Genomic DNA, 57671 nt, shown 5'->3' with positions numbered 1-57671 from the left:
CGCCTTTATAGCCGCCACCGGAACGCGATGAAGATGGTCTGCGTGAAGGTAGTGGGCGCTCTTCTGAAATACTTACAGGAGTTTCATCAACACTCTTAGTCAATGACTTAAGTGCTGCCGCCACAACTTCTTTCGCATCATGTTTCTCAAGCAATTGTGCTGCTAATCCAGCATAATCCTCTGAATTGTTCTGTTCAATTACTTCCACCAAGGAATCCACTGCATTTTTCTTCTGTTCAAGCAATGCCTCGTCAGAAGTTGGTGGGCGTAATGGAGTCATACGCTTCTTAGTCGTTTCCTCAACGATACGAAGATAACCCATTTCACGTGGTGTTACGAATGTAACAGCCACTCCGTTTTTACCAGCACGGCCTGTACGACCGATACGGTGAACATAGCTCTCTGGATCTTGTGGAATGTCAAAGTTGTAAACGTGTGTTACGCCTGAGATATCCAATCCACGTGCAGCTACATCTGTCGCTACAAGTACATCGATTTTATTGTCTTTGAACTGACGCAAAACTGACATACGCTTTGCTTGTGTCAAGTCACCATGAATTCCTTCAGCAATATAGCCGCGGATACTTAGCGCATGAGCCAACTCGTCTACCCGACGTTTTGTACGTCCGAATACGATAGCCAATTCAGGCTGTTGAACGTTCAACAATCTTGATAACACATCAAATTTCTCACGTTCATGAGACTTTACGAAGAACTGTTCAATGTTCTCAACAGTCATTTCTTTTGATTTGATTTTCACCATTTCTGGGTTTCTCATGAAAGTTTCCGCAATTTTACGGATTGGAGCAGGCATAGTTGCTGAGAATAGCAACGTCTGACGCTCGGCCGGTACGCTTGCAAGAATTGTATTGATATCTTCGATGAATCCCATGTTCAACATTTCATCTGCTTCGTCCAAAACAAGTGTTTGTACGTGATCAAGCTTCAATGTTTTACGGTTGATATGATCCAAAATACGTCCCGGTGTACCGACTACGATGTTTGGATTATTACGAAGTGCACGAATTTGACGTCCGATTTCTTGTCCGCCATAAACAGAAAGAACCTTCGCACGGCTACCGTAGCCGACTTTATAAATTTCTTCTGATACTTGGATTGCCAATTCACGAGTTGGTGCGATGACCAGCGCTTGAACCGCAGTACTCTTCGGATCCAACTTTTCAATGATCGGAATACCAAATGCTGCTGTTTTACCAGTACCTGTTTGCGCTTGCCCGATTACGTCGCGGCCTTCCATACCAAAAGTGATTGTACCTTCTTGGATTGGCGTTGCCTCTTCAAACCCCATGCGTAGCAAAGCGTTTTGTGTTGTTTCACTAATATTTAATTCTGAAAACTTAGTCAAAATATTCATTCTCCTTTATTTCTCCATTTGACAATTGGTTACATCTGCAAATGAAAGCGCGGCAAATTCGAGCCATGTACTTTGAAAGTTGGGAGCGTTTCCGATATATCCATCTCTGGTTTGTTAAAAGAATCTTCTAGAAGGATTCTTGTGGTTGAGAGGGGTCATATCAATTACACTTATCGTAATTGCGTCCAGATTTTTATACAGCACAATGTAAAACCCGTGACATACAAGGAAAGCTCGGTCCTTGCCGAGCGGTGAAAACAGCAAATCATTGCTAGTCTGCCTACTAATCACCGTTTTATTCAAAAAAAAGTACTCTCCGTATAATATAACGGAAGAGTGCCGTGTAAATGTATCCAATTCCTTTCATCATTCTACCATGGCTTACACAAGACTGCAACGAATCCGCTTAAGTTCCATTAATCAGTCTTCGTCCATGAACTTCAGTACTTTCGGGAACCACACATGGCGATCTTCGCTATAACAAATATGATGTTTGCCATTCTTCGAATAAATCAAGTGTTTTTCTTTTGATCCGAGTTGCTCGTATAGTAACTCTGCCGTAAATGCGGGAACGATTCCATCTTGCTCTCCTTGCACGATAAAAACAGGTGTTTTGACTTGATGATAATACCGCCGCACTAAGCGAAGGACGCGTAAAAACTCTATTGCTACACGAACAGGTGTATTTGTCAGCTTATAGTTATACAGATGATAAAACGAGTCTGCAGGATAGTTCCTACGTCTAAACGACCTCATCATGATTCTGGCATCATCTAATAAAATACGCGGACTAATATACTTCGCCGCAGCACTTAGTAAAATAAGCTTTTTTATTGGGTAGCGTAGTGCCAAATACATAGCGATCAAGCCCCCCATAGAGAAGCCGACGACTACGACGTCATCCACTTCTTTCTGTAGTTTTCGTAATGCTAATTCCGCCACCATCATCCATGACTTGGCGGAGCCTTTCTGTACGCCTAGATCCATTTCATGCCCCGGTAAAACAGGCACGACTATTTTCCAATTGGTATGATTCTCTAGAAATCTTTTGAACGGTGCGATTTCAAAAGGACCACCCGTGAATCCGTGAATGATGAGAACACCTGTTGTCACAACTTTTCCTCTGCGAGTATCTCTATGATCCGTTCTAGTTTCATTCCTCTAGACCCTTTAAACAACACCACTGTCTGATCCGTTAGTTTTGGGCGCAATGCATCCGCAAGCAATACCGTGTCGTTCGCAGTCCACATAATTTCTCCAGGGTAATCCTTCAACTGGTTTGACAACCACTTCATACGGGGTCCAAATAGCGCAATCCCACTTACGTTCATAGTATTCAATTCTTCCGCGAGCTCTTCATGGTAGCGCTGTTCATCGGTACCAAGCTCTAGCATATCCCCAAGGACAAGCCACTTGTTTTGTTTGACTGACGTTTCATCAATAAAACGGAACGCCGCACGCATGGAAGTGGGCGCAGCATTGTATGCATCATTAATTAGTAATGAACCGTTTTTCCCCGCTATAGGTTGCATGCGCATATCCGTTAATGTTGTTTCACTCAATGACTCTTCAATTTGTTTTTCTGTTAGACCTAACTCGTTTGCGATTATAATCGCGGCCAGTGCATTCTTCACTTGATGAGAACCGTAAACAGGAATGGTAAACTGCCCTTCAAGCTTACCGGTTACAGTGAATGCACTACCTTTATCGGTAGATATAATTTGTTGCGCAGTCAAATCAGCCTGTTCATAACCGAATGACACACTTCGCAAACTTGACTGTTGATGTACTAATTCTTTTAATAACGGTTCATCACCATCGTAAAGCAACATACCGCCACTCACCAGACCGTCGATGATTTCAAACTTTGCCTTTGCAATCCCTTCGCGTGAACCTAGGTCTTGCATATGTGCCTCACCAATATTGGTTATGACTGTAAACTGTGGTTGAGCAAGCGTTGATAGAAATGAAATTTCTCCAAAGCCGCTCATCCCCATTTCAAGAATAGCGACTTCTGTGTCATCTTCAACAGATAATAACGTCAATGGCAAGCCAAGCTCATTATTGAAGTTACCTTCCGTTTTCTTGACCTTGCGATAAGGTGACAATACCCCTGCAATCAAATCCTTAGTCGACGTTTTACCATTCGACCCTGTGACTCCGATGACAGTACACCTTAATTCACTTCGGTAGCTACGGGCCATTTGCTGTAATGCGAGCTCTGAATCCTCGACGAATAGAAGAGGTAGACCTGCCGGTGGATTAGGTTCATCTTTTAGCCAAAGTGACGCGATTGCACCTTGCTCAATTGCCCCTTTAACGTATTGATGACCATTTACTTGTTCACCTCTAAAAGGGATGAACAAGTCCCCCGCTTTCACATTCCGTGAATCGATGCAGACACCTGTCACTTGTTGCTCTGCGATATGCTGTCCTTCTGCCTGAAGCCATTGCTGGATCGTTGATAGATTTCGTTTCACGTTTCTTCCTCCACTCAGTCCATTGTATATTGTAGTTGTTGTTTTTCTGTATGACGTTCTACTGCCAGTTCAATTAGCTGATCAATTAATTCTGGATAAGTCAATCCAGACTTTTGCCACAGTAATGGGAACATACTTGTCGGTGTGAAGCCAGGTAATGTATTTACTTCATTGATCAATACTTCGTTGTCTGTCGTGACGAAAAAGTCTGCACGTACGAGTCCTGAACAGTCCAGAACTTTAAATGCACGGATTGCCATATCTTTCATATGCTCTGCAACTACATTGGGCATTTCTGCTGGAATAGATAACTCCGTGCTTTGGTCTTTATATTTCGCTTCATAGTCGTAAAAGTCAGCAACCGGACGGATTTCTCCTGCTACCGATACTTCAGGATGGTCGTTACCCAAAACCGCCATTTCAATTTCACGTGCCACAATTCCTTGCTCTACAATGATTTTGCGGTCAAATTTCAATGCCAACTCAATCGCTTTTTTGAGCGATTTGCGATCATCTGCTTTACTGATACCTACACTTGATCCAAGGTTGGCCGGTTTGACGAACATTGGATACGTAAGTTCGTGTTCCGCTTGATCTAATAATTGCTCAGCGTGTTCTTTCCACGTACTGCGAATGAAGTGGACATATGCAACTTGTGCTAACCCTGCTTGTGCGAATAATTGTTTCATGACGACTTTATCCATACCTGCTGAAGAAGCGAGCACTCCGTTCCCTGCGTATGGAATATTTAAGACTTCAAATAGTCCTTGTACTGTTCCGTCTTCTCCGTTCGTTCCGTGAAGAAGCGGCAAAACAACATCAGGCATATCTCCTTGCAAAAAACTTTCAATATGATCGGGCTGTGGTTGTTCACTTTTCAGACGTAATGCCTCAATCTCCGTGACCGGTCCAGTCAATGGCTCCCCTTTCAGCCATTCACCTTGCATCGTAATATAGATTGGTAATACTTCATATTTACTTAAATCAACCGCCTCTGTTACTGCGCGCGCTGTAGAAAGCGACACTTCATGCTCCGCGGATTTCCCGCCATATACTAAACCTAACCGTCTTTTCATGTAATCTCCTCACATTCCGTAGTTTTCATTCATACAGTTTACCATGAACAGTGCCAATTCATGAATGAAAAACCAACGTTCTCCACTTCTTTTCCTTTTCGTAGAAACCAATCATTTCACAACTCGTCTATTAATGGGTGTACTTCTTAAAAAGTTTTGCTATATAATAGGTAATTATAATAAGAGAATACTAGCTTAAGAAAAGGTGATTTCATAATTGAAACAATCAAACAGGCTAGGTGAACGATTCGACTGGACACTTGCCTTTATCATTTTACTTTTCGCGATTGTCAGTTTTTTCGTCATTGGATCCGCTCAAACCTCCGAGCAATATACACAGAATTTCGTTTTAAAACAAGTGAGATGGTATATACTCGGTTCTTTCATCGTAGCAATGGTCATGTATTTTGAACCCGATCAATATAAAAAGTTCGCTTGGTATTTCTATGGCTTTGGTATTTTCTTGTTGATTTTTCTCATGTTGGCACCCGGCGGTCCAGGGCAAATTGCAGAAATGCGCTATAGCGCAAAACGTTGGTTGCATTTACCCGTCATTGGGACAATCCAGCCTGCCGAGTTCATTAAGACATTCTTTATTATCGGACTTGCCAAGTTGGTCAGCACACATAACGAACGCTCGTTAAACAGAACATATACGACAGATCTACAGTTGCTCGGTAAAATTGCGCTAATGCTTGTCGTTCCGTTGTTTCTTATCATGAAGCAGCCCGACCTTGGAACTTCACTCGTCTTCATTTCGATTACCGCTGCTATCGTCATCGTGTCCGGTATCTCATGGAAATTACTCGTACCTATCTTTACCTTAGGAGCCGCAGCCGCAGGCGGGTTACTGTGGATGTCACTATTCGCACAAGATTTGCTCGATAATTTCGGGTTTTCACCTTATCAGTTCAAACGTGTCTATTCGTGGCTCGACCCCTACTCTTATCCAACAGATGAAGGGTATAACTTGATTACGGCAATGACCGCAATAGGCTCAGGACAACTGACGGGTAAAGGCTTTCTGGAGCGCGTTGTATACATCCCCGAGAACCACACGGACTTTATCTTCAGTGTAATAGGAGAAGAATACGGTTTTATCGGTGCTTGTTTAGTTATCACACTGTATTTCATTTTAATTTACCATTTAACGAAAGTTGCTCTTTCTTTGCACGATCCGTTCAGTGTGTATGTTTGTACGGGTGTCATTGCGATGATTGCGTTCCACGTATTTGAAAACATCGGGATGAATATACAGCTGTTACCTATTACAGGTATCCCTCTTCCATTTATCAGTTATGGAGGAAGTTCCTTGTTCAGTAATATGTTAGCAATCGGCTTGATCTTCAGTATGAAGTTCCATCAGCGAACGTATTTATTCGACGCGGATGACAATGACTAACATCAAACGAATCTGACTCCCTTTCCGAGCAACCATAAATTGTGTAGAATGTATAGGAAAGGGAGGTTTTTTTATGTCAACTTTACCAAATTGTCCGAAGTGCCAATCTGAATACGTATATGAAGATGGAAACCTTCTTGTTTGTCCAGAGTGCGCCTACGAATGGATGCCTGGATCGACGGAAGAACACGATGAAACAGGTATGCCAGAGATCAAGGATGCAAATGGCAACGTGTTACAAGATGGAGATTCTGTAACGGTCATTAAAGATTTAAAAGTAAAAGGAAGTTCCAATCCATTGAAAATGGGGACGAAAGTGAAAAGTATTCGCTTAGTCGACGGTGACCATAATATTGATTGTAAGATCGATGGATTTGGCGCCATGCAATTAAAGTCGGAGTTTGTGAAGAAAATTTAAAACATAAACTAACGCGAAAAGCTCACTCCTAAATTTAATCGGGGGTGAGCTTTTCGTATGGTCTTTTATTTAATTAGCTTGAACGGGTGGTGCTTGTACGGCAGGCGTCAATGCTTGCAACATATCACTTCTGGATTTTGTGAGTTTTGCGGAAACACCAAGCTTCGCCAAGTTGGAAATAATTTTCTTGAAATCCATTTCTTTAGCCACTTCTTCCACCTCAACCTTCCTAGTCAGTTATATAGACGTTTGATTGCTCGTGAAGTTCTATATTTTTAAAATGTATTATGGTCCTTATTATACCACGCTAACCACCTTTTAAATCTTTCTTTTTTGTTACATTTTCACCTTTTTTGCAAGTTTTAAACCCAAATACGTAAAATTGGATATTTTGACATACCCCCTATACGTATATTAAACTGAATATACACGAAAGGTGGTGGATATCGAGTGGCGTTACTACCTGAAGATCCTTCTCTGGATACAGTAGAAACTTCTTGTCGCAAAAGTCATCATCCGGAAGAAATTAAGACGAACTTGAGTCATCGTCTAAACCGTATCGAAGGTCAGATACGAGGCATTAAAGGTATGATAGAGCGCGATGTGTATTGTGATGATATTATTACTCAACTATCTGCTACACAATCTGCTTTAAACAGTGTGGCAAATGTTTTGTTGGACGGACACTTAAAAGGCTGTGTCAAAAATCGATTAGCTGAAGGCGATGAAGAAGTCTTAGACGAACTGGCTAAGACTATAGCTAAATTAATTAGAAAATAGGAGGAATTAGAGATGACTACAACTACTTTGAATGTCAAAGGTATGACATGCAATCACTGTGTACAAGCAGTAGAAAGTGCATTAACGGAATTACCAGGAGTAGAACGTGCTTTGGTTGATTTGAAAGCGAATAGTGTAGCCGTGCAGTTTGACGAATCTGTTGTAACCATTGAAAAAATGACAGAAGCCATTGAAGATCAAGGATATGATGTCGAAGCGTAACAAGAAAGGTGACCAGCATCATGAATGAGCAAAAAAAAGAAATTGCTATTACAGGTATGACGTGTGTCGCTTGTGCTAACCGCATTGAAAAAGGGTTGCAACAAATGGAAGGCGTATCGGCAGCTACTGTCAATTTCGCTACGGAAAAAGCAGCCGTTACATTTGACTCCAACCAAATAGGATTAACTGAAGTGGAAGAACGAATTCGAAAACTAGGTTATGACGTACAGATAGAAGAAGTGAATCTTAACATTCGCGGTATGACGTGCGCCGCTTGTTCCGCGCGAATTGAAAAAGTATTGTCACGAATGCCAGGCATTCAATCCGCCACCGTCAACTTGGCACTTGAAACCGCTCATATTAGCTATGATCCAGCCGCTTTAGAATTAGCAGATATTTTGCAGAAGATCAAAAAAGTGGGTTATGAAGCATCACCCCGAATAGAAGAATCGGATAGTGAAACAGATTATCGACAGAAAGACATTGATGAAAAGATGCGCAAGCTAATTTTTTCATCTATCCTATCATTACCACTTTTGTGGACCATGTTTGCACATTTTTCCTTTACTTCTTGGATGTATGTGCCCGAAATTTTTATGAATCCATATTTCCAATGGATACTAGCAACGCCTGTTCAGTTTTGGATTGGGGCCACATTTTATAAAGGTGCGTATGCAGCACTACGTAACGGTAGCGCCAATATGGACGTATTGGTTGTTCTTGGTACATCTGCTGCGTACTTCTATTCGGTCTACCTTACGTTAACTGGTTACGCACTAGATCACGGCTTATATTTCGAAACAAGTGCAGTTTTGATTACATTGATTTTATTAGGTAAATTATTCGAGGCACGCGCAAAAGGCCGGTCTTCAGATGCAATCAAAAACCTTATGAAGTTGCAACCGCAAGTGGCTATTCTGGAGCGCAACGGAGAAGCTGTGGAAATATCCATTCATGAAGTAACCCACGGAGATATTCTCGTCATTCGACCAGGAGCTTCTATTCCCGTTGACGGACTGGTAGTATCTGGAGCCTCCGCAGTGGATGAATCGATGCTAACGGGCGAAAGTTTACCTGTCGATAAACAAAAGGGCGATGAAGTGTTTGCGGCTACCGTGAACACCAATGGTTCATTACGAATAAAAGCATCGAATGTCGGTAAAGACACGATGATTTCCACTATTATTCGCGTAGTAGAGGAAGCACAAGGTTCAAAAGCACCGATCCAGAGACTAGCTGACCAGATCTCTAGCGTGTTTGTACCTATCGTTGTAGGGATTGCGGTCATCACGTTCCTCATATGGTATTTCATAGTTGCACCTGGTGATTTCGAAGCTTCCTTAACAAGCATGATTGCTGTTTTAGTCATTGCCTGTCCATGCGCGCTTGGTCTCGCCACCCCTACTTCCATCATGGCAGGTTCAGGACGGGCGGCCGAAGAAGGCGTGTTGTTTAAAACTGCCGTCGCAATGGAACAAACTCGGTCGATCGATACGATAGTTTTTGATAAAACAGGAACCATTACAAAAGGTCTTCCAGAACTAACAGATTTCCACGTTCGCAATGAAAAGCAGCGTATGTCACTACTGTCACTTGCTGCTGCGGCTGAGAGTGACTCCGAGCATCCAGTGGCAAAAGCCATTACGTCACATGGGCTGCAGCATCTTTCTTCGTTACCTACCGTTGAGTCATTTGAAGCAATTCCCGGTTACGGAATTCAAACAATAATTGACGGGCAAAACATTTTACTAGGAACGAGAAACCTACTTTCGCTCCATGACGTGGAATTTGATTCTACAATTGCTTCCGTAGAACAAATGGAAGGCGACGGCAAGACCGTCATGTTCATGGCGGTAGACGGTATACATGAAGCAATTATTGCCGTCGCAGATACCATTAAAGATACATCGAAGCAAGCAATCGCTGAGCTTCGTGCGATGAATCTCGATGTCATCATGTTGACTGGTGATCAACATATGACGGCGAAAGCGATTGCAAATACCGCAGGCATTGACCATGTCATTGCAGGTGTGTTGCCGGACCGTAAGGCAGAGGTCATCCGCACCTTACAAGCTGAAGGAAAGCGCGTAGCTATGGTCGGTGACGGCATAAACGACGCACCCGCTCTTGCGGTAGCCGATATTGGTATGGCAATGGGTACCGGAACAGCGGTCGCGATGGAAGCGGCTGACGTCACACTTATGCATGGTGATTTGTTGCGTGTAGTGGATACGCTGAATATGAGTGAGTTGACGGTCAGAAATATTAAGCAGAACTTGTTCTGGGCGTTGGCGTATAACTCGATCGGTATTCCAATTGCAGCAGCTGGTTTGTTAGCTCCTTGGTTAGCAGGTGCTGCGATGGCATTTAGTTCAGTGTCAGTTGTATTGAACGCGTTACGATTGCAGCGTGTGAAGCTGCATTAAGAAAAATATAAGGCTACCCGAGGAATCGTAAATGACTTCCAAGGGCAGTCTTTTTCTTTTCTGAAGTGAAGGATTAAATAAGCTAAACAGATAGGCTGGCAAGGTTGTTGGGTTGGGGATTTGCGTTTCGGAGGGGACGCGTGTCTTATGGGTCCGCGGTGAGCCAACCAATAGGGAGCTCGCGACCTGGTTGGCTCACCGAGAGCCCATAGGAAAGCGACCGCCAACCGGAGCTTCTATCCCCTTACTGCTACTTGAATGATCCTCCTATTCATCGTACGATAAGAAAGAAACTATTCATTCAGAAAGCAGGTTACACATGAAGAAAACGATCTTATTATTAATGTCCGTCCAGTTCTTCGTTTATCTTGGCTTCGGCATCATTATCCCTATTCTACCCGAGGTTATACTCGCTGAAGGCTTTTCGAAAGTGCATGTCGGTGGCTTGCTGACAATTTATGCCTTGTCTTCATTTTTCACTGCACCGTTATGGGGCGCGCTGTCTGACCGCACTGGTAGAAAGAAACTGATTATGATTGGATTACTTGGCTTTAGCGTCAGTTTCTTTTTATTCGCAGCATTCATGCACCATATTGTATTGCTCTATGTTTCACGTGTAGTAGGGGGTATTTTCTCAGGTGCGCTGTACACGGCCGTAACGGGTTTTGTCGCTGATATCACGACTGAGGAGAATCGTAATAAATATATGGGTTTGCTCGGTATGTCTATCGGTCTTGGCTTTATTTTCGGCCCAGCAATTGGTGGTATTCTTGGTGACGTTCATTTGCAATTACCATTCATCGCTTCTGGTGCTTTAACGTTATTATTAGCAGTGTACGCTATGATTGTTCTGAAAGAGCCAAAACGTCATAGTGAAGGAAATAAACGGACAATTATTCCCAAAGGTGCCTCTATTCTATGGACGTATCGTATTCGTTATCTATTTATCACTTCATTCATTATTACTTTTTTACTTGCTGGTGTGGAAGCAACATTCCAACTCTTTCAAATAGATAAGATTCAAATCACGCCATTGCAACTTGGGTATTTATTTATGGCTAGTGGCTTAGTAGATGCAGCCATTCAAGGCGGCGTGGTACGACGTGTCAAAAACGGAACGGAAACTTCGTGGATTATCGTTGCGCAAGTCGTTACGGCAATTGGACTTATACTCATTCCATTTTCCACAAGCTTGCTTTGGGCAGGTTTTGCGATGAGCGTATTCACCGCCGGTAATGCACTAGTTCGGACAGTACTCGTATCTCTTACAACGAAAGAATCAGGTGGTATGTATGGTACTGCGGCAGGTCTCTCATACTCGATGGATAATATGGGACGTATTATTGGACCGTTGTTATTTACGTGGGTATTCACCATGCAGGCAGGAAATATGTACTTTGTTTCCGCCATCATAGCTCTACTATCCATAGGACTCGTATTTATTTTCCGGAAATCTACACGCTCTTTGCGAAACACAACAGACCCAATTGTGTAATATGAAGCGTAAGAAGCTTCATATTACACTATAAATAGGTTATTTATTCGCAACTCCGTTATACTAAAGGAATAGTATATACCCTATGGGAGGAAGCATATGACGCAAGTTATTAGTTTGATTATCACAAGCACGTTGATTATTAATATATTTCTCGCCATTGCGTTGATATTTTTAGAGCGTCGGGATCCTACAAGTACTTGGGCATGGCTCCTCGTGCTGTTCTTTGTTCCGATTTTAGGTTTCATTATCTATTTATTACTCGGCCGCCAATTGCGTGAAAAGCACTTATTCCGCTGGGAAGGTAGGAGTAAGATTGGTATTGAAAAGCTGATTAATTATCAACTCGAGGCTATTGAAAATGAGACGTTTGAGTTTCTAAAGACCGATACGGAAGAATATGACGATATGATTTACTTACATTTACGTAATAATCATTCCGTATTAACACAAGATAATGATGTGAAGGTATATACGGATGGTCGTGATAAATTCGACGCATTACTGCAAGACTTAGAAAATGCTCGTGATCATATCCATATTCAGTATTATATTTTCCGACTGGATGGCATAGGAAAGCAGATCGAAAAGATTCTAATCAGTAAAGCGAAATCGGGTGTAAAAGTCCGAATGCTGTTTGACGATATTGGTTCACGTGGTTTGCATGTGAAAAATTTTCATGAATTGATCGATAGCGGTGGTGAAGTGGCAGCGTTCTTCCCCGCCTTGCTACCATTGATCAATCCACGTTTAAATTACCGGAATCATCGGAAGATTGTAATTGTCGATGGACGAATTGGTTACATCGGTGGATTTAACGTTGGGGATGAATATTTGGGTCTTAGCAAGAAATTCGGTTACTGGCGCGATACCCATCTCCGAATAGAGGGAAGTGCAGTTCATCCATTACAAACGCGCTTTATACTCGATTGGAATCAAGCTTCTCCTAAAACAAATATTCAATACAATGAACGATTTTTCCCTGCGATTCCTCGCAAAGGGGATGTCGGCTTGCAGATTGTGTCTAGCGGACCTGATTCGGAGTGGGAAGATATTAAAGATGGCTATTTGAAAATGATATTTTTGGCACAAGACTACATCTATATTCAGACGCCTTATTTTATTCCTGATACGAGTATGCTTGATGCACTCCGAATCGCGTGTCTATCGGGTGTAGACGTGCGAATTATGATTCCTAATAAGCCGGATCATATGTTTGTTTACTGGGCGACCTATTCGAATGTTGGTATTTTATTAAAAGCTGGAGCGAGAATATATATTTATGAAAATGGTTTCATCCATGCTAAGCAAATCGTAGTGGATGATAAAGTTTCGTCAGTAGGAACTGCAAATATAGACGTCCGTAGTTTCCGCTTGAATTTCGAAGTGAATGCTTTCATTTATGATCGAGAAAAATCACATGAGTTGGCAGAGATTTTTGAAGAAGATATTCAAAATTCAACCGAGCTGACATTAGATGCTTATTTGGAGCGTGAACGATTGATTAAAGTGAAGGAATCCATCTCTCGCTTACTTTCCCCCATCTTATAAACCAAACAGCCGACAGAAGATCCTGATCTTCTATCGGCTGTTTTTACCGTACACCCAAATATTCTTCTAGAGTAATGCCACGTTTAAATAGTTGTTCAGCTGTATCTTTTCCGATATACCGATAGTGCCAAGATTCATGCATGTAACCAGTCATTTCTTCTTTCCCTTTAGGATAGCGAAGGATAAATCCGAATCGATGGGCATTGGCAGCAAGCCACTTAGCCGCTTCCGTATCACCGAACGAATTAGACGCCCAATGTTTTTCATGATTGACTTCACCTATATCAAATGCGAGCCCTGTCTGATGCTCAGAATATCCAGGGCGTGCACTATAACGATCGGCCGCCTCTCGCCCATCTCTATCCACATAACGGTTGTATAAGGTGGTTTGATATTCATACGAACGATACGTACTGAACGCCTGCAGATTAATGCCCGATATAACGGCTTCTGCTGCTAACTCATTGAATGCTTCTCTCGCTTCTGCGCTTTCTCCAGGGGCATAGTCTTTCGGTAAAGGATATTGTTTATTGACAAGCAATACACCTTTAATGAGCTTCGGTTCTTTAGGTAACTTTTGCCCTTTTATATAACCAGTGGGATTGGAAGGTTTTATTGGTTTTTGTGGCACTGCTGGCCCTATAGACTTTTCTTCTTGTATTTCTTCTCTGATTAATGGATCTTCTGGCTTCCGAAGTGGCGCTTCACTCGGCATGTCTGATGGGGATGTATTTTCCTGGCTACGCTTTGTCGGACCCGTACTCTCTGAATCCGAAGGCCCTTCTATTTCAAGAAAGTCGACAGTTGGTTTTGATCCATTTTGAATACGATCAACCGCATTTTCTACGCTCCAGCCGTTCGTTCCTATCCATAACACACTACCCGAAAGGATAATTAAGAGAAGAACAATCCCACCATCTATCCATTTGTTTTTCCGCCTACGCTTCTTGGCGGAATATTCATCGTTTTTATTTCTCATGCTATACCCTGCTTTCTTTCTAAATCGCTTATTACACTACCAGTCTATTTTAAATCCAAATTATGCTCTGTTTCAAACTACGTATTCTAGTGTATCACCATTTTTCTTTTTCGTCTGTCTATGCTAGTATTTACGTAACTTAAGATTCAGCCAGTATTGTGAGGTAGTGCATGTGAATAATCAACGTTGGCTCTCGATGAGCTTTTTTATATTTTTCTTTACATGGGGGATCTTTTTACCTTATTGGACAGGTTGGCTGACTTCAGCAAAAGGTCTTTCGGTAACACAAGCTAGCGTCATGATGGGTGTAGGGATGATCGTTAGGTCTTTTTCCACGTTCTTCCTATTTCCGTACGCTACACGAAATATGTCACTCCTGCATGTTATACGTTGGACCATTTTTTTATCCTTCGTTCTCGCGCTTGCTTATATTCCCGAAAGTCCTTTTGCGATTCTATTTGGATTGACGATTTTATTCAGCTCCATTTATCCTATCATTCTTCCGAGCGTGGAAAGTGGTGCATCTTTATTGATGCAACATGGACAAATTCATTATGGCAAGAGCCGCTCATTCGGTTCAATCGGCTACACTGTCGCCCTGCTCTTGATCGGTACGGTAACGGCAATCTGGAGTGAACAAGCCATTTTGTATATGATGATCATCGGACTCGGTATGGGCTTGATATTTTCCTTTCAATCCGTTCCTGTCGTATTGCAATACCATCCAGTTGGAGATTCCGTAGCACAGAAGGGTCAGCTGCGAGCTTTATTCGCCAATAAATCGTTTGTAATCGTCTTATGTATTGCGATTTTACTGCAAGGCTCACATGCTTCGTATTATAACTATGGGTTTATCTTTTTGGATGACATGGGAATCAACGGTTTTTATATCGGATTGATCCTCAATATCGCAGTGCTGTTTGAAATCATATTTTTCACACAGGCGGATCGTTTGCTTACCGGTGTTAAGACGTCGACGATTTTCCTAATAGCCGCAATTGGTTCTTCCATTCGTTGGATTTCCATTTTTCTCTTCCCAATGACTAGTGTATTTATTGCAACACAAGTTCTTCACTCGGTATCATTCGGCATGGCACATTTTGCATTCATTCAATACCTATCAAAGAGCGTGCCACATCGTCTCATCGCTCCTGCGCAAGGTGTCTATGCAGCCGTGGCATTGAGTCTCAGTATCGCGATTTTGACATTCCCTGCCGGATACTTGTATGACCAGTCACCCCGCCTTGCATTCCTCATTATGGCTTTTTGTTCCGTAGGAGCATTGACGGTAAGTTTTGGAACAAGGCATCATATTTCTCGTAAAATTGAATAAAAGGAAAGGCCGCTGTTTTAATTGCGGCCTTTCCTTTGCTTAAAACAGTAAGATGTACGCTAATGCTCCTAGTGAACCTACTCCGAAACCTAGTGCCATCCAAAGCATCCATTTCGCTTCACGCATCAAACCTTCGTTTCTATACATAATGGTTCGTGCGGCATTGGTGAAGGTAAACATGATGAGCATGAACAAAATGGCGAATTCTAAATTTAACTTGATGATAAAGTACAGCGCTGCGGCGGCAGAAGCTGTAATTGCCAAGCCCATGATCCATTTCAATTTCATGCAACTCTTCCTTTCCATTGTTGGCAACAAAAAAAAGCCGGTATGCACCAGCTTTCAGAGTACCTTACTTTTCTTCCGCTACTGGCGGTTCAACATGTTTAAAGTAAAATTTACGTCCAAGATACGTTTGGAAAATTAACAGTAATCCTCCGACTGCCCAATAGAGTGGTAATGCAGCCATTACAGTATACGAAATGAACATAATCATAATAGGTGACATGTAAATAAATAACTTCATTTGTTTCTGTTGCTGTTCAGGCATCGTCCACAATGACACGCGTGCTTGGACAAAGTACACAGCTCCGGCTACTAACATCATAATAATATCGGGTTCACCTAGTTTAAACCACAAGAATTCATGGTTTTTCACTTCAGGTGGTGCATAAAGTATAGCAAAGTATAGGCCCATGATGATTGGCATTTGAATTACAAGCGGTAAACAACCCATGTTTAACGGATTGACACCATGCTTAGAATACAATCCCATCATTTCCTGTTGAAGCTTCATTTGCTCTTCCTTATCCTGAGCTTCCTTAGATGCTTTCATACGCTTTTGGATATCTTCCATTTCTGGTCTTAATCCATCCATCTTTACCTTCATCTCTTGTTGAGATTTATAGTTCTTTAACATCAACGGCATCAAAACTACACGAATCGCTACGGTAATCAGTACGATCGCAAAGCCATAATTCCCATTGAACGCTTCCCCTAGATAATGAAGCAGCCAATCCATCGGTCTAACAAATGTACTGTAAAAAATACCTGTTTTGTTTTCTACACCTGAACAACCACTTAAAAACACAGCAGTAATTGCTAGTAAACTTACGAGTCCTATTCTTTTCTTCAATGATTTCACCTACGCTATCTCAAACTAAAGAAAAGTATACAGCAAACAGCGGTAAATTTACAGCGAATCACCTTTTTTAAAAGTAAATTGAAAGTAATTTCTATCTAAGTCCTTCCGAAAGCGTCTAGGTGTTAATCCCGTATACTTCTTAAAGACACGTGTGAAATAACTTTGATTACAAAAATGAAATCTCTCTGCAATTTCTGCAATCTTTATAGTAGAGAAACGTAAATAAAACTGTATCTCTTCTATTCTACGGATTGTAATATATTCAACTAATGTAACAGATGTATGTTCTCGGAATATGCGAGAAAGGTGACTTGTACTAACATTGAACTGCTTTGCAATTTCTTCAACGATTAATGGGTTTTCAACATTTTCATTTATGTACTGAATGACTTCATTAACCGTTTCATGCGTCAGGGAAGGTTTTATTTTCCCTTTCAAGATGTAACAGTAAAACTCGACTAATTCGTCTCCAATTTCCACCAAGTTTTCTCTATGCAGATTGGTTTCGATCATTTTTATACAAGCCACATTAAAGATAAAGGCATTTCCTTCAGTAAAAATAGATTCCTTTTGTAAGCGTCTTGTGATAATGGAAGAAAGGATAATAAAATAATATTTTACGATTTCATATGAATGTCTAGGTTTATATTCATACAGAATCCCCCTTATTTCCTTAAGACTAGAACGTGCACCGTCTTTCTCCAGATTGAAGATCTGCGTAAGAAATTCTTTTTCTAGATGAAAAAACAACTTCGCTTGCTCTGTGTTTCCTTCTTTCTCAATAACACGGATTAAATCCAAATTAGACGTTTCTATATTCTTGCTCGTCATGAGTATCACCCCACTCATTCTATATATATGACTACGCAAGATCTATTACTATATATACATTATTTTACCTTACCCCCCACAATTATCTACCCCTTATGTAGTTAACGCTATATATGTATTAAAGCGCCCCTTTTAAAGGGGCGCTTTTAGTATTTTACTATGATGAGGTTTAGTTGGATTTATTATTTTTTTCCGCTTCCTTAGTTGATTCATCTTTGTTATATAGCGGTTTATTATCGTTCGTATCTTCGTTTTTCTTGTAAAGACCATCTTTTTTTGCGGCATTTTTATCTGGATCTTGTACTTCTTGGTTGTAGTAATGAACACTTGTCTGTGCTCCCTCAGATACCATGTTGTTATCTCTCAAATCTGTCGGATCTGAATGTCCAACTTTTTCAGTCGCTTGGTCAACCAATTTATTGTTATTAACAAATGTGTCTACTTTTTCTTTCAACACACCTACTGTTTCCATTGCCTTATCACGATTTTCCTTTTTACTAAAGAAAGCGTAAGCACCTGCTGCAAGCGTTGCGAATAATAACCCATTTGATTTTTTAGCCATATTTACCATCCTCCATCGTAATGTAATTGTAGCGAATTTCTACCTACTGCTTAATATACCCCGCAGTCTCACTTTCAAACGTCTACGGCTTGGTTAGTTGCTTTGTAATTGTAAACTTAGGATGCAAATGACTTTTGAAGATCATTTCTTATTTTACGAATAGATCATAGTTTATTAGTTACTTCAGGAGTCATTAGCGTTTTCACCGCATAGTAGTTTTGCAAAGCCTAATTTGTTATACTATGTAGAAAGAGAACTAGAGGTGAGATCACTATGATTCGTAAAATGACAGTAGAAGACATTCCAGATGTTCAACAGATTGCCCATACGGCATGGCAACATACATTTCAACAACATATACCTACAGAAGTGATCAAAGCATATATTGAGCGTACGTATTCTGATTTAATGCTGAAGAAGCAATTGGAAAAGACCATGGTATTGCTCGCAATAGACGAGCTAGGGAATTCTATCGGATATTTAAGCTATACGCCGATTGATGTAGATGGTGAGAGTGAATTAACAGCGCTTCATATGCTTCCTGGGTATTGGAGTAGCGGATACGAGGAAGCATTGTTAAAAGAAGCACTTGTAACGTTACAGGAAGCTGTAAATGTCGATGTGTATGTCGATCAAAATGATATAGCACTTCAAGACTTTTATGCAAAACAAGGATTTAATTTTGTTGAGTCGTTCCCTGAATTATTTGAAGGTGTTTCCGTGAACATTCTTCATTATTCATTGCCCATCACACAACCTGCACATACTTGACCAAAGTGTAGATGAGTTACTAGAAAGACACCGTTTACTACTACTCAATCGGACACTTTCTAGTGATTATGGTCGTCTTTCACTTAAGATAAACTAGCATGTTTTCTTTAATTACAGAGTAACTACTAGACCGTATACTTAAGACCCTTTTCTTAAAGAAAAGGGTCTTTTAATGTCAGTTAGTATTTAGTTCATCCAGTTAGATTGTGTTGAGACGTATTCATCAGATGAAGGTTCGGGAGCCATTGGGGGTTTCTTTGTGAAACAAAGAATGGCCGCGATGTAGAGTAGGATGGATGGCAAGGATAGGAATCCACCTAACAGGCCTGCAACAATGAATAATATACCAGCCGTTTTTGGATTCTTATTGTTCCAAACTTTTACTAGACCAATAATATTCAATACTAAACCTATAAATGCTACCACTACCAAAACCCATATGATAGTAGAAAAAGAGCCCATAAACGACATGAACATATCCACTTCTTCAGTGTTTAATACTCCTTCACTCACAATGCCTTTACGGAATTCATCCATGAATGTTGGATCCGTGCTTGCCATATTCCAAATGAATGCTACTAACGCAGCACCTAAAACGCTCAGTGTCAATAAAACAGCCGATATGATACCGAGTACGCGCTCTGCCGTACGATTAATCATTCCACTTCATCCTCTTCTGCTAGTTTTTTCTCTATTAACTATACGTACAAAAATGAGAAAAGTTTCATAAAGTGATGGGGAACTTTTAACGCGTAGCCATTCAGTAAAACCACTTATGCTTTTACGTCGTTGTATTCATCACTTCGGTCGAACGCATTCACGACATACGAACAAACCGCTTTCATCTTCAATCCTTTTTCACGTGCATTATCGGCTGCTTGGTCAAGCAATTTTTTGGCGACACCTTGACCGCGTAGTGAATCGTCTGTATACGTATGTGTCATCGTCATGATCCCATTTTCTTCAGTCCATTCGATTTCCGCTTTTACATCACCAGCTACTTTATACTGATACGCGTACTTCGTTCCGCCTAACTCCGCGAGCTCAAAATCTAATCCTTCACGCTGTTCCATGTCTTTATTTTCACTCATTCGTATCTCTCCTTTGTAGGTATACTTCTACCCTATAACGTACCACAATGACATCTTAACTAAACAAAGATTTAAGTGATTCAGCCATATTTCTAAAAAATTCTTTTACTTTTTCCCAGAAGCTCGGATCGATATTGCCTAATTTATCTTTAATTTTTGATGTCATGTCAGAGAGTTGTTCGTTAAGCTTCGAGAAATCGATATCAAGTTTAGAAATCCGATCCATTAAGTCAATTAACAATTGACGATCTGCTTCGTTCAACTCTATATTAAATTTCTGCAATTGATCATGGACGATTTGTTCTACGTCTTCCTTCGTTGCCGGCTTTTGTTCCGAGATCTGTTTTTTTATTTCCGTTAGCAATTTAGCTACTTCATCTTGATTAACGCCTGCTTTTTCTGAAAGCTTCGTTGCTAGACTCAATTCATCATTTGCTACGTCTGTACGTTCAGTATCGAGAACCTCACCTGACACTTCGTATGCCTTGTAAATTCCAACAAGAGCCGAATGACCCGTTACCTTTTTGGGAGCCGCGACTTCTACTATGGCGTCTTCAATACCTGCTGTCGTCATAGCCGTTGCATACATGTCTGCCGTTACCTGCGTAATATTGTCTGGCGTCACAATATTGATGACAAGGCCTTCGCCTTCTTCTTGTCTAGTGATCTTGGCAGAAGAATACATTCGGGCATTTCGGTCACCGCCAGGAATATACTTGATTAAATCATTGCCGTCCACTGATAATTCTTCTACTTCAGCTTCATTAGCGACTGTTAAACTTTCTTTAACACTCGCTTTTTCACTATCCGATAAATTTGAACCATATACTACAATCGGAACTCCCAGTTTTTCATTGATGACTTTATCTGCTGATACCACAGCCGGTGCTATGATTGCGACCATCATCATGAAAGTCAATAGAGAGGCTAATCTTTTTTTCATACAGTCATTCCTCCTTGTTCTATATGTATAGATACGTTGAGGCTTATAAGAAAGTTGCGTCTATGATTATATAAGTGTTGTCCAACCGTCTTGTTGTGTAATTCTTCGTTCTCTCATCAACGTGCCAAGTGCACGTTTGAAGGCACCCTTACTCATCTGGAACATCTCATCGATTTCTTCAGGAGTAGATTTATCGGTAAATGGCATTTTACCGCCCGACTGGTGCAAATACGCTAAAATTTGTTCGCCATCTGTTTGTAAACGGTCTTGCTTCCTTGGTAATAATGAGCCGTTCATTGTGCCGTCTTCATGGACTTCAATAATCCGAACATCTACTTCTTCACCTAATCTCGGCTCAGCTTTACGCTCTGTTTCGTGAACGAAAATACGTTGAATGTCTTCCGTCAATAGGAACGTACCGATTGGCAGCAAGCGGTATGCTCTTGCTTTGACATTCTGATTGTACATATCTGCTTCCGCTATTGTATAGTGCTCCTGGATTCTTTCTTCGGTCACTAGACGTCCGAACAAGTTGCCGCCTGGATCTGAACGTAGCGTCATATATAATTCATCACCTGGCTGTGGCCATAGTTCTTTGATTTGTGGAAAGTCCGCTCGATTGATTAGCACTTCAAAAGATGCACCAATATCTACGTAGGCCCCTTCATTTCTGTCCAAACGAATAACTTTTGCCCATCCGAATGAATGAACTGTAACGGACGGAATTTGCGCAGTACCTGTTAGTTCGCCTCTTCTGTTGATATAAAGAAAAACTTCTATTGTCGATTGCTCTCGTGCATCCGGTGCTTCGGACTCATTCATATAGATTTCTTCTCCGGCAGCGTCCAATACAAAGCGTGATCCTTCTTTGCGAAGTATTTTGAGCGTTGCAAGTGTACCTGGCTGTAATAATGTCATATAGGACAATCCTCTCTAGAGTGCTTTACTTTTTAATTTTTTTATAAACTCAGGATCAGACTCAAGTGTCTCTACTAGGTCAGTAATACGATCCATCGCATTCCAACTTAAGTGATGTTCAATCCCTTCTACGTCTCCATAGATATTTTCTTCTTCCACACCTATGATACGCAGGAATTGTTCCAGTAATTCATGGCGATGCACAAGTTTTTTACCAAAGCGCAAACCGCGGTCTGTCAATGCCAACCCCCGATAGCGCTCATAGTGTACATAGCCTTCACGATCCAGCCGCTGGGCCATTTTGGTTACAGACGAAGGGAGGACCGAAAGCGCTTCTGCCACGTCGGACACACGCGCTTCACCTCTTGTTTCCAATTGTAAATAAATTTGTTCTATATAGTCTTCCATACTCGGTGTAGCCAAACTATCGCCTCCTCATTTGACTCTCAACATCCACCCTTTCAAATCTTAAAAGTTTAAGATTTGAAAGGGTGGGTAATATACTTACATAGCAAATAACAATGAAAAGGAGTTGATTCACCATGGGTCGTTTATTATGGCTTATTATCGTAGTTCTAATAGCATTATGGGTAATTGGTTTAGTAGCAAATATTGGCGGTGGCTTAATCCACACACTTTTAGTAATTGCTGGCATTATCTTTGTCATTCAATTAATAACTGGAAGACGTTCGATATAGTGAAAACCAGCTTAAAGTGCTCCTTCTGTGATCAGGTAACTATCGCATACACACATGTGTTGCGTAGGCCTTGCCCATTCGCAGAAGGGGCATTTTTGCGTAAAATCCCTTCCAGTTCAAAATTCGTTCGTTTTGCTACTGCACGACCTTTACTATGGTTCTCATCACAAACCAATTCAATCCGCACAGCCGATAAATCTGTAAATGCAAACTCCACGAGCTCTTTGATCGCTTCTGTCATATAGCCTTCACCTTCAAACTTTGTATCCAGCCAATACTCTACTTCAAATTTACGAATGCTCCAATCGATACGATGGAAACCAGCGCAACCAATGAATTCACCCGTTTCTTTTAAAAACAGATGAAAGTTCAAAGATTTTCTACTGATGAATTCAGAAACTGATTGGCGTACATATTCCTCTGTCGTTTCAATCGTCATATCCTTCTGCGCCCATCCAGTCCACTTACGTAACGTAGGCATTGAATGTGATACCGCGCCCCAAACATCCATCACGTCGTTTAATTCAGGCGCTCGAATATGTAGCCGTTCAGATTGTAGCTGTTCTTTAAAACCGGGTATGCTCTTAACATCACGTTCTCGGTCTTCCCAACGCACAGGCGTTGTTGTTCCAGCTTCATAATCTTCTCTCGTCATTCCATATGTTACCGCATCATAATACGTATTCTCTTTCGGAAGGAACCATGCTTGGCGCAAATGTGCTTCCTTTACAAAACCGGCCCGCTCAAACGCTTTACGCATAGCCGCATTATCATGGCGTGTATGTCCTTCTATACGAATTTTATGCTCCGGTAATTCGAACACGTATTGCGTGAGTTTTTTCAGCGCTCGCGAACCATAACCATATCCTCTAAAATGATCAGCAATCCGCAAGTCGAATAATGGAACATCCTCTTGTAAGTCATAGACTTTTACGATTCCCACTTTTTCGTTTTCATTATTCTCAATCCAGAATGTCTTTACGTCATCAGATGCATAGCCGCCTTCTTCAATCGACTTTTCAAGCAACTCGCGACCTGGCTGACTACTATCATGGTAGGGCCATGAGTTTGTCGTCATAAACTGAATAAGCAAATCTTGTTCTTCTATCGTCCATTCTTGTAAGCGCATTAAAATTCCCCCATCATGACTACAGGCGGCTCACATGATATTATATCGTTTGCTGGGCTTCAATTGCATGTTCGTATGCAATTTTCACTAAGTCCGCAACATGCTCGTCTGCCAAAGAGTAGTATACCATTTTTCCACGTCTTTCCGATTTAGCCATTGAATGATCCCGTAAATAACGTAAATGATGAGAAGCGGTAGCGGATGAAGATTTAATCACTGCCGCTACATCACAGACGCACATTTCTGATTCCAATGTCAGTGAATAAGCAATCCGCAAACGTGTTTCATCAGCTAGTGCTTTAAAGATTTGTACCATCTCCGTTACATCAGGAAGCTCTTTTCGAATTTTACGAACTACCTCTTCGTGCACAACGGTTACTTCACAAGCATCTTGATTTACCACTTTTTCACCCCATTCAGTCGACTATAGATTACGGTAATTATATCGATAGGACAGTAAAAAATCAATTGACTCTCCTGTTCATTTGAATCAACTATTGCTTTGTATCTTCTGTGTTTTGTCCATGGATTTTTTCATATAATTCATCTTCTGTGGAAATATCCGCCAACTTAACTTTCGATCGATAAGCAGCACGGATAATTACATGCCCCGCTACCGGTGCTGTTAAAAATACAAAGCCGATCCCAAGAAGCAATCGTACGCTAATAAAGTTTTCGGAGAAGAGAAAATAAACGAATGAGCCGGACAATGTCAATAACACTGCCAACGTCGAACTTTTCGTTGCCGCGTGTGACCGAGTATAGACATCCGGTAAGCGGATCAACCCAAAGACACTCAACATACTGGCAACAGCCCCTGTCAAAATCAACAAAGCCCCTAGAAATTCACCGATCTCGCTCCCGTTCAACTATTTTCCCCCTCTCAATAAATTTTGAAAATGCGATCGTTCCGATAAAGGAAAGAATTCCAAGGATCAAGATCGCTTCCAAAAATGCTTTTGTATTTAAAATCACCGACACGACGGCAATTGTAGCAATTAAATTCACACCGATTACATCGAGTGCTACCACACGATCCGGTAGGGAAGGACCTAAGATAATTCGGATGACTGCCACCAAAATAGTCAGCGCGAATAGTATGACCGATATTGTCAGCATACCTGCTATCATCGTGTCACCTCCATAATCGCTTTCTCGAAGTTCTTCAGTTGCTTAATTAATCCATCCCGCGACTCTTCCACGTCCATTGCATGAATATATAACTCATTTCCCTCAGAAGATACCTCCATCACGACCGAGCCCGGTGTTAAGGTGAGAAGCATAGACAGCATGGTCACTTCCACATCACTCGTCAAAATCGTCTTGTATTTAAAGATACCTGGTTTAATACGCAGTGTAGGTCTCACGATTTGGGAGATGACTACTATACTGGACTGCGTTAGTTCACTTATAAAGATTAACAACAGCTTGCACGCAGCATATACTCTACGTAAATAGAAATGCGTATCGAAAAAGCGGCTCATGACAAAGATAATGCCAAGTCCGACTAGAAACCCCATGAAAAATGTCGTGAATCTCAGTTCGTCCTCATCCATCAGCGTCATCCATAAAAATGCGATGAATAAATTCAGCAGAAGCTGTAACGGCATGTCGTCTCCCCCTCCCTACTCTAAATCGTTACTCATCACAGCGCGTATATACTGTTGTGGATCCGCTAATGCATTGGCTGCGTCCTGAATATAAGGCGACAGCAGTTCTGCACCTATACCTAATCCAACTACGAGTGTTGCAAGTAATACAAGCGGCAAACCAATCGTCTTTTGAAAAGGCTTCTGATCATCCTCACTAATTATGGTTTCTCCCCAAAAACTATTGAGGAAAATACGAAGAAGTGAATACAATACTCCGATACTCGATAAAAACGACACTGCTAGCAACACGTAAGAGCCCGTTTCAATTACACCTAACCCTATGTATACTTTTCCAATAAATCCGCTGAATGGCGGGATTCCAGAAATCGCAAGCATCGTTAAGAAAAATAACCAACCGACTAGCGGATAATTTCGAATTAAGCCGCTGATTTCATTGAACTTCGAACGCCCTGTCAAATACACGACAGTCCCCGCCAATAAAAATAGCAACGCTTTACTCACCATGTCATGAATCAAATAATAGCTCGCGCCTTGAAATGCAGTATTCGTAGCAACCGCGAGACCTGTCAACACAAAACCAACGGAAATGATGACGTTATAGGAGACGATCTGACGTATATCAGAATAGGCAATCGCTCCGAGACAACCCGCGATCATTGTGACACCGGCTAGCACGCCAATGATTTTATAGATAACTGGATCATGTATAAATATTAATGTGAACATGCGGTACAACGCATAAATACCGACCTTCGTCAGTAATGCGCCAAACAGTGCCGCGACCGCAATAGGAGGGGCGGAATACGAACCAGGTAGCCAGAAATAAAGTAGCAAGCCCGCTTTTAAGCTAAAGACGATCAAGAAAATAATTGCGATCAGCGTCAAGAGAGGTCCTTGTCCCGTTTCTGCTACGCGTACAGCGATATGTGCCATGTTTAACGTACCTAGTACACCGTATACATATGCGATGCCCAACAAGAAGAACCAAGAAGCCAGCACATTGATCAATACATACGTAATACCTTCTTTTAACTGTGTTTTACGTCCTCCAAGAGTCAGCAGCACATAGGAAGCTAGTAACATGACTTCAAAACAAACAAATAGATTAAATAAATCGCCAGTCAGAAATGAGCCATTGACTCCTGCCACTAAAAATAGGAAGAATGGATAGAAAAACATCACTTCTGTCTCAATCCCTGTCGTAGCGAATGCATACAGCAAAATGATACTGGAAACGACGCACGCAACCAATACTAATAACATCGCGAAGGAATCGCCCACAAACAAAATTCCATGTGGTGGTAACCAATCTCCAAAATCCAAACGCATGATGCCGTTCAGGTGAATATGTTGGAGACAATAGGCTGCCACAGCAGCAGAAGCTATCATCGTCAGTACACTTAGTACACGTTGAACACGAATATAAGGACGTAGGAATACTAACATCACACCTACCAAAACAGGCAAGATCATAGGCAATACCAATATATTATTCATCTTCTTGCCCTCGCAATCCAAGTCCAGACTCTTGATACACACGGTACGATAATACGAGTAAAAATGCTGTCACCGCGAAACTGATAACAATCGCTGTCAGAATCAACGCTTGCGGCAATGCATCGGTATATTCCGCTGCCGTCTCTGTTAGCAAAGGAACCTCGCCCTTTTTTAAACCGCCCATCGTCAATAATAATAAATGAATGGCATGCGACAGAATTGCTGTTCCCAAAATAATTCGCAACATTTCTTTTGATAAAAGTAAATAAACGCCTACTGCCACTAGCACACCTACCAGAAGGGTAATTAATGTCTCCATTACTCCACATCCTCACTGATTCCCAAAATAATCGTCACGACAACACCGAGGACAGTCAGTGCGACTCCTGCTTCGAAAATCGTCATCGTTCCAAGTTCTGTCTCACCAAAAACCGGTAAGTCCACAAGCCATGTGGTCTGTGACAGGAAAGACTCACCAAACAACAACGACAGCATTCCTGTACCTACCGCAAGCAACACACCAAATGCCGCCACTCGCTTAAAATCAAAAGGCGTTCCTCGGTGAACTGTTTCTATGTCATACACTAAATACAATAATACAAACGCAGAAGAGAGCACCAGTCCGCCAATGAAGCCACCGCCTGGATTATTATGTCCTGATAAAAAAAGCTCCACGCCAAACGTTAAGATGATGAAGAATACGATCTTCGTCACCGTCTGCAAGATCACATCATTTTTCTTCAGGGTGATCCACTCCCTTCTTGCGACGCAACTTGACTAATGAAAAGACACCGAGGCCTGCAATAAATAATACCAATACTTCAAGCATTGTATCAAATGCACGGAAGTCACCAAGTATCGTATTCACTACATTCAACCCACCTGCAAGCCGTGATGCTGTTTCATAATAGATGGATATAGACGGATACAAGGAATGGCCTTGCACGAGCAAAGCGATAACAGTAACAGCAACGCCGGAAGCCACCGCGATCAATCCATTACGTACTCGCATAGAAATCGACTTATGCTCGTTTTTCCATTCCGGTAAATAATAGAAGCACAATAAGAACAGTACGGTTGTAACCGTCTCGACAATGATTTGTGTCAACGCCAGATCCGGAGCGCGGAATACAACAAATAGAATGGCGATAGAATAGCCGAGCACTCCGTTAAGAATAATGGCAGTAATCCTAGATTTAGCAAATAAAATCGCTACACTTGAACACATCATAACGAAAATAATGATGCTTTCATTAATTTCAATCACAGCATCATTCGAAAAGTCGAAAATGAATTGCTGGAAACCTAGCAAACCTATACCGACAAGGGCAATGAAAAACAGCATGATATACGCAACGTAATCTCGCACCGACCCAGTCATATACGTTTTCGTCACCACAGAAGCCACTCGTTCAATTCGTTGTAATAATGAATTATATGAGCGATCAAGCGTCCATTGTAAAAAGCCTAAACTGTAAATCCCTTTCCAGTAACGCAAGAAACCATACAATAAAATTCCTACGATAATTACACCGATCGTCATGAAGATTGGCATCCCAAAACCATGCCACACGTGTATTTTTGGTACTAGGCCAGGCAACCCCACAAATTGCGGATATACCGCATTCATTGCTGGCCCTAAAATATACGTACCGAGTAGATTCGGGAAGATGAAAATAAGTACGACCAGACTGCCAAGTACCATAGGTGAAATCAACATCTGAATCGGTGCTTCATGAGCAGGTCTATGTCCAGGAACCGGTGCATGTACTTTGCCGAAAAACGTCTGAAATACAATGATCATACAATAAATGAACGTGAATATACTGCCGACCCATGCAATGATTGGGAACAATAACACCAACGAATCCACTGATAATAGATTCGCTTCTTTTAATGACAGCATCGCTTCAAAGAATAATTCCTTACTTAGGAAGCCGTTGAATGGTGGTAGTCCTGCCATGGAAAAACTGCCAATCAGCGCAATGGTAAATGTAATGGGCATGATCGTTGCCAAGCCACCAAGTCGTTGAATATTACGTGTTCCTAGCTCGTGATCTAAAATTCCGACGACCATAAATAAAGAGCCTTTAAAGGTGGAATGATTAATCAAATGAAATAATGCAGCGAATGTAGCAGCGGTGAATAACGCGATGTGCGTGCTTTCAGAGGAAGCGAATGCCAATGAGCCGATACCAAGCAAACTCATGATCATCCCCAGTTGACTCACTGTTGAGAACGCGAGCAACGCTTTCAAATCCGTTTGCTTCACCGCGTTGACAGACCCCCATAACATCGTCAATAAACCTACACAAGATACGACATAAAACCACGTCGTATCACCTGCGAAGACCGGGGTAAATCGCGCTACTAAATAAATACCCGCTTTAACCATCGTAGCGGAGTGTAGGTAGGCACTAACAGGCGTAGGGGCTTCCATTGCGTCAGGTAGCCAGATATGGAATGGAAACTGTGCAGACTTCGTAAATGCGCCAATTAACACAAGCAACATAGCAGGTATGAACAATGAATCTGCCGCAATCACTTCTCGCATAGCGATTAACTCTTGTAAATTGAACGTTCCTGTAATGGTGTATAGCATTAAAAATCCGACTAACATGAAAATACCGCCAGTGACGGTAATCAGCATCGATTTCTTTGCTCCGTATCTTGACTGCTTTCGGTGATACCAAAAAGCAATTAGTAAGAAGGATGAAATGCTCGTCAATTCCCAAAACACATACAGGACGATTAGATTATCGGATAACACGACACCTAGCATAGCTCCCATGAACAACAGTAAATATGTATAAAAACGACCAATCGCTTCCCGTTCAGAAAGATAGTAAATGGAATACAATACAACCAGACTACCAATTCCTGTAATCAATAAAGCGAAAATTATACTTAGTCCATCTAAATGTGTGGAAAAATAGACATCTGCAGAAGGAATCCAAGGCAACGTGTATAAATAAGAAGCTCCTTCAGAAAGCGAAGGAACAAGACGAATCAGTAAGGCAAACAAGAACATTGGAATGGTGATGACAAACCAACCGATTCGACTACCGGTCAAAAATTTATGTATAAATGGAACCAAACAAGCTGCGATAAATGGAATGAATATTGCCAGTAAGACGGTTATCAATCCAACACCTCCCAGAATTAATCGATTAGTAGTGTCAATAGAATACTCAGAGACTCTTGACTGAACACTGTACGTTATGCATAATGGGACTCTAAGCAAAGTGTACATTCCCTACTCGAAAGTATACACTACTTTAGTGAAAACCGCATAAAAAGCGCGGTCAGTATACAGGTAAGCAACGTTCGTAATCCTATATAGGATGAGGTTCTCTGGCGAAATTGCAGCGGAAAGCATTCCCCTAAAGTGTGAACCGGTTATCATTAATTTATTGAATTTGAAGAGGTGATGAGTCATTATGGGCAAAATGAAAAGCCGTATGGACGAGGGAATTCTCGTTTGTGTGTATTACGGTCCAAATGGTGAACGTCTCATTAATAGAGGATATAAAATTGCAACAATCATGGACTGTCCGCTCTATATCCTGACGGTCGACCCTGCACCACTCGATGATTTTGATGTAGAGAAATCGGAGTATATAGACCGTTGGAAAGAACTAGCGGAAGAGTTGGATGTCGAAGCATTCATTATCCGCGACGATGAGAAGCTTCCAGCTGCAAAAGTTATCAAAGAAGTGGCTCACCAATACGGCATTACACAAATCATTATTGGACAGACCGCGCAAAGTCGCTGGGAGGAAATCACAAAAGGCTCTTTCATGAACGTCTTGTTGAGAGAAATTCCATTTGTTGATTTCCATGTCGTGTCGGTTGATCGTGCGATAAAGAGTGAGATAGAAGGATCGTTTGAAAAAGGCGTACGTGCGTATTTGATTTCCGATGGCGAAGGCTTCCGTATCAACTTCACGCTTTCGAAGCATGCGCAGTATGAGGGAATCTTCTTTAAGGAGATTGGGACCGATTTTAACAACGGGGTTTTTAAGTTCATGCAAAATAGTAAGATATGCCAAGTACAGATTGAAGATGACCAAGTGCTCGACTCAAGCAAGATCCAGTGCAAGATACAAAATTAATATCACGAGAGGTGGCTAGAAACGAGGCCCCTCTTTTTTGCATAGATTTAAGGTTAAGATCTAAGAATTTATTTAATGAGAGTTAAGTGGTAAGTACGATGGGACGCTTTCCGGCTAGAAGGCCCTCTAGGAAAACGTACCCGCTGAAGCATCCATACCTACCTCATCACTCAGCCGGCTATTCCCCCAACTTTTCACGTCAGAAAAGAACTGTCCCGAGAGGTCGTAATGACTTCGTGGACAGCCCCTGTCACTTCTATTATTCAGAAAGTTCTTCCCCTACGATCTTCACTTCCATCTCCAGATCAATCCCGAAGTTCTTTTTCACTTCCGCTTTGACCATCTCAATCGTCTGGATGTAATCTGCCGCTGTGGCATCACTTTTATTGACGATGAATCCCGCGTGTTTAGTAGACACTTCTGCTCCACCAAAGCCTTTACCTTGTAAGCCGCTATCTTGGATCAACTTTCCAGCAAAGTAACCTGGAGGACGCTTGAACACACTTCCTGCTGACGGATATTCAAGCGGTTGTTTTGATTCACGTTGGAACGTTAAGTCGGCAACTGCCGCATCGATTTCACACTGTTCACCTTTAGTGAGCCAGAACTCTGCGGATAGGACATAATAGCCTTCTGTAGTAATGATGCTCTTACGATACCCTAGTTCCAACTCCTCTTTTGAAAGCTTGAAAATTTTCCCTGTGTCATCCATTACAGTCGCTTGATAAATAATATCTTTGATTTCTCCACCGTACGCTCCTGCGTTCATTGCCATTGCACCACCAATTGAACCCGGTATTCCGCAAGCAAACTCTAGACCCGTTAAACAAGCTATCGTTGCTTCTTTAGACGCATCGATAATATTTGCTCCAGCTTCCGCAATCATTCTATTCCCATCAATCTCGATATGATTTAGGTTCGCCATATACATTACAATTCCACGAACGCCGCCGTCACGAACGACCATATTTGAACCGTTCCCGAGCAACAAAATAGGAATTTCATGCTGATACGCATAGCTAACAATCGCTTGCACTTCTTCTATTGTGCCAGGCGCCGCGACGACATCCGCTTTACCACCCAGACGTGTTTTCGTATATTTGTTTAATGGCTCATCAAGTAATAACCAACCGTTTTGTATGTTCTTTTGAAGATCTTCAAACCATCGATGTTTTGACATCTACATCAAGTCCTTTCAGTATACGTGTCTCCAGTTTTACGGAAACAATCTTATCCACCTATTAGTATGCTTGCAATCAGTCCTTTTGACAAGGTTTTTCATTTTGACTTTTTGTGTTTTTTCAATTACAGTTTAGCTAATTAAATATCCATAAGGAGGAGTGAAAGTGAATACATGGAAAGTAGATCCCACGGCATCCACTGTCGGCTTTTCCGTTCCACATATGATGGTATCTACTGTCACGGGAACGTTTGAAGAGTTTTCAGGAGAATTACAAGGTAACATAGCGGATTTGACGAAAACTAAAATTAGTTTTCAAGTAATTGTTTCTTCAATTGAGACAAAGAATAGAGACCGTGATCTACATCTATGCTCCGTGGACTTTTTTGATGCCGAAACTTTCCCCGAAATGATATTCTCTTCCCGCACAATTTACAACGATACAGACGGTAGATATCAAATGTCCGGTGACTTGACTGTTAAAAACACGAGCAAAAGAGCCATATTCTGCATCACTCCTCAAGAAGTTACCGTATTTGGTGCTACGTATCTCGTCGAGGGTGAAATCAAACGAAAAGATTTCGGATTAATGTGGAACCGCGCAATAGAAGCTGGCGGTGTAATGGTTGGAGATATTATTAATATCAAGATGTCTGTTGTGATTTGCAAGAACGAAGGTTAACAGGAAAGTGCCGTTGATCGACATTCAAGTGGAATGCATTCCACTTACAATTCACTTACGTACTATTTTAAACAGACTAGAAGTCCATGAAGAAAAAAACTGAAGACAAAACTCCCATTAATTCTTAAGAGTTTTCTTCAGTCCTATCGAACCATTCATCTATTCAGTTTACTGTTTCCTCAGATATCACAAGCTCCATCGTCATCTGTGCCTAGTACTTGCAACTTAGGTTTTGTCATCTCTTCTTCTTCAGCAATCTTTTCAAACGCTTCAACAAATGCTTCCGTAGGCTGCGCTCCACTTATAGCATATTTACGATTAATTACGAAGAACGGCACACCTTGGACACCAATTTCCTGTGCTTCTTCGATATCTTTTTTCACTTCACCCTCGAAAGCATCACTATGAAGCATGTCTTTCGTTTTCTTTGCATCTAATCCAGCTGATGTGGCAATCGCTACGAGTACTTCTTCCGTATCAATACGCTCCCCTTTCACGAAGTAGCCATGCATTAGACGCTCTGTTACTTCCTTCTCTACATTTTGCTTCTCTGCAAATTTCACTAGACGGTGTGCATCGAGCGTATTAGACGTTTTCATTCGATCCACTTGATAGTGAAGATTAACGGTTTTTGCTTGCTCTTTTATATTATTCATCATGTTTTCTGCTTCTTGTTTGGTGACTTTAAATTTACTAGCTAACCCGTCTACTAATGATTGGTCTGAAGCTACTGGCGTATTCGGATCCAGTTGAAACGCCTTGAATACAACTTCCGATTTCTTCTCAAGCCCTAATTGTTTCAATGCATGCTCTAAACGTCTTTTTCCAATGTAGCAAAACGGACAAACATAATCCGACCATACTTCAATTATCATATTTTTGCTCCACCTTTCTATTCTCTATTTTAGATTCAGGTAAAGTTGGGAACAATGTTAATGCTTGGGTTATATAATTTCACAGAATGAGGTGTCGGAATGAATCAATCTTTATGGCTTGCCACCGCTTATCCGAAGTCTACCTATCCAACTGTAGATGATGATTTAACTTGCGATGTGTTAATCATCGGAGGCGGACTGAGCGGCATAGCAAATGCATATTTTTTGTCTAAACAAGGAAAGGACGTCGTATTGCTCGAAAAAAACAGTTTGCTTCATGGGGCAACGGGAAATTCTACAGGTAAATTAACCGCACAACATGATCTAGTCTACGCGGACATGATTGAACAGTTTGGTGTGGAAAGCGCAAGACAATATTTTAATGCAAATGAACAAGCTATTGATTTCGCGCGATCCATCGCTAAAGCAGATCAACTGCAAACCGCACACTCCGCGCTATATTCTCAAACACCTGAAGGTACGGAACGATTACTTGCGGAGAAAAAAGCTTATGAAGCGATTGGGATTCCATTTACACTTGCAGGTAATGCATCCTACTTACCATTTGAAACCGCTCATACTTTACTGATTGAAGACGAAGCACAAATACATCCAGTGCGTTTTGGACAACGATTAGCACAACTCGCTGTGAAAGAAGGCGCACGTATATTTGAACATGCACAAGTAGCTGCTCTAGATACTGATCGTTATTTTGTCAAACTCTCTTCATCTAAGGTAGTCAGTTATCGACAACTAGTTATCTGCTCACATTATCCTATTGAAGCCCTAGAAGGCATGCAAATTCTCAAACTGGACGTCCAGCGCTCCTATATCGCCGCGGCAAAAACGGATACTCTATTTGATCATCAATATATATCGGTAGATGAGCCGAAACGCTCGATACGGACAGCGACGATCGATGACCAGTCTTACTTGTTGCTAGCCGCTCAGTCTCATCCCGCTGGATCGGAAAAAGAAACACAGCTACATTACGACAGCTTAACGGAGGATATAAAAACGACATTGGGACATCCTGAAGTTGTCTACAAATGGTCAGCACAGGATCCGTCCACACCTGATTTAGTACCTTATGCAGGAGCTATTTCAAACTCTTCGCCGGACGTCTACATTAGTACAGGCTATCGAAAATGGGGACTATCTAATTCCTTAGCCTGCGCGGAAATTATTTCGGATGCGATTATCGGTCGATCGAATGCCGCTAGCGAATTATTTTCTCCTAGCAGAACAGATTTCGGCTCCATGTCAAGCCGTGCTTTACTATTAGCCGGACGTACCGTAAAGGAATTTGCCGGTGGACATATCGCCCGGACCGACTCCCCGATTTGTACGCATATGGGATGTCGTACCCGTTGGAATAAAGGAGACCAAACGTGGGACTGTCCGTGTCATGGATCACGTTTCCGGGCGGATGGAACCGTGTTGGAAGGTCCTGCCACACAGCCCCTGGATTTAGGATAAAAAAACTGTCATGGAAGATCGGGTTACCGATTTCCATGACAGTCTATTGATTAAGAAAGTGCTTCAGTCAATACAGGCACAATTTGCTTCTTACGTGAAACAATACCTTTTAACAAAGCGGAATTATTATTGAAGGCTACATTAAATGCAGATCCTGCACGTTCGGCTTCTTTTCCTAGCGCAATGATTACGGAATCGCTATTGATGATATCCGTCACAACAAACAGGAATAAATCTAGCCCTTTTTGTTCGATCACTTCATTTAACTCCGCTTCTAGTTCATCTTGTCGACCCAGAATGTCTTGTAAGTCCACTGCATTTACTTGTGCAATTTCCATTTTCACATCGCCAAATATAAATTCTTTCGAATCTAGACTAGCCAAATCCTTTACAGGTACAGAGCTTAAGTCTGCTCCAGCTTTTAACATGTCCAAGCCGTAGACGGCAGCATCCACTTCTGCAATTGCAGCTAGTTCTTCAGCAGCTACTTGGTCTTGATCTGTGAATGTTGGCGATTTGAATAATAATGAATCCGATACGATTGCCGAAAGCATTAAGCCGGCAATGTTTTTCGGAATTTCAACACCATGCTCTTTGAATAATTTGTTCAAGATCGTTGCCGTACAGCCTACTGGCTCTGCACGATAATACAATGGATCATTTGTCTGGAAGTTCGCGATGCGGTGGTGGTCGATTACTTCCAATACTTGTACATCATCCAAGTCATCCACACTTTGTTGTCTCTCGTTGTGGTCAACTAAGATGACTTGAGATGTTTCAGGTGCTGCTCTTTCAATTAAGCGGGGTGCTTCAAAACCGAAAGTTTCAAGCGCATACGCTGTTTCTTTCGTAATACTCCCTAGTCGAACAGCTTCTGCATCCATTCCGATTTGTTGTTTAAGATAGGCATACGTAATCGCTGATGCGATGGAATCTGTATCCGGGTTTTTATGCCCAATGACTAACACTTTTGACATATCTAATTCCTCCTAATTCACTATGTTTACTACCTATATTCTAACACACTATTCAGGATTGACTAGCGGGAAATAGTAAAGATTGTATTTCTTCCTTGTTATGAAGGAAATCTGCAATCGTGTAACGATCTAGCACAGCGAAGTAAGCTTGAAGCGCTTCGTATAACACACCCCTTAACTGACAGGCTTGAGACAACACGCACATATTCTTACTGGGATCAAAACATTCGACTAAGTGAAAATCGTCTTCTGTTTTCCGGACTAGTTCACCTACATTCAAGCTTGTTGGATCTACACTGAGACGGATTCCACCACCACGACCACGAATGGTTTCAATCAGTTCCAGTTTTCCTAATTCATGGACTATCTTGGTGAGGTGATTTTTCGAGATTTGATACGCATCCGAGATTTCTTGGACTGTGGACAGTTCATCCGATTGCTTGGAAGCTAAAAAAATCAGAACACGCAGCGAATAATCTGTATACATTGTTAAACGCATAATATCACCACTTTCTATTCTTTCATTATTATAGCATTTTCAATTGAAAAATCATGGATTGACACTGGTTGTTACACGTAATAGCATGATTAATTATTGAATATAATGTGACAACTTTCACAGTATATTTTTAAACATGTATTATATATATAGCTTTAGAATTCTAAATGATTTATGATAGAGATATCAAATACGGAGAGGTTGTGCATTATCCATGTTAGATCAAAAAACTATCGACGTTATCAAATCCACAGTACCAGTACTAGAGGAACACGGAACAGCGATTACTACGGCTTTCTATAAAAACATGTTTGTGGCTCATCCCGAATTACTAGATATATTCAACCATGCTAACCAATCTCAAGGTCGTCAACAGACAGCCCTTGCAAACACAGTATACGCAGCAGCGCAACATATCGATAACCTAGAAGCCATTCTACCGGTGGTTGTACAAATCGCGCACAAGCACGTATCTCTTGGAATCTTGCCAGAACATTATCCAATTGTCGGAGAGTATCTGTTAAAAGCAATCAAAGAAGTACTTGGCGATGCAGCAACGCCTGAAATTATGGATGCATGGGAAGCCGCTTACGGCGTAATCGCTGGCGCTTTCATTGGTGTAGAAAAAGATATGTATGAGAATACAGAAAAAGCTGATGGTGGATGGCACTTATTTAAAGACTTTGAAATTGTCGACAAAGTAGAAGAAAGTGATGTCATTACTTCATTTTACTTAAAACCTGTTGACGGTAAAAAATTGCCATACTACTTACCAGGACAATACATTACGATCCGCATGGAAATCCCAGGCACGGAAAATATTGTTAATCGTCAGTACAGCTTGTCTCAAAAATCAAACGACGAGACTTTCCGTATCTCGGTTAAACGTGAAGATACATTATCACCAAAGGGTGTAGTATCATGCTACTTGCATGAACATGCAAGTGTAGGCGACATCGTCGAAGTGAGCGCACCGGCAGGCGACTTCTATCTAGATCCTACTGGCACAGCACCTGTCACATTAATCAGCGGTGGAGTTGGTATTACACCAATGAAAGCTATGTATTCAACTATCGCAGATTTGTCTCCTGAACGTGAAGTGGCATTCTTGCACTCTGCACGTACACGCAGCCAACAAGCATTTGCGAATAAACTAGAGCAATTAAATGCTAAACTGCCAAACTCTACGTACAAAGCGCTTTATTCAGAAGAGGGAGACGGCATGTTCACACGTAAATTCTTAGAAGAAAACGTGATTGCAGGCAGTGATGTCTATGTATGTGGACCAACTGGCTTTATGGAGTTCGTTCTTCAACAGCTTCACGCCATGGGTATTCCTGAAGAGAAAATTCACTTCGAGTTCTTCGGACCAGCTGTAGCTCTTCAATTACAATCTGTTTAAGCACAAACAACCCCCGCGAATTTTCCCGCGGGGGTATATTTATATTTTATTCGGCATACGGATTGAAGCCCTAAGAAGTGCCACAACTAAAAACAAACCTAAGTAGCCGACAACCGGATACAGTGTATTAACCAAATTTGTGAATCCTAGAAAACTTAATGCATAGCCAATTACTAGTGAACACGCTACGAATAACTTAAACTTCATCGTACCACTTTGGATGAATCGAGCACCAAACGCGTAGAACATACTGACTGCTGTATTGAAGATCATACCGTATAAAATAACCGCCATGAAGATTGCAAAGATTGGGGAAATATTATTGATGATGGCAAGCATCGGTAGATCTGTTCCTGCCACATTTTCCACTTGCGAAAAAAGCGCCAAATGACTTAACAGAATTAAAATACCTAATCCAAGACCACCTACGAATCCACCTCGCGCCGCAATCTTTTCATCTTTTTCCGCCCCTCCCATGACAATAGTCATCGAAGCACCTACCGCAATATTAAATGACACATAATTAATTGCGGATATGAACCAATTAGGCAATGTCGTTGGCACTGCTTTTGCAACAGGATCAAGGACCGCGAAAGTTGTATCCATCGTGACAATACTGTAAACAGAGACGACAACTACTGTAATAATTAAAAACGGTGTCACACTGCCGATTACAGCAACCACTTTATCTACGTTTAATAATATCGTCAAGAACACCAAAACAATCATCAGTAAACTACCTACAAAGGTCGGCAAGCCAAATTGCTGATGTAAGTTGGCACCCGCACCCGCTAGCATCACTACACCTACACCAAATAGTGTAAAGATGATAACACCATCCACTATTACGCCTAGAAAGCGTCCACTGATTTTGTAAATCACGTCTTTATGTGAAGTTGTTCGCAATCGACTTCCAAGACGCGTCAATGTCATGCCTAAGTAAGCGAAGAGCGCCGTACAAATTACTGCGCTAATCATGCCTAAGTAGCCGAAACTCGTAAAATACGTCATGATTTCATTACCGGATGCAAATCCTGCCCCTACGATAATTCCAATAAACGCACTACCCATTTTCAATATCTTCTTCATAATTTCCCCTATTCTTCTCTCTAACCAAATACATGTGAGACGTTCATTAATTTATTTTCTATATTTTGAGACGAACGGGTTGTCTTTTTCATAGAAACGCCAAGGATAATGCACAGCTTCACCCGTGTTGCCAATCCCTACCCGTGGACCCGCTTCTATTTCAGCCTGAGGAAAGCCTTCAGCTATGTAGAGAGGCTTCTGTGTCCAATGATGACCGTAATATGACATCGTCACCCCGAGAGCCTTAGAAAGCTTTCCGGGTCCATTTGTAAGATCGGTTTCTTTTTTAATGTGTATGCCACGGCGTTGTTGCATATGACTTACTCCTTCTATTGGTTCACCCGCCCGCAGTAACACAGCATGCGGTGTACCCTCTTGTGCACAGACGACATTCATTAGTGTGTGGGTATGCATTTGATATGTATATACGGATCCTGGCTTGCCAAACATGATTTCTGTACGCTTCGTTCTACGATTACCAAAACTATGTGCTGCGCGATCTTCAGCCCCGTGATACGCTTCAGTTTCCACAATTCTAACTACTGATAGTCCTTCGGGTTGCTCATGGACAATATATTGACCGACTAAATTACGGGCAAGCTCTAGTACAGGTACATTATAGAAAGATGAACTAATCGGTTCATACATACTACCTTCTCCCTTCAGTTTTCATACTAATCCTTGTCCTTCTGCGAATTCACGATAGAGATCATGTGTCTTCAATAATTCCGTGTGATTTCCTCTACCAGTAATCTGACCATTTTCTAAGAACAGTAATTGATCTGCGTGCAATACGGTTGCCAATCGATGTGCAATAATTAGCGTTGTTCTACCTAGCATCAAATGGCGTAATGCTTCTTGTACATGCGTTTCCGAACCGCTATCCAAATTTGACGTAGCTTCATCCAATAACAGAATCTCGGGGTTATGCAATAAAGCACGTGCGATGGCAATACGTTGGCGCTGACCGCCAGACAACTTCATGCCGCGCTCCCCAACCATGGTATCGAACTGATCCGGCATATCTTTTATGAATGTATACGCATTGGCAGCTCTTGCAGCTTCAATGACTTGTTCAAGAGGCGGTCTCTTTTTTAAACCGTACGCAATGTTATCTAAGATCGTTCCGCTTAATAATGGGCTTTCTTGTGAAACATAGCCTATACGCTGGCGCCAATCAGATAACGGGATCTCTTGGATCGAATCTACTCCAAAACGTATTTCTCCCGAAGTTGGTTGATAAAATCTCTCCACCAATGAGAAGATTGTTGTCTTTCCTCCGCCGCTTGGTCCGATGAATGCCGTTACAGTTCCTCGCTCTGCAGTGAATGTAATTCCGTTCACTACATCCCTTCCCTCTTCATACGAAAAATGAACATTTGAAAATGCGATGGCACCTTCCTGTTCCGATGTATGTTCACCGCCTGCGGGTTCAGAATCCATTTGTAAAATTTCTTGAATTCTTTCTGTTGCCCCTACTGCTTTTTGGAACGAAGTGAAAAATCGAGCCATTTGCGCGACCGGTACAATGATCTGAAATAGCAAGAAAATAATTGCAACCAGTGTTCCCGCTGATAACGCTCCTCTTGCCACTTGCGCTCCTCCATACCCAAGAATCACTACTAGGATACCCATCATTGTCAACATCATGATAGGTGAAATAACAGCTTGAATTTTTGCTTCTTTCAACCCATATCGAAATAATGATTGAATAGCAACTTTACCCTTCTCTCCTTCAGTAGGTTCTGCGCGGTATGCTTTCACTAACCGGATATCGCCAAGCACACGGCCAAGATGTCCCGAAAACTTTGCCATTTCAGCCTGTGTGGCTTTTGCTACTTTGTGCATTAAGCGACCAAGCGGATACAAGATCGCCATACTAACCGGCACACTAATCAACATGATGATCGTCATCTTCCAATCGAGTACCAATAAAATAATAACTGCTCCAATAATCGAAATTAGCCCCGAGATGAACGATACTAGATGCTCTGAGACAAGTGACTTTAATACGGTTGTATCCTGCGTAACGCGACTCATCGTTTCTCCAGTTTCATTCCGATCAAAATATGGCACAGGTAAACGCAATACTTTTTGCCATAATTGATTGCGCAAGTCCGCAACTACCGTCTCGCCAATAAAAGCAAGCATATAATAGGAAAAGCCACCGGCAATTGCTTGTACCACAAATAAAACGAGCAGGAATATGCCCGTCTTCCAGTTCAATAGTTCACTTGTGAATGAGTCCACCAAATCTTTAGTGATTAATGGTACAGCAAGACCGGCAACCGTTTCAACAAAAGATAGCACCAGGGCAATGATGGTTACGGCTACCGGCCAACGCAATGTCTTGACTAAACTCATAAAGTTTTTAACGGATCCTTTAGGTTTTACTTGAGCATTCATAATGCTTCCTCATTTCTACCTTATTCAAACGGATACCGCATTTCCCCTTGGAGATATTCACCAATCCGGTGCCAATCGGCTTCCAGATCAGGTCTATGGGATGGGCGATAAAAGACGGATGCTGGATGGAATGTCGGTATGATAGTGTACGATTCATCTGTTAGACTATATTGTTTATCTTCCAATTTCGCTAAATATTGCACAGGTTGCGTTAGTACTTGTCCATGAAGAGCCGTGACCTTCGCATGTTTACCTAGCAATCGCTGCAGACCAATATTGCCGAGTGTCACGATAAGCTTCGGTTTAAGGTTGGCTACTTCAAAATCAAGGACCTGTGCATGAGCCAATTGCTCTTTTTGTGTCGGTGGACGATTATACTTTCGTTCCGTCAAACTACCATCCCGTTCTTTCCTCGTTCCCCATTTGTACGGTCTACTGCGGAACGAACTCGTCATATAGACATCTTCACGTGTTAGCCCAATCGATGCAAGAGATTTCATTAATTCATCACCTGCGCGACCGATGAACGGAACACCATGGATCGCTTCGTGTTCCCCCGGTGCTTCACCAATCAGCAAAAGTGTTGGTGATTGCGGCCCTTCTCCGTGGACAAATCCTTCCACTGGAAATCCCTCGCTACGTTCTAAAGCTATACGCGCAATTTCATCTGGTACACGAAACATTGCATTCACTCCTTTCTGTAATTATAAAGGTTTTACTACCGAATAAAAAATGTTAGCCATCGAAAAAGCCGCTCCCATTTATATAAAATGGAAACGACTTATTTTACACTATGTTAACTCAGTTTGTTTCGTTTCTGTTCCAAGGAAAATGACAGCTAGTACACCTACCATGATGGCTGCACAGAAAATACCAAAAATGACTCCGAAACCGTATCCAGCTGTTAACAGTGAACCAACGAGGAGCGGTCCGAAAATCCCTCCCACACGCCCGACCGCTGCTGACACTCCAGAGCCTGTCGCTCGAATAGCGGTAGGATATTGTTCCGGCGAATACGCATAGAGCGCTCCCCAAGCACCCAAGTTAAAGAAGGATAGAAACGCACCTGCGACCATCAATGTAGTCAATGTCTCCGCATTACCGAAAGCTAGAGCACTGAGTGCCGTTCCGAATAAATAGGTTGCGAGGACGAATTTTCGTCCCATGCGTTCAATTAGCCAAGCGGCACTGAAATAACCTGGTAACTGTGCTATGGTCATCAATAATACATAGCCAAAGCTTTTGATTAAACTGAAGCCTTTGATCACCATGACGCTTGGTAGCCAAAGGAACATGCCGTAATACGAGAAGACCACCGCAAACCATACGATCCACAGCATAACGGTCCGTTTTCTAAATGCTGGCGCCAGTAATTGCTTTAGTTTCTGTCCTGTCGTTTGTGATATTTTTTCTTGCTCTACAAACTTCTTGGAGTCGGGTAAATTACGTCGTAAGTAAATCGCATAAAATGCCGGTAGTGCCGTGATGATCAGTGCTACTCTCCAACCGAATTCCGGGATAATGAAATACGCTATTAAAGCCGCTAAGAGCCAGCCCGCCGCCCAGAAGCTTTCAAGTAACACCACTACACGTCCCCGCTCTTTTGCGGATACGCTTTCCGCAACCAATGTAGAGGCAACAGGCAACTCCCCACCCAACCCTGCTCCTACTAAGAAGCGTAAGGCTAAAAACGCCCATAACGTCGTCGTCAAAGCGGATAAGCCGCTGGCAACTGAAAATAAAACCAATGTCATCATAAATACTTGCTTACGTCCAATTCGGTCCGCCAATAAACCGAATCCGAATGCACCTATCGCCATACCGATGGAGTTAATGCTACCGATCCAGCCCATCTCAGATGAAGTCAGATTCCAATCTACAGCTAATGCAGCAATGACGAATGACAGAATTCCAACATCCATTGCATCGAACATCCAGCCAGTACCTGCGATTCCTAGTAATTTATTTCGTGAGATTTCTTTCTTTTTCACGGGGCTTCTACCTTTCTATTGTGCAATCTTTATATGTCTTTACAGGTGTCATTATAGCACTTTTTAATGGTATTTGACTAGTTTTGTTTAGTGGATATTTTGGGATGTTGTTTGTTGGTGTAGTTATTGAGCGGGACGGCTGTGGTTTTGAGCGGAGTGCGAACGGGATTGAGCGGGAAGGCCACGGCTTTGAGCGGTGAGCGAACGGGATAGAGCGCGACGACTACCACTTTGAGCGGTGAGCGAACGGGATAGAGCGCGACGGCCACCGCTTTGAGCGGTGAGCGAACGGGATAGAGCGCTCCACAAAGTTTATTGAGCGCAATCCATAAATTAAAGCTAAAGAATAATTATGTGAATACAAAAATCCCAGAAGACAGAGTCCCCCGGGATTTCATTCGTTCTTATAGGCCAGCTTCTACTTCTTTGATCATTTCTTTGATCGATTGAAGTCCGCCACCAGATAGGTACCAGTATTCACCGTTCAAATAAACCATTTTGTCGTTCTTGAATGCGTTTGTTTTCTTCACAAGATCGTTTTCAACAGAATCTTTCGCTGTTGCGCCGTTACCGATGGCTGCGTCACGGTCGATCACGAAGAGAATATCTGGGTTCGTTTCTAAGATGTATTCAAATGTAATATTTTGTCCGTGTGTAGAAACTTCAATTTTTTCATCAGCAGGTTTAAAACCAAATACGTCATGAACTAGTCCGAAACGCGAGCTTGGGCCGTATGCACTTACTTTCCCTTCAGTTGCCAGGATGATCAATGCAGTGCTGTCGATGCCTTCAGTTTTAGTTTTGATTCCTTCGATGCTAGCATCTACGTCTGCTAATTCAGTGTTCATTTCCTCTTCTTTGTCGAAGATTGTAGCGATTTTATCCATGTTCTCTTTGAAAGATTCCATGTAGTTAGATGTATCAACACCCATGTAGATTGTTGGAGCGATTTCAGATAACTGATCATACAAGTCTGTTTGACGTGCAGAGATGAAGATCACATCTGGCTTCATTGCATTGATTGCTTCAAAGTCAGGCTCTTTCAAACTACCAAGATTCTCATACTTTTTATCTTCGTATTTAGAAAGGTAACCCGGTACGTTTGATTGTGGAAGACCTGCCACTTCAATTCCTAGCTCATCCAATGTATCCAATGTTCCAAAGTCAAAAACTACTACCTTTTCAGGGTTCTTTTCAAGTGTTGTTTCACCAAGTTCATGTGTAACTGTTATTTCTGTGCTTTCTTCAGCTGGCTTGTCTTCAGGTGTTGCATTGTCTGCAGGTTTTTCTTCGTCTTTTGCACCGCCACAAGCAGCCAGTGCAAGCATTAAGATCACTGCGAATAATGATAGAGTAAGTTTCTTCATTTCAGTATAATTCCTCACTTTTTATAGTTTATTTTAAGAGTTAAAATACACACAAATACGGCAATCCTTCATTTGTTGAATCGGAATTTCCATATCATAAATTTCGCGTAATGATTCGGAGGTGATAATATCGTTTGTTACTCCGTCCTTGACGACTTTTCCGTTCTTCAACGCCACGATGCGGTCTGAATAGACAGAGGCAAAATTGATGTCATGCAAGACGATGACCACCGTTTTGCCAAGTTCATCAACAAGCTGACGCAAGATTTTCATAATTTGCACAGAGTGTTTCATGTCCAAGTTATTCAGTGGTTCATCGAGTAAAATATAATCGGTGTCTTGTGCAATCGTCATGGCAATGAAAGCTCGTTGACGCTGACCGCCGGATAATTCATCCAAATAGGCTTCTTGCATGTTTGTCAGGCCCATATATTCCAACGCCTGATCCACCATCCGCTCATCTTCTTCCTGAAGACGGCCCTTACAGTGCGGGAAACGACCGAACGAAACAAGTTCGCGAATGGTAAGTTTGACATTCATGAAGTTGGATTGCTTTAAAATCGCGACGCGTTTAGCGAAGTCATTGGATTTCATGTCTTTCACTTTACCTTTGTCGAGCAATACTTCGCCCGTGTCAGCATCCATTAATCGACTTACCATCGATAGAAGAGTAGATTTACCAGCCCCGTTCGGTCCAATGAATGATGTGATTTTTCCACGGTGAATATTTACACTGACCTTTTCGACGACTGCTTTTTTTCCGTAAAACTTCGTTAGCTCACGAACTTGGATCATGAAGATCGACTCTCCTTTAATAATAAGTAGATAAAGTAAATGCCACCGACAAAGTTAATGATCACACTGAGTGTGGTCGAGAAAGAAAATAAACGTTCAACAATCCATTGTCCACCAACCAATGCAATGACACTCATCAACGCCGCGCCGGCAATTAACACCGAGTGCTTGAACGTGTTGAAGAATTGGTAAGACAAATTGGCTACGATCAACCCGAAGAATGTAATCGGGCCTACAAGTGCCGTGGACACCGCAATTAGTACTGCCGATAAAATCAACATGATTTTGACGACCGACTGGTAGGGCACACCTAGATTAATTGCTGTATCCCGTCCTAATGATAAAACATCGAGTTCATTGATATAGCGCCAACCAATCAGAAGTGTGATGACTAATATCGCCAATGCCCACCAAACGAGATCTCCATTGATATTGTTGAAACTCGCAAACATCTTATCTTGCACACGCAAGAATTCATTCGGATCAATCATTACTTGCAGGAATGTCGAAATACTTCCAAAGAATGTACCGACGATGATACCGACTAATAATAAGAAATAGATCGGCCGGTTCCCTTTACCGAATAAGAAGTGATAGAGCAGCAAGGCGAACACTATCATCGCACCAACAGACAGCATGAAGTTAAATTGCTGGTTGATCAGTACAAATGAAGTCGATCCGAAAAAGAAAATTAAAACGGTTTGCAGCAGGATATAAAGCGAATCCAACCCCATGATACTTGGCGTTAAGATACGGTTATGCGTGATCGTCTGGAAAATAACTGTAGAGTATGCCACTGCCACACCTGTTAAGATCATCGCCACCACTTTGACCGCTCTTCTGGGAAGTGCATAGTCATAGCTGCCGTTCAAGTCTTGGAATAGATATAAACCGCAACATACTAATGAGAATGTTAATAAAATCAGTAGCTTCGTTGAATTACGCATAGGCTTTCCCCCTAAACAACAAGAACAGGAAGATTGCGCTTCCTATGACACCGACCATTAAACTGATCGAGATTTCATAAGGGAAGATAATAACCCTGCCTAGAATGTCACAGATAAGGAGGAAGATCGCGCCTAGCAATGCAGTATGCGGCAACGTCTTTTGTAGATGGTCTCCTTTAAAAATCGAGACGATGTTCGGAATGATTAACCCTAGGAAAGGAATTAATCCTACCGTCAATACAACGGTTGTCGTAATTAATGCGACTAAGATCAACCCGATATTGACGATACTCTTGTAAGCGAGTCCTAAGTTCTTGGAAAAGTCTTCTCCCATACCCGCCACCGTAAATCGATTCGCATATAAATATGTAATGATCAACACAGGTATACTAATATACAAAAGCTCATAACGGCCTTTCATGATCATGGAAAAATCTCCTTGAAGCCAAGCAGACATATTCTGAATCACGTTTGCTTTAAATGCAAAAAATGTGGCGATGGAAGAAAGGATATTTCCAAACATCAATCCAACAAGGGGAATGAAGATCGCATCTTTAAACTTAATACGGTCAAGAATTTGCATAAACAAGAAAGTGCCTAGTAAGGCGAATGTGAACGATACCGCCATTTTCTCTAATAGTGTTGCGTTGGTAAATATCAACATAGACACTAAGATTCCCAGTTTAGTCGCATCCAACGTTCCCGCCGTGGTTGGAGATACAAACTTATTGCGGCTTAGTTGTTGCATAATCAAACCTGCAATACTCATACCTGCGCCTGCAAGTACTATCGCGACTAATCGAGGAACTCGACTAATCAAGAATATTTCTGTTGCTTCAGAACGCCAATCCAATAGGTCCGCTGGTGTGATTCGGCTTGCACCGACAAACAGCGAGAGAAGTGATAAAAGTATAACTGCTGTAATTAAGTAACGTTTCTTCATGAAGAACTCCGATATCGAATATTTGAGCATTTCTCACTTAAATGAAAATGATTATCATTCGCTCAAGAACAACATTACTCCGTTTAACATATGATGTCAATATCTAAATGAAAATCGTTATCAATACTTTTTGGAAATTAACCATTACAAGACTTAAGTAACGTTATTTAACTATATGGAATCATACGAAAAAACCATTTTCCATATGATACGGAAAACGGTGAATTCATTTACTGCTGATTTATCCCTTGATCCATTTCTTGAGCGCTATCCATTATTTCTTTCGGTACTTTAATTTCATCAATTTCATTAATCTTTGTCACAATACCCTTAATTCTCTATGTGACTGTAACTTTCTTACCTTGCTCGTCCATGGTCATAATCATATCCATGTCAAAGTCCTTTGTGAAGAAGGTCTTTATATAATTACTGTGCATAAAGAAAAGTATATTAAGCCTTTTTTCTTATTTTTATTAAAAGTTTTAGAATTTTGTAATTCGGGCATACTAGAAGCATCCCACCCCCTTTCTCTTCTTATAAAGATAAAAGGATTTGGCTGCATGCATTGCGCATGCAGCCTTTTTTTACGTTCACTTTAAAATGAATTCTTGAAGACGTTCACATTCACTTTCGGGCATTTCCACAGTCATCAATGTTCCTTCTTCTTCGTATGCCGTATCTTTAATCGAAGCATTTTCATTGAGATGGGCAACGATTTCCCCACGGTCGTATGGAATCATTAATTTACACGTGACATATTGTCGAAATAAGTTTTGTTGGATTAAAGTTAGCAATTCAGGGATACCTTTATTTTCGCCAGCTGACATCCAAATACTCTGATCCTTTACACGCGGATAGGAGATTTCGGTCAAGTCCGATTTATTATATATGTTGATAGTAGGGATACTTTTTACGCCAATATCTCCTAGTGTTTCGTTGGTAACATCCATCATATGGCCATGTTCTTCGTCGGAAACATCCACAACATGCAACAGTAAGTCAGCATTCTTAGCTTCTTCTAGTGTCGAACGGAATGCTTGGACAAGATGGTGAGGGAGTTTGGAAACGAACCCTACGGTATCCGTTAAAATAAATTCTTTTTTATCTTGCAGTTTGATTTTTCTTACAGCGGTTTCAAGCGTTGCGAACAACATATCTTTTTCACTAACTTCTTTGGATTCATCTACATCCGTATATTGCAACAATCGATTCATCAACGTGGATTTCCCAGCGTTTGTATAACCCACGATCGATACAACAGGTATGCCGCTTCTGACACGCTGTTTTCGCTGTGTTTCACGTTGATCACTCACATGCTCGAGTTCTCGGCGAAGTTTCGCAATCTGATCTTCGATTTTCCGACGGTCGAGCTCAAGCTTCGTTTCACCGGCTCCTTTATTCTGTAAGCCGCCTCCTGTTCCGCCACCTTGCCTACTGAGTGAAGCCCGAAGTCCAACAAGTCTCGGCAATGTATATTGCAGTTGCGCCAATTCAACTTGCATCTGCGCCTCTCGATTGCGTGCCCGTCTCGCAAAAATATCCAATATAAGCATAGTACGATCAATGATTTTACATTCTAGATCTCTCTCCAGATTTCGCAATTGGGAAGGCGATAATTCATCATTGAAGATGAGTAAATTCGCTTCAGATTCCTCATATACACTACGGATTTCATCAATCTTGCCTTTTCCAATATAAGTAGATGGATTTTTCCGTTCTAAATTCTGTGTCACTTCACCTAGGACTTCCACATCGATTGCTTCCGCCAAGTTCTTTAATTCTTCCATCGCATATTCAAAGTGCAAATCCTTCTGTTCGTGCACGCCAACTATTATGGCCTTTTCAATTAACACATCCATGCTAGCATCCCCCTGACATCTTTATATATAGTTTACCCTACGTTCTGTTTGCTAACCGTTCGTGGTGAAATGAATCATTGCCAACCGTCTCCAGTTTGCTGACCATGAAAGTATTGTGCAATAAGCGGCAGATCCGTTGCCGCGATTCTGGCTTTGTCTTTGTCTTCGTCTTCTACAGTTAGCCATTCGATATATACATTGTCAGCATACAATAACGCATTCGCTGTTCCAAAGCTTTCATGCTGTCCTAGAACTGCTGCCCGATTACCTTTTGCACGTTGTTCCATGACTATGCTGTGTGGATCATCCTGAGTGAAATAGACAAGGTGGTCGAGTTTCATAGTAAGCATGCCCTCCTAAATAGATGATTTTCTTCTATCATATCAAACCTGTCCTATCAATCGTGTTCTCTACCTTTCTTAGTATGAGATCAGCTACAGTCAAAATAAGCTTCAGTGTTTCCCGAAAGGTCAGAATAGTGTAGGATAAAAGAAGAGTTTCAGGGAGATATATGTCCTGATGAAAACGAATGCGGAGGGATTGTATGGTAATCGATTTATTAAAATCTCACTCATCGGTTCGACGTTATAAGGATGAACCGATTTCAAGAGAGACAGTGATTGAACTAATTAAAGCGGGTCAACACGCAGCCAGTTCTCACTTTGTGCAAGCATGTACCGTAATGTATGTAACGGACACGGAAAAACGTGGTCAGTTGGCCGAACTATCCAAGAATCGCCGTCAATTCTATACAGCCGGCGCAGTATTAGTATTTTGTATGGACTATAACCGATTATCTCACGCCGCCCGTTTACATAGTCAAGAAATTGACTATACAGTAGCGGAGAATGTGCTAGTTGGTGCAATCGACGTTGGTCTATTCTCACAAAATGTCGTCATTGCTGCCGAATCAAAAGGCTACGGTATTTGCTATATCGGCGGTGTACGAAATGCAATGGAAGAAATCTCAGAAGTACTGGAATTGCCAAAAGGCGTTGTGCCTCTATTTGGATTGTCCATCGGAGTTCCAAATGAATCCAATGAGGTCAAGCCACGTTTACCTGTAGAAGCCGTCTTGCATGAAAACACGTATAACGAAGATCAGTATAAGGATCTATTGCCAGCATATGACGAAATAATGAAAGAATACTATGCGAGTCGTGATACCAATCAGCGTGATGCGATGTGGACGAAAGAAATGGCGGATTTCCTTGAGACGCCAAGAAGAACGGATCTCGAGGCTTTCTTACAAAAACAAGGATTCCTATTGAACTGAAGAAAGACAGGAGTGTCAAACGATGTCAGTAGATGACGTGCTGGAACTACTCCAGCGACGCATGACAGATGGAACATTCATCCGTGCCACAATTAGCGGACCACGAATGAAATCCAATGATGTGAAACGAATTAAATTAAAGCCACTTGAACTAAAAGGTCAATTTTATATTCAATTTGAATATCAGCATGAACGTATTCTCAAACATGTTAATGTGGCACTTGAAGACGTGGCGCAACCATTGCATGACGCTTTGGAAAACTTTAAGCAATTCCATGTTGATTTATCAGATGAAACGATGCAGATTCAACTATCCAAGAAGATGAAAATGTCGATCAAACGAATTTTTCTCGATACGGAAAAGACAGTCGACTATGCGCATAATCGGACGAAGAATTACGCTTTGCATGAAGGTACACCTTACCCATTTCTCATTCGTCTCGGCGTTCAAACACCGGAAGGTAAGGTCAAAAACCAAAAACATGATAAGTTTCGTCAGATTAATCGCTTTCTTGAACTGATTGATGATACCCTTTCACACTTGCCGAACGACCGTCCGATTCGTATACTGGATTTCGGATCAGGTAAATCTTATTTGACGTTCGCACTGTATCATTACTTGCGAATCGAAAAAGGCCTCGATATTCGAGTAACGGGATTAGATCTAAAGAAAGAAGTCATTGAAGAATGCCAGGAAATTGCACAGGATTTGCAATACGATCAGCTAGAGTTTCTAGTAGGCGATATTAATGAATATGATGGAGATACTGCAGTCGATATGGTCGTCACACTTCACGCATGTGACGTGGCAACAGATATGGCATTGGCTAAAGCAGTCAACTGGGGAGCTTCAGTCATCCTTTCTGTTCCTTGTTGTCAGCATGAGCTGTTTTCACAAGTTCAATCCCCTGCACTCGACATCATGTTGCAACATGGATTAGTGAAAGAACGTTTTGCTGCACTTGCAACTGATTCCATCCGCGCTGAGCTGCTGTCATTAGTTGGCTATGAATCACAACTTGTGGAGTTCATCGATATGGAGCATACACCGAAGAACATCTTGATACGTGCCTATCGAAATGATAAAAAGCCAACTCCCGAGCAAATTGATCGTTACGCAGCATTCAGGAATATGTTGCAGGCGAAGCCTTTCTTGGAAAATGAACTGAAGCATTTGCTAAGTTTTCTACCAGCACATGACAATCAGACCCTATCATAACGAAAAAGATCGCCGCAACGTCCTATTACGACAATGCGGCGATCTTTTTATATATCTTAAGATTGTGGCAAATGCTCAATGATGCTATCCACTGCCTGCTTAATATAGTGCGGTTTCGTTCCGAGATTTAAACGAATGAAGCCTTTCGAGTTTTCCCCAAACCACTCTCCGTAGTCGATTGCCAGTTTACATGTATCTTGAACAAATTCTTTTACACCGTCTGGTTGGATATGTGCACGCAAGTCGATCCACAATAAGTACGTCCCTTCCAACGGCGTTACGATTAACTTGGGCGCATGCTCTGCGAACTGTTCGACCGCATAGCGTTCATTCGATTTAACGACCTCTCGCAATCCTTCAAGCCAGTCTGTACCATGATTATAAGCCGCCTCTGCAGCCGTCATCCCTAGCATATTTACTTCTGTTTGACTAACAGATTTCACAAACGTATCGAACTGCTCTAGCAACGCTTCATTTTCAATTATGATCTGTGATGTCAACAAGCCCGCCAAGTTGAATGTTTTGGAAGCAGAAGTTACGGTAATGACACGCTCAGAGTACTTCCTTTCAGCAACGATTGCGGAGGGTATATGTGTGTGATCACCAAACGTCATATCATGATGGATCTCGTCCGACACTACTAAAACGTCATGCTTTTCACAGATCGACAGAAGCTTCTCCGCTTCCTCTGCTGTCCACACACGACCAACGGGATTATGGGGTGTACAATGAATGAATAATTTTACGTTATTCTCAACTATTTGCTTCTCAAAGTCTTCAAAATCAATCGTGTAAATACCCGCCGTATTAATGAGCTCACTGCTTATCAGTGTGCGGCCAGTATCTTTCACTGCGTTGGCGAAAGGATAATAGACCGGAGACAGGATAATCACTGCATCCGTAGGTTTTGTAAAGGCATTAACAAACCAGTATAGCGCCGTCACGACACCTGTTGAAAAACGCATCCATTCCTCTTTCACTTCATATCCATGATGCTCACGTTCCCAATTAATGAATGCTTCTAAATAGGAATCAGGTGCATATGTATAGCCGAACACCCCAAAGTCCACTTTTTCCTTCAACGCTTCTATCACTTGCTCTGGAGCCTTAAACTCCATATCCGCTACCCAGGCCGCAAGTAAATCTGCATCTCCAAAACGTTCCTCAAGCTTGTCCCACTTCAGCGAGTTCGTACCCTTCCGATCAATAGCATAACGTTCCAAAAACTCTTCTTTATTCATATAGAAACCTCCACTTTTATCGATTTCATAGCTGTCATTCTATTCCGATTGTATCATATGTCCCCTTTTGCTTCCTCCGTTGTCGTTATGAATTATTTTGGGGTATACTAGAGTATTGAAGCAACATTTAGTTGGAGGTCATGAAAGTGAGAAAATGGAATACTGTAACACTTTTACTAGCATTACTTTTCATTGGTTCCATACAGTCTGTCAGCGCACAAACGACAGATGTAAAATATATAGATGTCCCGGATCATCACTGGGCAAAAAATGAAATCATGCAGCTGGATGAAATGAAAATCATTACAGGCAATTTTGATATGCAGTTCCATCCTGAAACACCGCTAACAAAGGGACAGGCCGCTGTTTCTTTATCTAAAATCTTTGGATCAAAATTTATTGATAAATCCTATGGTTTTTCAGATATTGCCTGGGGATCGGATAAAGGACGTTTTGCTTTGACTGCGGTCGAAAATGGATGGATTCAACCAAGCAGACGAGGTTTTTTCGGCTTTGATGAACCATTGACGAAAACAGAACTCTGGAACTCATTCATTACGGCTTTTGATATGGAAAAGGACTTCGGTAAAATATTAGCCACTAGTTGGCCTTCTAGTTCGGATAGAGTTACATTAAGAAATATTCCCGTTTACACGTTTCCTCAAGCGGAGGAGTTTCTTCAATACGGTGACTCGATCGTATCAAGAGCATATTTTTCAAAAGCATTGCATCGGATACTAGTGGAAACTAATCGTATTAAACAACCGAAGCAGTTTACTCTTTCCACTCCAGAAGAGTCCGGTCACTATAGTAAAAGCGTCCCCGAGACTTATTTAGGAAGTGTACCATTCAATACTCACCCTCTTTATTTGCGCTCTGAGGAAACATTTGCATACAAAGACTTTACACAAACTAATTATGGGTTTTCACGCGATAGTGCGTATACATATGCTGTCGGAAAAGAAGGCGCTGAAATCAAATTGACAGTTCGTGAATTGCCTAACAAAGATGTATTTGTATTCTCGGAACTAACGAATCCAACTGACAAATCTATAAAGGTGGAAGTACTTCAAAAAGAACACGATATCGAACGGTTTGATCTATTCCGCTATGATCGCTATCCACTCATGCGTGAGAATCTAGATTTGGCGGATGCGGATATGACAACTTATCCAACAGGCTTGCTGCGCTTCATCAAGACGGACGGTACTGTGGAAGAACGAATGATTGGACAGGCCTATCAATCCAAACAATTATCACTTCGCTATGATAATGATGAAGAAAGTGTTTCGCGTGAACTTCTTGGAGAGCGAGAGAATTTCTCCTATGCGTTAGCCGGTAAAACGCTTTTATCATCCTATACACTACAAGCTAATACAGGGGAGATAGTGGATCACTGGTATGTAGATTCTGATGAGCAATTGTTTAATTCAAAAGATGATCTATTCAAGTGGATGAGAGAAACAAGTCAGAACCACAAGAAGCGCAATAAGTGGTACACAGCTGAAGGTTCATATAATAAATTGGCTGACTCAACAGAACCGATGCCCGTTACAGGTCAAAACTATGGTCGTAATTTATTGATGTTAAAAGAAGATCGCGCATTGACGCTTTATCACGAAAATAAAGGACGTTATTTTGAGAATTTAGTCTATAACGCTTTCGTCAACTTGAAAAACTTTAAAGAGGACAAAGACTACTGGGAAACAGAAGTAACCAGTACGTATCTTAAAAACTTATATGACATTCACGCACCCTTTATTGATACGCGTTTCAATGAACAAATTGCTTTATTCTATTATAATAGCGGCGATGAGTTTGGAATTCCTTCTGCAAATGAACCACTGCGCGATTATGCTGACCTTCTCGTATCCCAGCAACGAAAAGGCAATATTATTCGAGTAGCTAGTGATGCTTATTACATTGCTGACTACTTTCCAATCAAACAGAAAGTCACTACCCATACATCCATGAATCATGCACTCGGTGGTATGAATATTTTACTCATGTCTTACCAGGCGTTCGGGGATTGGCAATATCTTCACACCGCGCGCAATATCCAGCGAGCCATTGTCTATCAAAAAGACAAATGGATTCGCGACAATGGAGATATTTGGTACAAGATTTCTCCGGAATCCACTTTTGAGGGCGATGATTATAAACATTTAACGCTGGAAGACTTGATAGACTCCTATCAACTTTGGCAACAAATCGATCCAATTTACTTACCTACACTTAAGCAACTAATTATTTCGAAGGCCAATTTCCTATCAAGTGAAAAACTCGGCTATACGACGAAGATTAAAAAAGGCTTGAAGAAAATTGGATTATACGAGTATCTGCCCGATGGCGACGAAGTGACGGACGCGTTATAAATGATATAGACAGGGAAAAGAGAGCTATCCATTGCATATTGCGCAATGGATAGCTCCTTTTTCACATCTCTTTTTCAAGTAATTCCAATGTGTCATCGTATTCTCTTTCAATAACAGGGTCTTGTTTATACGTTGCCTTGCTGACCAATACCGCAACAATAAGGCAAAGCACAAATCCAGGAACAATTTCATACAATGTGTCGTGCAGGAAATCGATACTTCCCCAAACACCTACCGTTACAGCACCAATAATCATACCGAACAATGCCCCTTTAGCTGTTAGCTTTCTCCAGTATAATGACAAGAGAATAATAGGACCAAACGCCCCGCCGAAACCTGCCCAAGCGAATGAAACCAATTTCAATACAGATTCTTTATTCGGCCAAGCGAGTACCATTGCGATGATCGTCACGACGAGAACAGCTAAACGCCCTAAAAATACGTAGTGACTATCTGTAGCATTTGTTTTGAAAACCGCTTTATACAAGTCTTCAATTAAAGCAGACGATGTCACGATCAATTGTGAAGATATCGTACTCATAATAGCCGCCAATACCGCCGCTAACATGATGCCTGCAATCAACGGATGAAAAATAATTTGTCCAAGAACGATAAAGACCGTTTCTGGATCCGCCAAGTCCGCGCCGTTTTGTTGAAAATACGCGATACCAATTAATGCAGTAGCAATGGCACCAAACAAACTTAGCATCATCCAACCAATACCAATCCGTCTAGCACTCTTCGTCTCTTTCACTGACTTGATCGCCATGAAACGGACGATGATATGCGGCTGTCCAAAATAACCAAGTCCCCATGCAAGCGAGGAGATTATGGTGACAACACTAACACCTGACACAAGGTTCAGCAGTGCCGGATCCACTTCACGTATACTCGCTGCCGTTTCAGAGAAACCACCTGTGATAAAAATCCCGAACAACGGAACTAAAATCAGTGCCAAAAACATAATCAAGCCTTGTACAAAATCCGTATAACTAACTGCCAAGAATCCACCAAACAATGTATAAGCCAGAACTACCACCGATACAATAATCAGACCCGTATGATACTCAAGTCCAAATGAACTTTGGAAGAACTTCCCGCCGGCTACCATACCTGAAGATACATAGAACGTGAAAAACACTAAAATAATAATGCCTGAAGCCACTCTCAATAAGCGGGATGTATCTTTTAACCTGTTATCCAAGAAACTCGGGATCGTGATGGAGTTATTTGAAACTTGCGTATATGCACGTAAACGTGGTGCGACATATAACCAGTTTAAATAGGCACCCAATGTCAAACCAATTGCAATCCAGGCTTCACCCAGTCCACTTAGATAAATAGCACCCGGCAACCCCATCAATAGCCAACCCGACATATCAGAAGCTCCCGCACTTAATGCGGTGACTGCTGGTCCGAGCGACCGTCCACCTAACATATAATCCGTTAGATTCGATGTGCGTTTGAATGCATACCAACCGATTAGCAGCATGGCTATCATATAGACGACAATAGAAACGAGTTGGTACATTTGCTCCGTCATATAATCATCTCCTTTCTTACTATCAATATACTTATACTACCTTATGGATAGCACACTTTGAACATTTTTTTGGCGATTCGTAGAATAGAACTATTTTTTCATACAGTATTCCCCGGGAAATTACACCATTTGACACAGCAACTTAACGTAACGTACTTTACATATTCTACGCATATATTGAAACCATTCTTTCTATTGTAACGTATATAAAAAAAGGGGGAGATCAAATGTTACACACGACAACTAATATGCTGCAAGGTCGGACAATTGAAACGTATCACGGGATTGTATCAGGGGAAACCATTATGGGGGCAAATATCGTCAGGGATATTTTTGCATCTGTCACCGATATTGTAGGTGGACGCAGTGCTGCCTATGAAAGCAAACTAACGGAAGCACGTCAAACAGCAATGGATGAAATGTCTCAGAAAGCGAGTGCTATGGGAGCGAACGCTGTCATTGGTATAGACTTAGATTTCGAAATGGTACGTGAAGGCATGATGATGTGTATCGCAACCGGTACAGCCGTTACGTATCGCGACGGGGAGTAATCAAATCCACGAAAAGAGGCTGGGACATAACTTAAAATACTGTCCGTTCCCCTACGCTACAAAAGGCGCGCTTGAGCCTCCTCGTCGCTAAGTGCAAATACATGCTCTTAACGCTCCGCTTTTAAT

General features: G+C 41.6%; 59 protein-coding genes (1 of these 59 running past the window's edge). 18 read left to right on the top strand and 41 right to left on the bottom strand.

The annotated features are described in order from the left end of the window. The 4 genes from cshA to CSV77_RS12285 all read right to left on the bottom strand — a co-directional run. Positions 1-1366, bottom strand: the 5' portion of a protein-coding gene (gene cshA, locus CSV77_RS12300; RefSeq protein WP_099673657.1) for a degradosome RNA helicase CshA. The gene continues 149 nt to the left of window position 1, outside the view; only the first 1366 of its 1515 coding nucleotides appear in the window; the start codon lies at positions 1364-1366; its stop codon lies off the left edge, out of view. A gap of 429 nt (positions 1367-1795) precedes the next feature. Then, positions 1796-2488 carry an alpha/beta hydrolase gene (locus CSV77_RS12295; protein ID WP_099673656.1) on the bottom strand — a complete coding sequence of 231 codons (693 nt, stop codon included), beginning with the start codon at positions 2486-2488 and terminating at the stop codon, positions 1796-1798. Next, entirely contained in the window at positions 2485-3855 is a 1371-nt protein-coding gene (locus CSV77_RS12290) for a UDP-N-acetylmuramoyl-tripeptide--D-alanyl-D-alanine ligase (protein ID WP_099673655.1), read from the bottom strand. Before CSV77_RS12290 ends, CSV77_RS12295 begins: the two co-directional genes overlap by 4 nt. Positions 3856-3869: 14 nt before the next feature. Beyond that, the gene (locus tag CSV77_RS12285; protein ID WP_099673654.1) at positions 3870-4931 is read right to left on the bottom strand and encodes a D-alanine--D-alanine ligase; all 1062 of its coding nucleotides are present in this window, start codon (positions 4929-4931) and stop codon (positions 3870-3872) included. Positions 4932-5148: 217 nt separating this feature from the next. On the opposite strand from CSV77_RS12285, the gene CSV77_RS12280 reads away from it, so the two are divergent. Both CSV77_RS12280 and CSV77_RS12275 read left to right on the top strand, forming a co-directional pair. After that, on the top strand, positions 5149-6333 hold the full coding sequence (locus tag CSV77_RS12280; RefSeq protein WP_099673653.1) for an FtsW/RodA/SpoVE family cell cycle protein: 1185 nt from the start codon (positions 5149-5151) through the stop codon (positions 6331-6333). 73 nt (positions 6334-6406) lie between these two features. Further along, complete coding sequence (locus tag CSV77_RS12275; protein WP_099632470.1) at positions 6407-6751, top strand: zinc ribbon domain-containing protein YjdM; 345 nt, start codon at positions 6407-6409, stop codon at positions 6749-6751. A 69-nt stretch (positions 6752-6820) separates the two neighbouring features. On the opposite strand, the gene CSV77_RS16945 is transcribed toward CSV77_RS12275, so the two are convergent. Then, positions 6821-6970 carry an Lmo0850 family protein gene (locus tag CSV77_RS16945; protein WP_156890545.1) on the bottom strand — a complete coding sequence of 50 codons (150 nt, stop codon included), beginning with the start codon at positions 6968-6970 and terminating at the stop codon, positions 6821-6823. Positions 6971-7201: 231 nt separating this feature from the next. Here CSV77_RS16945 and CSV77_RS12270 point away from each other — a divergent pair, with 231 nt between their 5' ends. The 5 genes from CSV77_RS12270 to cls all read left to right on the top strand — a co-directional run bounded on the left by CSV77_RS12270 (position 7202) and on the right by cls (position 13225). Further along, positions 7202-7531 (top strand): metal-sensitive transcriptional regulator, encoded by a 330-nt coding sequence (locus CSV77_RS12270; RefSeq protein ID WP_233189495.1) that lies wholly within the window; start codon positions 7202-7204, stop codon positions 7529-7531. 12 nt (positions 7532-7543) lie between these two features. Then, positions 7544-7753: a copper chaperone CopZ gene (gene copZ, locus CSV77_RS12265; protein WP_099673652.1), complete on the top strand. Its 210-nt coding sequence runs from the start codon at positions 7544-7546 to the stop codon at positions 7751-7753. A gap of 20 nt (positions 7754-7773) precedes the next feature. Then, a complete protein-coding gene (locus CSV77_RS12260) occupies positions 7774-10179 on the top strand; it encodes a heavy metal translocating P-type ATPase (RefSeq protein WP_099673651.1) in 2406 nt (801 codons plus the stop codon). 319 nt (positions 10180-10498) lie between these two features. Further along, positions 10499-11674 carry an MFS transporter gene (locus CSV77_RS12255; RefSeq protein WP_099673650.1) on the top strand — a complete coding sequence of 392 codons (1176 nt, stop codon included), beginning with the start codon at positions 10499-10501 and terminating at the stop codon, positions 11672-11674. A gap of 99 nt (positions 11675-11773) precedes the next feature. After that, on the top strand, positions 11774-13225 hold the full coding sequence (gene cls, locus CSV77_RS12250) for a cardiolipin synthase (RefSeq protein ID WP_099673649.1): 1452 nt from the start codon (positions 11774-11776) through the stop codon (positions 13223-13225). 43 nt (positions 13226-13268) lie between these two features. Here cls and CSV77_RS12245 read toward each other — a convergent pair whose 3' ends face one another. Continuing rightward, positions 13269-14204 carry a M15 family metallopeptidase gene (locus CSV77_RS12245; protein ID WP_099673648.1) on the bottom strand — a complete coding sequence of 312 codons (936 nt, stop codon included), beginning with the start codon at positions 14202-14204 and terminating at the stop codon, positions 13269-13271. Between the two features lie 172 nt (positions 14205-14376). Between CSV77_RS12245 and CSV77_RS12240 the strand changes: the two genes are divergently transcribed. Then, on the top strand, positions 14377-15537 hold the full coding sequence (locus CSV77_RS12240) for an MFS transporter (protein ID WP_099673647.1): 1161 nt from the start codon (positions 14377-14379) through the stop codon (positions 15535-15537). A 39-nt stretch (positions 15538-15576) separates the two neighbouring features. On the opposite strand, the gene CSV77_RS12235 is transcribed toward CSV77_RS12240, so the two are convergent. From CSV77_RS12235 to CSV77_RS12220, 4 genes are all read right to left on the bottom strand, one after another. Continuing rightward, positions 15577-15825 (bottom strand): hypothetical protein, encoded by a 249-nt coding sequence (locus CSV77_RS12235; protein ID WP_099632463.1) that lies wholly within the window; start codon positions 15823-15825, stop codon positions 15577-15579. 64 nt (positions 15826-15889) lie between these two features. After that, positions 15890-16672: a membrane protein insertase YidC gene (gene yidC / locus CSV77_RS12230; protein WP_099635730.1), complete on the bottom strand. Its 783-nt coding sequence runs from the start codon at positions 16670-16672 to the stop codon at positions 15890-15892. A gap of 57 nt (positions 16673-16729) precedes the next feature. Next, on the bottom strand, positions 16730-17512 hold the full coding sequence (locus CSV77_RS12225; protein ID WP_158232076.1) for a helix-turn-helix domain-containing protein: 783 nt from the start codon (positions 17510-17512) through the stop codon (positions 16730-16732). 169 nt (positions 17513-17681) lie between these two features. Continuing rightward, positions 17682-18074: a hypothetical protein gene (locus tag CSV77_RS12220; RefSeq protein WP_233189496.1), complete on the bottom strand. Its 393-nt coding sequence runs from the start codon at positions 18072-18074 to the stop codon at positions 17682-17684. A 273-nt stretch (positions 18075-18347) separates the two neighbouring features. Here CSV77_RS12220 and CSV77_RS12215 point away from each other — a divergent pair, with 273 nt between their 5' ends. Beyond that, the gene (locus CSV77_RS12215) at positions 18348-18845 is read left to right on the top strand and encodes a GNAT family N-acetyltransferase (protein WP_099673645.1); all 498 of its coding nucleotides are present in this window, start codon (positions 18348-18350) and stop codon (positions 18843-18845) included. A 186-nt stretch (positions 18846-19031) separates the two neighbouring features. On the opposite strand, the gene CSV77_RS12210 is transcribed toward CSV77_RS12215, so the two are convergent. The 5 genes from CSV77_RS12210 to mntR all read right to left on the bottom strand — a co-directional run bounded on the left by CSV77_RS12210 (position 19032) and on the right by mntR (position 22220). Then, the gene (locus CSV77_RS12210) at positions 19032-19505 is read right to left on the bottom strand and encodes a DUF4064 domain-containing protein (protein WP_099673644.1); all 474 of its coding nucleotides are present in this window, start codon (positions 19503-19505) and stop codon (positions 19032-19034) included. A 113-nt stretch (positions 19506-19618) separates the two neighbouring features. Continuing rightward, positions 19619-19936, bottom strand: a complete 318-nt coding sequence (locus tag CSV77_RS12205; RefSeq protein ID WP_099673643.1) for a GNAT family N-acetyltransferase — start codon at positions 19934-19936, stop codon at positions 19619-19621. A gap of 55 nt (positions 19937-19991) precedes the next feature. After that, positions 19992-20879 (bottom strand): DUF1002 domain-containing protein, encoded by an 888-nt coding sequence (locus tag CSV77_RS12200; RefSeq protein WP_099673642.1) that lies wholly within the window; start codon positions 20877-20879, stop codon positions 19992-19994. Positions 20880-20945: 66 nt separating this feature from the next. After that, complete coding sequence (locus CSV77_RS12195; RefSeq protein WP_099673641.1) at positions 20946-21797, bottom strand: CvfB family protein; 852 nt, start codon at positions 21795-21797, stop codon at positions 20946-20948. Positions 21798-21812: 15 nt separating this feature from the next. Next, on the bottom strand, positions 21813-22220 hold the full coding sequence (mntR, locus tag CSV77_RS12190; protein ID WP_099673640.1) for a transcriptional regulator MntR: 408 nt from the start codon (positions 22218-22220) through the stop codon (positions 21813-21815). Positions 22221-22339: 119 nt separating this feature from the next. Between mntR and CSV77_RS16790 the strand changes: the two genes are divergently transcribed. After that, positions 22340-22495 (top strand): lmo0937 family membrane protein, encoded by a 156-nt coding sequence (locus CSV77_RS16790; RefSeq protein WP_143560718.1) that lies wholly within the window; start codon positions 22340-22342, stop codon positions 22493-22495. A gap of 31 nt (positions 22496-22526) precedes the next feature. Here CSV77_RS16790 and CSV77_RS12185 read toward each other — a convergent pair whose 3' ends face one another. The 9 genes from CSV77_RS12185 to CSV77_RS12145 all read right to left on the bottom strand — a co-directional run bounded on the left by CSV77_RS12185 (position 22527) and on the right by CSV77_RS12145 (position 29879). Further along, positions 22527-23624 (bottom strand): GNAT family N-acetyltransferase, encoded by a 1098-nt coding sequence (locus tag CSV77_RS12185; RefSeq protein WP_099673639.1) that lies wholly within the window; start codon positions 23622-23624, stop codon positions 22527-22529. Between the two features lie 40 nt (positions 23625-23664). Then, positions 23665-24027, bottom strand: a complete 363-nt coding sequence (locus CSV77_RS12180; protein WP_099673638.1) for an ArsR/SmtB family transcription factor — start codon at positions 24025-24027, stop codon at positions 23665-23667. 91 nt (positions 24028-24118) lie between these two features. Then, a complete protein-coding gene (locus CSV77_RS12175; protein WP_099673637.1) occupies positions 24119-24493 on the bottom strand; it encodes a Na+/H+ antiporter subunit G in 375 nt (124 codons plus the stop codon). Then, positions 24471-24755 (bottom strand): Na(+)/H(+) antiporter subunit F1, encoded by a 285-nt coding sequence (locus tag CSV77_RS12170; RefSeq protein ID WP_099632451.1) that lies wholly within the window; start codon positions 24753-24755, stop codon positions 24471-24473. Before CSV77_RS12170 ends, CSV77_RS12175 begins: the two co-directional genes overlap by 23 nt. Next, positions 24752-25234: a Na+/H+ antiporter subunit E gene (locus CSV77_RS12165; RefSeq protein WP_099673636.1), complete on the bottom strand. Its 483-nt coding sequence runs from the start codon at positions 25232-25234 to the stop codon at positions 24752-24754. Before CSV77_RS12165 ends, CSV77_RS12170 begins: the two co-directional genes overlap by 4 nt. Before the next feature lie 15 nt (positions 25235-25249). Then, positions 25250-26734: a Na+/H+ antiporter subunit D gene (locus CSV77_RS12160; protein ID WP_099673635.1), complete on the bottom strand. Its 1485-nt coding sequence runs from the start codon at positions 26732-26734 to the stop codon at positions 25250-25252. Beyond that, positions 26727-27053, bottom strand: a complete 327-nt coding sequence (locus tag CSV77_RS12155) for a Na(+)/H(+) antiporter subunit C (RefSeq protein WP_099632448.1) — start codon at positions 27051-27053, stop codon at positions 26727-26729. Before CSV77_RS12155 ends, CSV77_RS12160 begins: the two co-directional genes overlap by 8 nt. Then, entirely contained in the window at positions 27053-27478 is a 426-nt protein-coding gene (locus CSV77_RS12150; protein WP_099673634.1) for a Na(+)/H(+) antiporter subunit B, read from the bottom strand. Before CSV77_RS12150 ends, CSV77_RS12155 begins: the two co-directional genes overlap by 1 nt. Continuing rightward, positions 27465-29879, bottom strand: coding sequence for a Na+/H+ antiporter subunit A (locus CSV77_RS12145; RefSeq protein ID WP_199203745.1), 2415 nt, complete (start codon positions 29877-29879; stop codon positions 27465-27467). The genes CSV77_RS12150 and CSV77_RS12145 overlap by 14 nt, the downstream gene beginning before the upstream one ends. A 295-nt stretch (positions 29880-30174) precedes the next feature. Between CSV77_RS12145 and CSV77_RS12140 the strand changes: the two genes are divergently transcribed. Next, positions 30175-30849 (top strand): adenine nucleotide alpha hydrolase family protein, encoded by a 675-nt coding sequence (locus tag CSV77_RS12140; RefSeq protein ID WP_099673633.1) that lies wholly within the window; start codon positions 30175-30177, stop codon positions 30847-30849. 259 nt (positions 30850-31108) lie between these two features. Here CSV77_RS12140 and murB read toward each other — a convergent pair whose 3' ends face one another. After that, on the bottom strand, positions 31109-32029 hold the full coding sequence (gene murB / locus CSV77_RS12135) for a UDP-N-acetylmuramate dehydrogenase (protein WP_099673632.1): 921 nt from the start codon (positions 32027-32029) through the stop codon (positions 31109-31111). A 166-nt stretch (positions 32030-32195) separates the two neighbouring features. Here murB and CSV77_RS12130 point away from each other — a divergent pair, with 166 nt between their 5' ends. After that, a complete protein-coding gene (locus CSV77_RS12130; protein ID WP_158232075.1) occupies positions 32196-32711 on the top strand; it encodes a YceI family protein in 516 nt (171 codons plus the stop codon). 179 nt (positions 32712-32890) lie between these two features. Here CSV77_RS12130 and CSV77_RS12125 read toward each other — a convergent pair whose 3' ends face one another. Further along, a complete protein-coding gene (locus tag CSV77_RS12125; RefSeq protein WP_099673630.1) occupies positions 32891-33586 on the bottom strand; it encodes a DsbA family oxidoreductase in 696 nt (231 codons plus the stop codon). Positions 33587-33685: 99 nt separating this feature from the next. On the opposite strand from CSV77_RS12125, the gene CSV77_RS12120 reads away from it, so the two are divergent. Then, positions 33686-35065 (top strand): FAD-dependent oxidoreductase, encoded by a 1380-nt coding sequence (locus CSV77_RS12120; protein ID WP_099673629.1) that lies wholly within the window; start codon positions 33686-33688, stop codon positions 35063-35065. A 50-nt stretch (positions 35066-35115) separates the two neighbouring features. Here the strand turns inward: CSV77_RS12120 and CSV77_RS12115 are convergent, their stop codons facing one another. Together CSV77_RS12115 and CSV77_RS12110 are read right to left on the bottom strand one after the other, a co-directional pair. Further along, positions 35116-36042, bottom strand: coding sequence for a manganese-dependent inorganic pyrophosphatase (locus CSV77_RS12115; protein WP_099673628.1), 927 nt, complete (start codon positions 36040-36042; stop codon positions 35116-35118). Between the two features lie 52 nt (positions 36043-36094). Further along, a complete protein-coding gene (locus CSV77_RS12110) occupies positions 36095-36541 on the bottom strand; it encodes an RrF2 family transcriptional regulator (RefSeq protein ID WP_099673627.1) in 447 nt (148 codons plus the stop codon). Between the two features lie 190 nt (positions 36542-36731). On the opposite strand from CSV77_RS12110, the gene hmpA reads away from it, so the two are divergent. Further along, the gene (gene hmpA / locus CSV77_RS12105; protein ID WP_369802768.1) at positions 36732-37943 is read left to right on the top strand and encodes an NO-inducible flavohemoprotein; all 1212 of its coding nucleotides are present in this window, start codon (positions 36732-36734) and stop codon (positions 37941-37943) included. A gap of 39 nt (positions 37944-37982) precedes the next feature. On the opposite strand, the gene CSV77_RS12100 is transcribed toward hmpA, so the two are convergent. The 11 genes from CSV77_RS12100 to CSV77_RS12050 form a co-directional block, all read right to left on the bottom strand. Beyond that, positions 37983-39032, bottom strand: a complete 1050-nt coding sequence (locus CSV77_RS12100; protein ID WP_099673625.1) for a YkvI family membrane protein — start codon at positions 39030-39032, stop codon at positions 37983-37985. Between the two features lie 51 nt (positions 39033-39083). Then, positions 39084-39680 (bottom strand): DNA-3-methyladenine glycosylase, encoded by a 597-nt coding sequence (locus CSV77_RS12095; protein WP_099673624.1) that lies wholly within the window; start codon positions 39678-39680, stop codon positions 39084-39086. A gap of 21 nt (positions 39681-39701) precedes the next feature. Next, on the bottom strand, positions 39702-41438 hold the full coding sequence (locus tag CSV77_RS12090; RefSeq protein ID WP_099673623.1) for an ABC transporter ATP-binding protein: 1737 nt from the start codon (positions 41436-41438) through the stop codon (positions 39702-39704). A 20-nt stretch (positions 41439-41458) separates the two neighbouring features. After that, the gene (locus tag CSV77_RS12085) at positions 41459-42121 is read right to left on the bottom strand and encodes a uracil-DNA glycosylase (protein ID WP_099673622.1); all 663 of its coding nucleotides are present in this window, start codon (positions 42119-42121) and stop codon (positions 41459-41461) included. 108 nt (positions 42122-42229) lie between these two features. Next, entirely contained in the window at positions 42230-43372 is a 1143-nt protein-coding gene (locus CSV77_RS12080; protein ID WP_199203747.1) for an MFS transporter, read from the bottom strand. A 461-nt stretch (positions 43373-43833) separates the two neighbouring features. Beyond that, complete coding sequence (locus CSV77_RS12075; RefSeq protein WP_099673620.1) at positions 43834-44796, bottom strand: siderophore ABC transporter substrate-binding protein; 963 nt, start codon at positions 44794-44796, stop codon at positions 43834-43836. 33 nt (positions 44797-44829) lie between these two features. Further along, positions 44830-45591 (bottom strand): iron ABC transporter ATP-binding protein, encoded by a 762-nt coding sequence (locus tag CSV77_RS12070; protein WP_099632432.1) that lies wholly within the window; start codon positions 45589-45591, stop codon positions 44830-44832. Beyond that, a complete protein-coding gene (locus tag CSV77_RS12065; RefSeq protein WP_099673619.1) occupies positions 45588-46538 on the bottom strand; it encodes an iron chelate uptake ABC transporter family permease subunit in 951 nt (316 codons plus the stop codon). The genes CSV77_RS12070 and CSV77_RS12065 overlap by 4 nt, the downstream gene beginning before the upstream one ends. Next, entirely contained in the window at positions 46531-47481 is a 951-nt protein-coding gene (locus CSV77_RS12060) for an ABC transporter permease (RefSeq protein ID WP_099673618.1), read from the bottom strand. The genes CSV77_RS12065 and CSV77_RS12060 overlap by 8 nt, the downstream gene beginning before the upstream one ends. A 590-nt stretch (positions 47482-48071) precedes the next feature. Next, positions 48072-49340 carry a GTPase HflX gene (gene hflX / locus CSV77_RS12055; RefSeq protein ID WP_099673617.1) on the bottom strand — a complete coding sequence of 423 codons (1269 nt, stop codon included), beginning with the start codon at positions 49338-49340 and terminating at the stop codon, positions 48072-48074. 74 nt (positions 49341-49414) lie between these two features. Further along, the gene (locus CSV77_RS12050; protein ID WP_158232074.1) at positions 49415-49681 is read right to left on the bottom strand and encodes a VOC family protein; all 267 of its coding nucleotides are present in this window, start codon (positions 49679-49681) and stop codon (positions 49415-49417) included. A gap of 203 nt (positions 49682-49884) precedes the next feature. Between CSV77_RS12050 and nfsA the strand changes: the two genes are divergently transcribed. After that, positions 49885-50616: an oxygen-insensitive NADPH nitroreductase gene (gene nfsA / locus CSV77_RS12045; protein WP_099632427.1), complete on the top strand. Its 732-nt coding sequence runs from the start codon at positions 49885-49887 to the stop codon at positions 50614-50616. A gap of 22 nt (positions 50617-50638) precedes the next feature. Then, positions 50639-51835, top strand: a complete 1197-nt coding sequence (locus tag CSV77_RS12040) for a class I SAM-dependent methyltransferase (RefSeq protein ID WP_099673615.1) — start codon at positions 50639-50641, stop codon at positions 51833-51835. Between the two features lie 56 nt (positions 51836-51891). Here the strand turns inward: CSV77_RS12040 and CSV77_RS12035 are convergent, their stop codons facing one another. Further along, positions 51892-53076 carry a MalY/PatB family protein gene (locus CSV77_RS12035; protein ID WP_099673614.1) on the bottom strand — a complete coding sequence of 395 codons (1185 nt, stop codon included), beginning with the start codon at positions 53074-53076 and terminating at the stop codon, positions 51892-51894. 146 nt (positions 53077-53222) lie between these two features. Here CSV77_RS12035 and CSV77_RS12030 point away from each other — a divergent pair, with 146 nt between their 5' ends. After that, on the top strand, positions 53223-55451 hold the full coding sequence (locus tag CSV77_RS12030) for an S-layer homology domain-containing protein (RefSeq protein ID WP_158232073.1): 2229 nt from the start codon (positions 53223-53225) through the stop codon (positions 55449-55451). A 61-nt stretch (positions 55452-55512) separates the two neighbouring features. On the opposite strand, the gene putP is transcribed toward CSV77_RS12030, so the two are convergent. After that, positions 55513-56994, bottom strand: a complete 1482-nt coding sequence (gene putP, locus CSV77_RS12025; protein ID WP_099673612.1) for a sodium/proline symporter PutP — start codon at positions 56992-56994, stop codon at positions 55513-55515. A 227-nt stretch (positions 56995-57221) separates the two neighbouring features. On the opposite strand from putP, the gene CSV77_RS12020 reads away from it, so the two are divergent. Then, positions 57222-57545 carry a YbjQ family protein gene (locus CSV77_RS12020; protein WP_099635762.1) on the top strand — a complete coding sequence of 108 codons (324 nt, stop codon included), beginning with the start codon at positions 57222-57224 and terminating at the stop codon, positions 57543-57545. Positions 57546-57671: the final 126 nt, after the last annotated feature.

Source organism: Sporosarcina sp. P16b (assembly GCF_002743065.1).
Lineage (GTDB): Bacteria > Bacillota > Bacilli > Bacillales_A > Planococcaceae > Sporosarcina.
Note: the sequence above shows the minus strand (reverse complement) of the source record. Positions and strands in the feature narration are given on the sequence as shown.

Excerpts from the sequence above, each read along its gene's own strand:
- CSV77_RS12125 (WP_099673630.1), bottom strand. The coding sequence starts at position 33,586 with ATGATAATTGAAGTATGGTCGGATTATGTTTGTCCGTTTTGCTACATT.
- CSV77_RS12260 (WP_099673651.1), top strand. The coding sequence starts at position 7,774 with ATGAATGAGCAAAAAAAAGAAATTGCTATTACAGGTATGACGTGTGTC.
- CSV77_RS12205 (WP_099673643.1), bottom strand. The coding sequence starts at position 19,936 with ATGAGTGAAAATAAAGACATGGAACAGCGTGAAGGATTAGATTTTGAG.
- CSV77_RS12245 (WP_099673648.1), bottom strand. The coding sequence starts at position 14,204 with ATGAGAAATAAAAACGATGAATATTCCGCCAAGAAGCGTAGGCGGAAA.
- CSV77_RS12215 (WP_099673645.1), top strand. The coding sequence starts at position 18,348 with ATGATTCGTAAAATGACAGTAGAAGACATTCCAGATGTTCAACAGATT.
- murB (WP_099673632.1), bottom strand. The coding sequence starts at position 32,029 with ATGTCAAAACATCGATGGTTTGAAGATCTTCAAAAGAACATACAAAAC.
- CSV77_RS12210 (WP_099673644.1), bottom strand. The coding sequence starts at position 19,505 with ATGATTAATCGTACGGCAGAGCGCGTACTCGGTATCATATCGGCTGTT.
- CSV77_RS12060 (WP_099673618.1), bottom strand. The coding sequence starts at position 47,481 with ATGAAGAAACGTTACTTAATTACAGCAGTTATACTTTTATCACTTCTC.
- nfsA (WP_099632427.1), top strand. The coding sequence starts at position 49,885 with ATGGTAATCGATTTATTAAAATCTCACTCATCGGTTCGACGTTATAAG.
- CSV77_RS12225 (WP_158232076.1), bottom strand. The coding sequence starts at position 17,512 with ATGACGAGCAAGAATATAGAAACGTCTAATTTGGATTTAATCCGTGTT.
- CSV77_RS12185 (WP_099673639.1), bottom strand. The coding sequence starts at position 23,624 with ATGCGCTTACAAGAATGGACGATAGAAGAACAAGATTTGCTTATTCAG.
- CSV77_RS12110 (WP_099673627.1), bottom strand. The coding sequence starts at position 36,541 with ATGCGTTTAACAATGTATACAGATTATTCGCTGCGTGTTCTGATTTTT.
- CSV77_RS12085 (WP_099673622.1), bottom strand. The coding sequence starts at position 42,121 with ATGTTTCGTGTACCAGATGAAATTGCGCGTATAGCTTTAGAACGTAGC.
- CSV77_RS12155 (WP_099632448.1), bottom strand. The coding sequence starts at position 27,053 with ATGGAGACATTAATTACCCTTCTGGTAGGTGTGCTAGTGGCAGTAGGC.
- CSV77_RS12035 (WP_099673614.1), bottom strand. The coding sequence starts at position 53,076 with ATGAATAAAGAAGAGTTTTTGGAACGTTATGCTATTGATCGGAAGGGT.
- CSV77_RS12220 (WP_233189496.1), bottom strand. The coding sequence starts at position 18,074 with ATGGCTAAAAAATCAAATGGGTTATTATTCGCAACGCTTGCAGCAGGT.
- copZ (WP_099673652.1), top strand. The coding sequence starts at position 7,544 with ATGACTACAACTACTTTGAATGTCAAAGGTATGACATGCAATCACTGT.
- CSV77_RS12100 (WP_099673625.1), bottom strand. The coding sequence starts at position 39,032 with ATGAAGAAGATATTGAAAATGGGTAGTGCGTTTATTGGAATTATCGTA.
- CSV77_RS12095 (WP_099673624.1), bottom strand. The coding sequence starts at position 39,680 with ATGTATGAACCGATTAGTTCATCTTTCTATAATGTACCTGTACTAGAG.
- CSV77_RS12195 (WP_099673641.1), bottom strand. The coding sequence starts at position 21,797 with ATGACATTATTACAGCCAGGTACACTTGCAACGCTCAAAATACTTCGC.
- CSV77_RS12285 (WP_099673654.1), bottom strand. The coding sequence starts at position 4,931 with ATGAAAAGACGGTTAGGTTTAGTATATGGCGGGAAATCCGCGGAGCAT.
- CSV77_RS12255 (WP_099673650.1), top strand. The coding sequence starts at position 10,499 with ATGAAGAAAACGATCTTATTATTAATGTCCGTCCAGTTCTTCGTTTAT.
- CSV77_RS12040 (WP_099673615.1), top strand. The coding sequence starts at position 50,639 with ATGTCAGTAGATGACGTGCTGGAACTACTCCAGCGACGCATGACAGAT.
- cls (WP_099673649.1), top strand. The coding sequence starts at position 11,774 with ATGACGCAAGTTATTAGTTTGATTATCACAAGCACGTTGATTATTAAT.
- CSV77_RS16790 (WP_143560718.1), top strand. The coding sequence starts at position 22,340 with ATGGGTCGTTTATTATGGCTTATTATCGTAGTTCTAATAGCATTATGG.
- CSV77_RS12170 (WP_099632451.1), bottom strand. The coding sequence starts at position 24,755 with ATGATAGCAGGTATGCTGACAATATCGGTCATACTATTCGCGCTGACT.
- hflX (WP_099673617.1), bottom strand. The coding sequence starts at position 49,340 with ATGGATGTGTTAATTGAAAAGGCCATAATAGTTGGCGTGCACGAACAG.
- CSV77_RS12070 (WP_099632432.1), bottom strand. The coding sequence starts at position 45,591 with ATGATCCAAGTTCGTGAGCTAACGAAGTTTTACGGAAAAAAAGCAGTC.
- CSV77_RS12075 (WP_099673620.1), bottom strand. The coding sequence starts at position 44,796 with ATGAAGAAACTTACTCTATCATTATTCGCAGTGATCTTAATGCTTGCA.
- CSV77_RS12090 (WP_099673623.1), bottom strand. The coding sequence starts at position 41,438 with ATGAATGCTCAAGTAAAACCTAAAGGATCCGTTAAAAACTTTATGAGT.
- CSV77_RS12235 (WP_099632463.1), bottom strand. The coding sequence starts at position 15,825 with ATGAAATTGAAATGGATCATGGGCTTGGCAATTACAGCTTCTGCCGCC.
- putP (WP_099673612.1), bottom strand. The coding sequence starts at position 56,994 with ATGACGGAGCAAATGTACCAACTCGTTTCTATTGTCGTCTATATGATA.
- CSV77_RS12160 (WP_099673635.1), bottom strand. The coding sequence starts at position 26,734 with ATGAATAATATATTGGTATTGCCTATGATCTTGCCTGTTTTGGTAGGT.
- CSV77_RS12275 (WP_099632470.1), top strand. The coding sequence starts at position 6,407 with ATGTCAACTTTACCAAATTGTCCGAAGTGCCAATCTGAATACGTATAT.
- CSV77_RS12050 (WP_158232074.1), bottom strand. The coding sequence starts at position 49,681 with ATGAAACTCGACCACCTTGTCTATTTCACTCAGGATGATCCACACAGC.
- CSV77_RS12065 (WP_099673619.1), bottom strand. The coding sequence starts at position 46,538 with ATGCGTAATTCAACGAAGCTACTGATTTTATTAACATTCTCATTAGTA.
- CSV77_RS12115 (WP_099673628.1), bottom strand. The coding sequence starts at position 36,042 with ATGTCAAAAGTGTTAGTCATTGGGCATAAAAACCCGGATACAGATTCC.
- CSV77_RS12140 (WP_099673633.1), top strand. The coding sequence starts at position 30,175 with ATGGGCAAAATGAAAAGCCGTATGGACGAGGGAATTCTCGTTTGTGTG.
- CSV77_RS12080 (WP_199203747.1), bottom strand. The coding sequence starts at position 43,372 with ATGTTCGATGCAATGGATGTTGGAATTCTGTCATTCGTCATTGCTGCA.
- CSV77_RS12165 (WP_099673636.1), bottom strand. The coding sequence starts at position 25,234 with ATGCCGTTACAGCTTCTGCTGAATTTATTCATCGCATTTTTATGGATG.
- CSV77_RS12200 (WP_099673642.1), bottom strand. The coding sequence starts at position 20,879 with ATGAAAAAAAGATTAGCCTCTCTATTGACTTTCATGATGATGGTCGCA.
- CSV77_RS12020 (WP_099635762.1), top strand. The coding sequence starts at position 57,222 with ATGTTACACACGACAACTAATATGCTGCAAGGTCGGACAATTGAAACG.
- CSV77_RS12120 (WP_099673629.1), top strand. The coding sequence starts at position 33,686 with ATGAATCAATCTTTATGGCTTGCCACCGCTTATCCGAAGTCTACCTAT.